Raw genomic sequence first — 56,770 nt, 5'->3', positions numbered from 1 at the left:
CGGTTCCGTGTGATTGAACCAGATCGCGTTGAAGCGCTGGCGGCCGCGTGCGAGCTGCAGCTTCAGGTGCTTTTCCTTCACGAGCGACTGCGACACGACGTCGAATTCGCCCGAGAAAAGCGGGGCCGGAAAGCCCTGGCCCCACACGGCTTCGTCGAGCAGCCCGACGAACTGCGGCGTGAAATACGCGTCCTCGAGCTCGCCGTCGGTCTCGATCACGCGGGCGAGCGCATCGTCGGACAGCCATTCGCGCGCGACGGCCTCGAACGCGGCCGCGAAGCGCGGCACGTTCTCGGTCTCGAGCGTGAGGCCGGCCGCCATCGCGTGGCCGCCGAAGGCGACGATCAGGTCCGGTTCGCGCTTCGACACGAGATCGAGCGCGTCGCGCAGGTGGAAACCGGCGATCGACCGGCCCGACCCCTTGACCCGCTTGCCTTCGTCGTCCGCGTGCGCGAACGTGAACGACGGGCGGTGGAATTTTTCCTTGAGCCGGCCCGCGACGATGCCGATCACGCCCTGGTGCCACTCGGGGTTGAACAGCGTGATCGTGCACCCGTCGGCCGGATCGATATCGGCGAGATCGGCGAGCGCCTGCTGCTGCATGCCGGCCTCGATCTCGCGGCGCTCGCGGTTCATCACGTCGAGCTGCTGCGCGAGATCCCACGCGCGGCCGATGTCGTCGGTGATCAGGCACTCGATGCCGAGCGACATGTCGGACAGGCGCCCGGCGGCGTTCAGGCGCGGGCCGAGGCCGAAGCCGAGATCGAAGCCCGACGCGGTGCGCGCCTCGCGTGCGGCGGCGCGGAACAGCGCGGCGATGCCCGGCTGCATGCGGCCGTTGCGGATGCGCTGCAGCCCCTGCGCGACGAGTACGCGGTTGTTGCCGTCGAGCCGCACGACGTCGGCCACCGTGCCGAGCGCGACGAGGTCCAGCAGGCCGTCGAGGCGCGGCTCCGCTTCCTTGCTCGCGAACGCGCCGCGCCGACGCAGCTCGGCGCGCAGCGCGAGCAGCACGTAGAACATCACGCCGACGCCGGCGATGTGCTTGCTCGGGAACGTGCAGCCGGGCTGGTTCGGGTTGACGATCGCGCGGGCGGCGGGCAGCGCGTCGCCGGGCAGGTGGTGGTCGGTCACGAGCACGTCGATGCCGCGCGCGTTCGCGGCTTCGACGCCCGCGACGCTCGCGATCCCGTTGTCGACGGTGATCAGCAGGTCGGGCTTGCGCGCGGCCGCGAGTTCGACGATCTCGGGCGTCAGGCCGTAGCCGTATTCGAAGCGGTTCGGCACCAGGTAGTCGATCCGCGCGCCGAACATCCGCAGGCCGCGCACCGCGACCGCGCAGGCGGTCGCGCCGTCGCAGTCGTAGTCGGCGACGACCAGCAGGCGCCGCTTGTCGGCGATCGCGTCGGCGAGCAGCGACGCCGCGTCGGCGCAGCCTTTCAGCTCGGTGGGCGGAACCAGGCGCGCGAGCGCGGTCTCGATGTCGGCGGGGGACTGCACGCCGCGCGACGCGTACAGGCGCGCGAGGACGGGGTGCAGGCCGTGGCGCGCGAGCACTTCGGCGTCGGCGGGGGCGACGGTGCGGGTAACGATCCGGGTCATACGGGGTCTGCTTGTTATTCGAACAGGGAGGCGAGCGCGCGGCGGCGCCAGAATTTGCGCAGGTCGCCGCGCGTCGCGTGCAGCGTCACGGAACTCGTGTCGCCGCAGAGCGTGAACCCGACGCTCGCCAGCTCGGCGTTGCGCAGCGCGGCAAGCGCCGGGGCGAACCAGTCGCGCTCGAGCGCGGCGAGCCCGTCGTGCCAGCGCGCCCAGTCCTGTCCGATGAACGGGGCGGTCAGCGCCGGGAGTTCGACGAGCGTCGCGCCGTCGGCGGCGGGCAGCGCGCCGAACGCCGCGGGCGGCGCGCCGGCGTCGGCCTGCGCGGCGCGTGCAAGGCCGAGCGCCGCCGGCGACGCGGACAGCACGCGCGCGAACGGCTTGCCGACCGGCTTCAGCGTGCCCTGCGCATGGAACCAGATCGAATTGACGGCCGGCAGGCCGCGTGCTTCGCGCGCTTCGTTGACCGGATGCTGGAACCATGCCATCTGCACTTCGTTCTGCAGCTTCATCCACATCCGCGAGCGCTCGCCGGTGTGTGCCTCGTGCGGCAGCCAGATCTCGATGTTGCGGCCGCTCGCGCGCAGCGGCGCGGCGCCGGCGAGGCGGGCGAGCTGGTCGCTGGACAGGTACCAGCGTGTCGGGTTCGGCGCTTCGAGCCGCACGCCGAGTTCCTCGATCAGCGGCCGCGCGACCGCGAGCAGCGCGGCGGCGTCGCCGTCGTCGAGCGCGAGCGCGGCCGGATCGACGAGCACCAGGTGGTCGTGCGCGATTTCGACGTGAACGGGCTCGACGCACGCCCACGCGTGCGTGCCGGGGCTGCCGCCGTCCGCCAGCAGCATGTAGGGCGCGAGCGGCGCCTCGTCCGCGGCGTTGCCCCGGGTCGCGCCGAACTGGCGGGCCAGCCAGCGCTCGTGCGGCAGCGTGCGCTGGAAGTCCTCGCCGGCCACGCGCTCGACGAGGCTGGCGCGGGCGAGCAACTTTTCGAGCGCGGGGCTATCCAGGGTGTGCAGGGACGAGGCCGCATCGGCCGCCGACGGCAGCGCGAACGGAACGAGAAAATGGAGGCGTCGGTCGTGCATGATGGTGCGCATTGTATGGCAAACTGCGCGCGTGATCGGGCCGGCCGACGGCCCGTTCGCGTCCGGCGGCCGTTTTTCGACCGTGCCCGGGCCGGTGGCCGCCGCCGGGCGGCGCTCCGGCCGCGGGGCGCCGTCCCGCCGTAACCAGCAGAAAGGATTCGCTTGAAACTTCCGTACGAATGGCAGATCGGCTGGCGCTACACGCGCGCCGGCAAACGCACGACCGGCAACGGCTTCATTTCATTCATCGCGCTCGTGTCGATGCTCGGGATCGCGCTCGGCGTCGCGGCGCTGATCGTCGTGCTGTCGGTGATGAACGGCTTCCAGAAGGAAGTGCGCGACCGCATGCTGTCGGTGCTCGCGCACGTCGAGGTGTTCTCGCCGACGGGCTCGATGCCCGACTGGCAGCTGACCGCGCAGGAAGCGCGCCGCAATCCGTCGGTGATCGGCGCGGCGCCGTACGTCGACGCGCAGGCGCTGCTCACGCGCCAGGACGCGGTGAGCGGCGTGATGCTGCGCGGCGTCGAACCGACGCTTGAACCGGAGGTGTCCGACATCGGCAAGGACATGAAGGCCGGCCAGCTCGGCGCGCTCGTGCCGGGACAGTTCGGCATCGTGCTCGGCGACGCGCTGGCCGGCAACCTCGGCGTGACGGTCGGCGACAAGGTCACGCTGGTCGCGCCGGAGGGCTCGATCACGCCGGCCGGCATGATGCCGCGCCTGAAGCAGTTCACGGTGGTCGGCGTGTTCGAGTCGGGCCACTACGAATACGACAGCACGCTCGCGATGATCAACATCCGCGACGCCGAGGCGTTGTTCCGGATGTCCGCGCCGACCGGCGTGCGGCTGCGGCTGAAGGACATGCAGAAGGCGCCGCAGGTCGCGGTCGAACTGTCGCATACGCTGTCGGGCAGCCTGTACATTCGCGACTGGACCCAGCAGAACAAGACCTGGTTCTCGGCCGTGCAGATCGAGAAGCGGATGATGTTCATCATCCTCACGCTGATCATCGCGGTGGCCGCGTTCAATCTCGTGTCGTCGCTCGTGATGACGGTGACCAACAAGCAGGCCGACATCGCGATCCTGCGCACGCTCGGCGCGCAGCCGGGGTCGATCATGAAGATCTTCGTCGTGCAGGGCGTGACGATCGGCTTCGTCGGCACGGCGTCGGGCGTCGCGCTCGGCTGCCTGATCGCATGGAGCATCCCGTGGCTGATCCCGATGATCGAGCATCTGTTCGGCGTGCAGTTCCTGCCGCCGTCCGTGTATTTCATCAGCGAGCTGCCGTCCGAACTCGTCGCGAGCGACGTGATCCGGATCGGGCTGATCGCGTTCGCACTGTCGGCCGTCGCGACGCTCTACCCGAGCTGGCGCGGCGCGAAGGTGAAGCCCGCGGAGGCGCTCCGCTATGAATGACCGCGCAACCGCGTTCGCGGATTCGAAACAACACAATCGACAGGATTCGGCAGGTATGCAGGATTACGTGCTTCAGGCGCGCGGCATCACGAAGGCGTTCGTGCAGGGCGGCTTCAACGTGCAGGTGCTCGACAATACCGAGCTGACGGTGCGGCGCGGCGAGAAGCTTGCGGTCGTCGGCGCGTCGGGCTCCGGCAAGAGCACGCTGCTGCACGTGCTGGGCGGGCTCGACGAGCCGAGCGCGGGCGAGGTGTCGCTGCTCGGCAAGCCGTTTACGCAACTCGCCGAGCGCGAGCGCAACGAATTGCGCAATCGCGCGCTCGGTTTCGTCTACCAGTTCCATCACCTGCTGCCCGAGTTCACCGCGCTCGACAACGTCGCGATGCCGCTGCGCATTCGCCGGATGACGACCGAGGATGCGCGCGAGCAGGCCCAGGCGATGCTCGAGCGCGTCGGTCTCGGGCCGCGTGCGAAGCACCGGCCGGGCGAGCTGTCGGGCGGCGAGCGGCAACGCGTCGCGATCGCGCGCGCGCTGGTCACGAAGCCCGCGTGCGTGCTCGCCGACGAGCCGACCGGCAACCTCGACGGCACCACGGCCGATACGGTGTTCAACCTGATGCTCGAACTGTCCGAGACGCTCGAAACGAGCTTCGTGATCGTCACGCACGATCCCGAGCTTGCCGCGCGCTGCGACCGCATCATGCGGCTGCGCGACGGCGTGCTGCACGAGGAGCCGGCGCTGCCGGTGTGAACGCACGTCCTTCGCGCGGCGCCGGGTTCGTCCCGGCGCCGCGCGGGGGCGCAGGAATGCCGCCATGTGGATCGATACGCACTGCCATCTCGACGCCGCCGAGTTCGACGCCGACCGCGACGCGGTCGCGCATGCGGCGCGCGCGGCCGGCGTGTCGCGCATCGTGATCCCGAGCATCGGGCGCGACAACTTCACGACGGTGCGCGAGCTTGCGCAGCGCACGCCGGGCGCGGTCTACGCGCTGGGCATCCATCCGATGTATACGCCGCGGGCGCGCGACGAGGATCTCGACCGGCTGCGCATGGAGATCGAGGCGAGCCTCGACGATCCCCGCTTCGTCGCGATCGGGGAGATCGGCCTCGACTATTTCGTGCCGGGGCTCGACGAAGCGCGGCAGCAGTTCTTTTACCAGGGGCAGCTCAAGCTGGCGCGCGAATTCGACCTGCCGGTGCTGTGCCACGTGCGCAAGTCGCAGGACCGCGTGCTGGCCGGGCTGCGCCGCTTCGGCGTGCGAAGCGGCATCGCGCATGCGTTCAACGGCAGTTTCCAGCAGGCCGACGCGTATCTCGCGCAGGGACTGCGCCTCGGTTTCGGCGGCAACGTGACCTTCACGCGCGCGTTGCAGATCCGCCGGCTCGCGGCGCAACTGCCGCTCGAGGCGATCGTCGTCGAGACGGATGCGCCCGACATCGCGCCCGAATGGGCGTACCGATCCCGCAACACGCCCGACCAGGTGCCGCGCATCGGCGACGTGCTCGCCGAACTGCGCGGGCTCGACGCTCCCGCGCTGTCCCTATGCACTTCGGCCAACGCGCTCGCCGCGTTGCCGCGACTCGCACTTTCGTCCGCATAATCGTTGCCGGAAGGCGCCGCCTGTGTCGTCGCGGCGCCCGGTCGACGAGGAGGCGCGATGCGCGTGTGGTGGATCGCGTTCGCGCTCGGCGTGGTCGTGCTGCAGCGGCAGCCGGCGTTGCCGGGTGCGCGCGCATGGATGATCGGGGCGGCCGCGCTCGCGGGCTGCGCGGTGCTGGGCGCGTGGTGCATGGGGCGGCGCACGCGTGCGACCGTCGCGCTCGGGTGGACGGCGTGTGTGCTCGCGGCTTGCGTCGCGGGATTCGGCTATGCGGCCGTGCGCGCCGAATGGCGGCTGGGCGACAGCCTGCCTGCGCAATGGGAAGGGCGTGACATCGTCGTCACCGGCGTGGTCCGGGGGCTGCCGGTCGTCGACGGGACGGGCGTGCGGCTGCTGTTCGCGGTCGAGTCGAACGATGCCGGGCTGGCCCGCTTTCCGCCGTTGATCCGGCTGTCGTGGCGCACGTATGGCGCCGCGTCCCGCGATGCGCTGCCCGATCTGCGCGCCGCGCAGCGCTGGCGTTTCGTCGTGCGCCTGAAGCGCCCGCACGCCGAGGCCAATCCCGGCGTGCGCGACAGCGAAGCGGCATGGCTCTCCGCGGGCATTCGCGCGATCGGCTATGTCGTCGCACCCGGGCGGTCGGCATTGCTCGATGCGCGTGCATCGGGGTGGCGGGCGACGATCGATCGGCTGCGCGACGCGCTGCGGGCCCGCATCGACGAAGCCCTCGGTAGCGACGCCGACCATCGCGGCATCGTCTCCGCACTCGCGATCGGCGATCAGTCGGGCATCGGCGGCGACGACTGGCGCGTGCTGCGCAATACGGGCACGAGCCATCTGGTTGCGATCTCGGGCCTGCATGTCGGACTCGTCGGCGCGATCGCGGGCGGGCTCGCGTCGATGATCTGGCGCCGCCTGCGCTGGCGCGGGCGTGCCGCGGCGCTTGTGTTCCCGGCGCCGTATGCCGCGTCGCTTGCCGCACTGGTGGCCGCGGCTGGCTATGCCGCGCTTGCCGGCTTCAACGTGCCGGCGCAGCGCGCCTGGTGGATGATCGCGGCCGGCGGCATCGCCTATCTGGCCGGGCGCAGCGTGCCGACGTCCGCGGTGCTGTGCGCGGCACTCGGCGGCGTGCTGCTCGCCGATCCGTGGGCCGTGCTGTCGGCGGGGTTCTGGCTGTCGTTCGGGGCGGTCGCGCTGATCCTGCTGGCCGCTGCCGGCTGGCATGCGGCGCGCGAGGCCGACGCGGAAGGCGGGGAGGGCGATGGGGAAAGCGGCGTCGCGACCCGTCCGGGCCGCTGGCGCGCATGGGGCGCGCGTGCCGCACGCCGGATCGCCGAGGCCTCGCGCGTGCAGTACGCGGTGACGATCGGCCTCGCACCGTTGACGGCGGCCTGGTTCGCGCAGGTTTCGCTGTCGGGCCCGTTCGGCAATGCGTTTGCGATTCCGTGGGTGAGCGCGGTCGTGACGCCGGTCGTACTGGCCGGCATCGCGCTGCCCGCGCCGCTCGATGCGCATGCGTTCCGGCTCGCGCATGAGGCGCTCGAACCGATGATGGCGCTGCTCGGCTATCTCGCCGACTGGCCGGCCGGCGTGTTCCGGCTGCGCATGCCCGACTGGCCGGTGGTGGTGCTTGCGTGCATGGGTGTCGCATGGGCGCTGATGCCGCGGGGCTGGCCGTTGCGCTGGGCGGCGCCGCTCACGTGGCTGCCGCTCGTCGCGCCGGCCGCCGATACGCCGCCGCCGGGCGGTTTCCGGCTGACCGTGCTCGACGTCGGGCAGGGGGCGTCGGTGCTGGTGGAGACCACACGCCGGGCCTTGCTGTTCGATGCCGGGCCGGGCGCGGAGTCGACCCACGCCGGCGCGCGGATCGTCGCGCCGGCGCTGCGCTCGCGCGGCATCGCGGCGCTCGATTCGCTCGTGCTTAGTCACGCGGACGCCGATCACGCCGGCGGTGCGGCGGCCGTCTACGCGGCGGTCGACGTGCGCCAGCTGCTGGCCGGTATCGCGCGAGACAGCCGCCTGTGGCGCGATGCGGCGGCCGCCGGCGTCGCCGACCGGCTGCCGTGCGCGGCCGGGCAGCGCTGGACCTGGGACGGCGTCGTCTTCACGATGCTGTGGCCGCCCGGCGGCCCGGGCATTGGCGCGTCGAACGGGCAGTCGTGCGTGCTGCGCATCGACGCGGGCGGCACGTCCGCGCTGCTGACGGGCGATATCGAGGCGCGCGCCGAGCGCCAGCTCGTGCACACGGCGCGCGGCGCGCTGGCCGCGCAGATCCTGGTCGTTCCGCACCACGGCAGCCGCACGTCGTCGGTCGAGCCTTTCCTCGATTCGGTCGGGCCGCGCGTCGCGGTATTTCCTGTAGGCTATCGCAATCGTTTCGGACATCCGCACCGGACGGTCCTCGCACGCTACGAGGCGCGCGGGATTCCGCTCCCGCGCACCGATCGCGACGGCGCCGTGCGGTTCGACGTCGCGCCGGACGGCGGCGGGTTCGCCTTCGAGCGCCATCGTGACGCCCGGCGAAGGTACTGGATGGATCGATGATCGCGGCAAGGGCCGGCGTATCAGGAAGACATGCCCGGGACCGGCACGACGCCGCGGCAAGGGCCCGGCAGAAAAAGGAGACATCGGCGTTTGAAGGACATCCTCCACTTCTCGCATGCGAACGGCTTTCCGGCGTCGACGTACCGGACGATCTTCGCCGAACTGGCCGACGATTACGAGCTGCGCTACATCGAACGGATCGGCCACGACCGCCGCTACCCGGTGACGCGCGACTGGCCGCATCTCGTCGAGCAACTGCTCGACGACATCGGCAGCCGCTACGAGCGTCCGGTCTGGCTCGTCGGCCATTCGCTCGGCGGCTACCTGTCGCTGATGGCTGCGTTGAAGAAGCCGCAATGGGTGCGCGGCGTCGTGATGATCGATTCGCCGATCATTGCGGGCTGGCGCGCGGGCGCATTGCGCGCGAGCCAGTGGGCGGGGCTCGACGAGCGGCTGTCGCCGGCCGCCGCAACGCGCAACCGGCGCACGCGCTGGGTGAGCCGCGACGAGGTCTGGCGACATTTCCGCGAGAAACCCGCGTTCGCGCGCTGGGACGAACGCATGCTGGCCGACTACATCGACTACGGGATCCCGCAGGCCGGCGCCGACGGCGAGCGGGCGCTCGCGTTCGACCGTCAGGTCGAATACCTGATCTACCGGACGCTGCCGCACACGCTCGGCCCGCGGCTCGCGCACGGCGCGCCGGTGCCGCTCGGCTTTCTCGCCGGCACGCGTTCGCGCGAGGTGCGCCAGGTCGGGCTCGATGCGACCCGCCGCGCGGCGCGCGGCCGCGTCGAATGGCTGGAGGGCAGTCACCTGTTTCCGATGGAGAGGCCGCTCGAGACCGCCCGCGCGCTGCAGCGGATGCTGAATTCGCTGAAGGCGGCGGAGGGCGACGCGTCGCAGGGCGGCGCCCCGCTCGCGAAGCGCGCGTGACGCGCGGTCCGGCGCCCGGTTGCGCCGACCGGCCGGCGGCCTCGCGGCGCCATGTCGCGCCGGCGCGAGCCGGTGGGAAAGGGCGCGATCATCGAGTCAATTGCTGAGAGAAGGGCGGGCTTTACGGTATAATCCGTTTTTCCCGCGAGCATCCAGCGATGACCAAATATGTTTTCGTCACCGGCGGCGTAGTTTCTTCCCTTGGCAAGGGTATTGCCGCCGCTTCCCTCGCCGCGATCCTCGAATCGCGCGGTCTGAAAGTCACCCTCCTCAAACTCGATCCCTACATCAACGTCGACCCCGGCACGATGAGCCCGTTCCAGCACGGCGAAGTGTTCGTGACGGAAGACGGAGCGGAGACCGACCTCGACCTCGGCCACTATGAGCGCTTCATCAGCACGAAGATGCGCAAGGCCAACAACTTCACGACCGGCCAGATCTACGAATCGGTGATCCGCAAGGAACGCCGCGGCGACTATCTCGGCAAGACGGTGCAGGTCATTCCGCACATCACGAACGAAATCCAGGCGTTCATCGAGCGCGGGGCCGCGTCGGCCACCTGCGGCGAGCCGGATGTCGCGATCGTCGAGATCGGCGGCACGGTCGGCGACATCGAATCGCTGCCGTTCCTCGAGGCCGCACGCCAGATGAGCCTGCGCCTCGGCCGCAACAGCGCGTGCTTCGTGCACCTGACGCTCGTGCCGTACGTCGCGACGGCCGGCGAGCTGAAGACGAAGCCGACCCAGCACAGCGTGCAGAAGCTGCGCGAGATCGGCATCCTGCCGCACGTGCTGCTGTGCCGTGCGGACCGCCGCATCCCGGACGACGAGTCGAAGAAGATCTCGATGTTCTCGAACGTGCCGGAAGACGCCGTGATCTCGGTGTGGGACGCCGACAGCATCTACAAGATCCCGCAGATGCTGCACGACCAGGGCCTCGATCGCATCATCTGCGAGGAACTGAAGCTGTCGCCGAAGGACGCCGACCTGACCATGTGGTCGGAGCTCGTCGAGAAGCTCGAGAACCCGAAGCACGAAGTGACGATCGGCATGGTCGGCAAGTACGTCGACCTGACCGAGTCGTACAAGTCGCTGATCGAGGCGCTGCGCCACGCATCGCTGCACACGTCGACCAAGGTCAACATCGAGTACATCGACTCGGAAGAGATCGAGGCGAACGGCGTCGACAGCCTGAAGCACCTCGACGCGGTGCTGGTGCCGGGCGGGTTCGGCCGTCGCGGCACGGAAGGCAAGATCGCGGCGATCCGCTATGCACGCGAGGCGAAGGTGCCGTATCTCGGCATCTGCCTCGGCATGCAGCTCGCGGTGATCGAGTTCGCGCGCGACGTCGTCGGCATGAAGCAGGCAAACAGCACGGAATTCGATCCGGATACGCCGGAGCGCGTGGTTGCGCTGATCACCGAGTGGCACGACCGCGAAGGCAAGGTCGAGACGCGCACCGAGGAATCCGATCTCGGCGGCACGATGCGCCTCGGCTCGCAGCGCTGCCCGATCAAGCCCGGCACGATGGCGGAAGAAATCTATGGCAAGGACGTGAACGAACGTCATCGCCACCGTTATGAAGTCAATAACCGCTTCGTGCCCCAGCTCGAAGCCGGCGGCCTTATCATCAGCGCCCGTACCCCGAGCGAGGATCTGCCGGAAATGATGGAACTGCCGCGTTCGATGCACCCGTGGTTCGTCGGCGTCCAGTTCCACCCGGAATTCACGTCGACGCCGCGCGACGGCCACCCCCTCTTCAAGTCGTTCGTCGAAGCCGCGCTGGCCAACAAGCAAGCGCGCGGAGTGCAAGCATGAAGCTGTGCGATTTCGAGGTCGGTCTCGACAAGCCTTTCTTCCTGATCGCGGGTACCTGCGTCGTCGAATCGGAGCAAATGACGATCGACACGGCGGGCCGCCTGAAGGAGATCTGCGCGAAGCTGAACGTGCCGTTCATCTACAAGTCGTCCTACGACAAGGCGAACCGCAGCTCGGGCAAGTCGTTTCGCGGCCTCGGAATGGACGAGGGTCTGCGAATCCTGTCCGAAGTGAAGCGCCAGCTCGGCCTGCCGGTGCTGACCGACGTGCATTCGATCGAGGAGATCGAGCAGGTCGCGTCGGTCGTCGACGTGTTGCAGACGCCGGCGTTCCTGTGCCGCCAGACCGATTTCATCCACGCGTGCGCACGCTCGGGCAAGCCGGTGAACATCAAGAAGGGCCAGTTCCTCGCGCCGCACGACATGAAGAACGTGATCGACAAGGCGCGCGACGCGGCACGTGAAGCGGGTCTGTCCGACGACCGCTTCATGGCGTGCGAGCGCGGCGTCTCGTTCGGCTACAACAACCTCGTGTCCGACATGCGCTCGCTTGCGATCATGCGCGAGACGAACGCGCCGGTCGTGTTCGATGCGACCCACTCGGTGCAGTTGCCGGGCGGGCAGGGCACGAGTTCGGGCGGCCAGCGCGAATTCGTGCCGGTGCTGGCGCGGGCGGCGGTCGCGACGGGCGTCGCGGGCCTGTTCATGGAAACGCACCCGAATCCGGCCGAGGCCAAGTCGGACGGCCCGAACGCTGTGCCGCTGAACTGGATGGGCGCGCTGCTGGAGACACTCGTCACGCTCGACCAGGCGGTGAAGCGCAATCCGTTCCTGGAAAACGATTTCAATTAAAGATCGAATGAACCTTGCGACGGCTTCGCGCGTCAGTAGCGAAAGCGGTTCGGGCGCGCGCGCCGTCGCAGTTTTAAGAATCCATCGTCATTCTCAGAGGAAACCCATGAGTGCAATCGTAGATATCATCGGCCGCGAGATTCTGGATTCGCGCGGCAACCCCACCGTCGAATGCGACGTGCTGCTCGAATCGGGCACGATGGGCCGCGCGGCGGTACCGTCGGGCGCGTCCACCGGTTCGCGTGAAGCGATCGAGCTGCGCGACGGCGAAGCCGGCCGCTACAACGGCAAGGGCGTGCTGAAGGCAGTCGAACACATCAACACCGAGATCTCCGAAGCCATCATGGGCCTCGACGCGTCGGAACAGGCGTTCCTCGACAAGACGCTGCTCGAGCTGGACGGCACCGACAACAAGTCGCGCCTCGGCGCGAACGCGATGCTGGCCGTGTCGATGGCCGTCGCGAAGGCTGCCGCCGAAGAGGCCGGCCTGCCGCTGTACCGCTACTTCGGCGGTTCGGGCGCGATGCAACTGCCGGTGCCGATGATGAACATCGTCAACGGCGGCGCACACGCGAACAACAGCCTGGACATCCAGGAATTCATGATCGTCCCGGTCAGCCAGCCGACGTTCCGTGAAGCCCTGCGTTGCGGCGCGGAAGTGTTCCACGCACTGAAGAAGATCCTGAGCGACCGCGGCATGAGCACGGCAGTCGGTGACGAAGGCGGCTTCGCGCCGAACTTCGGCAGCAACGACGAGTGCCTGTCGACGATCCTGCAAGCCATCGAGAAGGCAGGCTACCGTGCGGGCGAAGACGTGCTGCTCGCGCTCGACTGCGCGGCATCCGAGTTCTACCACGACGGCAAGTACCAGCTCGCGGGCGAAGGCCTGCAACTGTCGTCGGCCGAATTCACCGACTACCTCGCGACGCTCGCCGACAAGTTCCCGATCGTGTCGATCGAGGACGGCATGCACGAGAGCGACTGGGAAGGCTGGAAGCTGCTGACTGACCGCCTCGGCAAGAAGGTGCAGCTGGTCGGCGACGACCTGTTCGTCACGAACACGCGCATCCTGAAGGAAGGCATCGAGAAGGGCATCGCGAACTCGATCCTCATCAAGATCAACCAGATCGGTACGCTGACCGAAACGTTCGCGGCGATCGAAATGGCGAAGCGCGCGGGCTACACGGCCGTGATCTCGCACCGCTCGGGCGAAACGGAAGATTCGACGATCGCGGACATCGCGGTCGGCCTGAATGCCGGCCAGATCAAGACGGGTTCGCTGTCGCGCAGCGACCGCATCTCGAAGTACAACCAGCTGCTGCGCATCGAGGAAGATCTCGGCGACATCGCGAGCTACCCGGGTAAATCGGCTTTCTATAACCTGCGCTAACGCGCTACTATCGGGTTCGTCATATCGACGCCGCTCTGCGCCCGTGCGTGGAGCGGCGCTTCTTATATCTGCGTTTCTTACATGCGGCTTGTCACTGTCGTCCTGATTGCCTTGCTGGCGCTCATTCAGTACCCCCTATGGTGGGGACACGGCGGCTGGCTGCGGGTGCATGAATTGCGTCAGCAGCTCGACGATCAGCTTCAGAAGAATGCGGACGAGAAGCTGCGCAACGAGCGCACCGCCGGCGAAGTGCAGGATCTGCAGAGCGGCACTGCGGCTATCGAGGAGCGTGCGCGCTACGAGATGGGCATGGTGAAGGACGGCGAAGTATTCGTGCAGTTCGTGTCGCCGAATGCGCCGGCCGCGCCGCTGAACAACACGCCGTCGAACACGTCGACGCGCGGCGCCGTATCTGCGGCGCCGGTGCGTGTCGTGCCGAATCCGCAATCGATCGCGAAGCCGTCGCGGCATCATGGCGGCGACAAGGGCAAGACGGCGCATCACTGATCGCGATACGTCGAATCCATTGAAAAAGCGCGGGAAATGCCGCGCTTTTTTATTTCCTGCCGGTTATCAATCGATCAGGCGATGTCCGCTCACCACCACCAGCCCGGATAGCCGTAGCTGATCCCGGTTCCCCAGCGATTGCCCCATCCGCCGTAATACCCGCCGTACACCGCCACGGGCGGAGGCGAGTAGCTGGCCCACGCGCGCGCGGCCGCCTCGGCTGCGATCGCGCTGTTCTGTTCGCGCAGGACCTGCTGGTCGATCTCGTCGTAGCGCTTGCGTTCGGCGCTCGACAGCGTGGGCGGCTGGTTGCCCGATGCGCCCGGTTCGGGCAGGCGGCTCAGGATCGTGGACGTCGGCGGCGGTACCGCGCAGCCGGCCAGCGCGAGCGTGCCGGCGGCGATGCTCGTCAGGACGAGGGTGCGAAACGGGCGATTCATGAGGTTCTCCAGCAGTGCGCCGATCGCGGGAAGCGGCCGGCGCCGAAGGCCGGGCCTCCGGCGCCGTGCGTGCGGCGCTCGTGCGTCATTATGCGCCCCTGCCCGGATGGCGGGCAGCGGGCGCGCGGCTCAGTGACGCTGGTCGGTTGCCGGCGCGATGCCGGTTTCGACGCCGGGCGCCGCGAACAGCTGTGCAACGTCGACCGGATCGAATTCGTAGCGCTGGTTGCAGAACTCGCAATGAATCTCGACGTGACCGCGCTCGACGATCACGCTGTCGACTTCTTCGCGGCCCAGCATGCGCAGCATCGCGCCGACTTTCTCACGCGAGCACGAGCACTGGAAGCGCGTGTCGGCCGGCTCGAAGTGCTGCACGTTCTCCTGCCAGAACAGCCGGCGGAACACGACTTCCGGTTCGACCTCGAGCAGTTCCTGCGCGGACAGCGTGCCGCCGAGCGTGCAGACGCGCTCCCACGTATCGGCATCGGTTTCGGCATGGCGCGGCACGATGCCGCCGTCGCCCGGCAGCTTCTGCAGCAGCATGCCGACCGCGCGGTCGCGATCGGCGGCGAGCCACAGGCGCGTGTCGAGCTGCTCCGAGTGGTGCATGTAGTGCTCGAGCACCTGCGACACCGATTCGAGCGGGCCGTCGACGCCGTTCAGCGGCACGATGCCCTGGTACGGCTGCTGGCCCGGCAGCTTGTCGGCCGGGTCGAGCGTGATCACGCAACGGCCGTGGCCGCTCGCGTTGACGAGCGACGCGAAGTCCGTGTCGTCCCACGGCGACTTCTCCTGGTCGTCGCCGGTCGTCGGCGCCACTTCGCCCGAGAACTTCGCGGTGGCACGCATCGACAGGTCCGAACTGCACTGGACGACCAGCATCTGGACCGGCCCGTCGCCGAAGATCTGCATGATCAGGGTGCCGTGGAATTTCAGGTTCGCGGACAGCAGCGCGCACGCGGCCATCATCTCGCCGAGCACGGTGCGCACGGGGGCCGGGTAGTCGCGCCGGGTGAGCACTTCCTGCCACGTGTTGCGCAGCGAAACGATCTCGCCGCGCACGGGCGCCGCATTGAACATGAATTTCTGTAACTGGTCGCTCACTCTTCTTCCTTGAAATCCGCGCGAATCACCCGATCCGCACGAGTTGCTCCTTGAAATGCGCGCGCCGCTCGACATACGTCTTTGCGTTCGTGCGCAGCCGCGCGATGTCGTCGGCCGACAGCTCGCGCACGACCTTCGCCGGTGCGCCGAGAATCAGCGAGTTGTCCGGGAACGTCTTGCCTTCCGTCACGACCGCGCCGGCGCCAACCAGACAGTTGCGGCCGATGACCGCTCCATTCAAGACCACCGCCTGAATCCCGATCAGCGAACCTTCGCCGATCGTGCAGCCATGCAGCATCGCCTGGTGCCCGATCGTCACGTTCCCGGCAATCGTCAGCGGAAAACCGGGGTCCGTGTGCAGTACCGCGCCTTCCTGGACGTTGCTGCCGGCGCCGACCGAGATCGTCTCGTTGTCGCCGCGAATCGTCGCGCCGAACCAGACGCTCGCGTTCTCCTCGAGCACGACCTTGCCGATGATGGCCGCCGTATCGGCGACGAATACGCTTTCGTGGATCGTCGGGGCCGTATCGCCCAGCTTGTAGATCGTCACGGAGTCTCCTTGTCTCTTCGATGATGGGCGCCGGTAGAATGGCGCGTCCGGTTTGCCCGGCGCATTGCGGCGCCGCGGAACAAACGCTTATTGTAAACCGTCGCGTGCGTGCGCTCCCGCGCCGCGTACGCAGGGTGTCCCGTTCATGAGTCTGGCGTCTTCTATTTCCGGCCGCGCGCCGGCCTGCGTGCGCCGCGTGGCGCTCGACGCGCTGCGTGCCGCCGAACCTGCGGCCAAGGCCGTGCAGGTGCGTGCGCTGTACGACGCGCTGCTGGCCGGACAGGCCGCGATCGCGCCGTCGCTCGAGCTGTCCGAGCCGGCCGACCTGCCCGGGCGTCCGGCCCGCCCGCCGCTCGTCGAGCCGCGCCAGCTCGAGCGGCGCAGCATGCGTTCGCCGGCGGGGCGCGCCGTGCTGCTGCACGCGCTCGCCCATATCGAGTTCAATGCGATCAACCTCGCGCTCGACGCGGTCTGGCGCTTCACGGGCCTGCCGGACGCGTTCTATGCCGACTGGCTGAAGGTCGCCGCGGAGGAGGCCTATCACTTCACGCTATTGTCCGAGCGGCTCGCGGCCTTCGGGCATGCGTACGGCGACTTTCCGGCGCACAACGGGCTGTGGGAGATGTGCGAGCGGACCAAGGACGACGTGCTCGCCCGGATGGCACTCGTGCCGCGCACGCTCGAGGCCCGCGGGCTCGATGCGTCGCCGCCGATCCGCGCGCGCCTCCTGCAGGCGGGCGACGATGCATCGGCCGCGATTCTCGACGTGATCCTGCGCGACGAAATCGGCCATGTCGCGATCGGCAACCGCTGGTTCCGGCATCTGTGCGACGCGGCCGGCCGCGATCCCGTGCCGACCTATCGGCAGCTCGCCGAGCAATACCATGCGCCGCGGCTGCGCGGCCCGTTCAATTTCGATGCGCGTCGCGATGCGGGATTCGAGCAGGCCGAACTCGACGAGCTGGCTGCGCAGGACAGGGCGGACGAGGGTACGGCGCGGTAGCCGGCCCGTGCCCGGGCGGTGCCATGTGTCGGCGAGCCCGTTTTCGGCAGACGGCGCTTCCCGGAGGGCCCGCGCCCGGGCTGGCCGCTAGAGCGGCGCCTCGACTGCCGGCCGCCGGAGCGACGGCGTCGTCGCTATAATCGAACGATCATTCTTTTTTTGGCGACTGCAATGAGTGCCTCGAGTTCTGTTTCCGATTTCGTCACGGTGCGCGGCGTCCAGCTGCATGTCCGGCGCTGGGGCCGCCCCGATGCGCCGACGCTGTTCATGCTGCATGGCTGGATGGACGTCGCCGCGTCGTTCCAGTTCGTCGTCGATGCGCTCGCGGGCGACTGGCAGGTGATCGCGCCCGATGCGCGCGGCTTTGGGCTGTCCGACTGGCCGGTCGCACGGCAGGGCGGCGGCCACTACTGGTTCCACGAATACCTCAGCGATCTCGATGCGCTCGTCGACCACTATGCGCCGACCGGCGAAGTCAATCTGGTCGGGCACAGCATGGGGGCGAACGTCGCATGCCTGTATGCCGGCGCGCGACCGGAGCGGGTGCGGCGCGTGGTCGATCTCGAAGGTTTCGGGCTCGCGCCCGCGCGGGCCGAACAGGCGCCGCGCCGGCTGCGCGGCTGGCTGGACGAGTTGCGCGAGCCGCCCGCGCTGCGTCCTTACGCATCGCTCGACGAAGTGGCGGCGCGCCTGACCCGGACCAATCCGCGGCTCGATCCGCGTCGCGCCGCGTTCCTCGCCGAGCATTGGTCGAAGCGCGGCGACGACGGCCTCTATCACCTGCTGGCCGACCCGGCGCACAAGATGCCCGGCCCGTTGCTTTATCGCCTCGACGAAGTGATGGCGACCTGGTCCCAGGTGCGCGCGAAGGTGCTGCACGTCGAGGCGGTCAATTCGCCCACGCTCGCGCACATCGCCGGCGATATTCCGCTGCCGGAATTCAAGGCGCGTTTCGGCGCGTTCCCCGACTGGCGCGAGAAACTCGTCGAGGATGCCGGCCACATGGTGCATCACGACCAGCCCGAACAGATCGCGGCGCTGATCGAGGCGTTCTGCGCGTAGATGCGTGGCGGCGGCGGCAGGGCGGGCGGCGCGTTGCCGCGTTGCAGTAGAATGAAGCCTTACCTGCCATGCCGACAATGAACGCTGATCTCCACTGCCATTCGAATGTTTCCGACGGGTTGCTGTCGCCTGCCGACGTCGCGCGCCGCGCTCATGCCGGCGGCGTGACCCTGTGGGCGCTGACCGACCACGACGAAATCGGCGGCCAGGCGGCGGCGCGCAGCGAGGCCGAGGCGCTCGGCATGCGCTACGTGAGCGGCGTCGAGATTTCCGTCACGTGGGCGTCGCGCACCGTGCATATCGTCGGCCTGAACGTCGATCCCGCGAACCCCGCGCTCGTCGACGGCCTGTACCGCACGCGCCATGGCCGTGCGGCGCGCGCGCTGGCGATCGGCGCGCAGCTCGCCACGCTCGGCATTCCCGGCGCGTACGAAGGCGCGCTGAAATACGTGTCGAATCCCGACCTGATCTCGCGGACGCATTTCGCGCGCTTTCTGGTCGAGAACGGCCATGCCGAGTCGACGTCCGACGTGTTCGACCGCCTGCTCGGCGACGGCAAGCCCGGGTTCGTCCCGCATCGCTGGGCGACGCTGCCCGACGCGGTTGCGTGGATACGGGCGGCCGGCGGCGAGGCCGTGGTCGCGCATCCGGGCCGCTACCGCTATACGCCCGTCGAATTCGACGCATTTTTCGGAGAGTTCATCGATCTGGGCGGCCGCGCGATCGAGGTCGTCACGGGCAGCCACACGCCCGATCAATACCGCGAATACGCGGACGTCGCGCGCCGCTTCGGCTTCGAGGCGTCGCGCGGCTCCGATTTCCATGCGCCGGGCGAGGGCCGCGTCGATCTCGGCAGCCTGCCGCCGTTGCCTTCCGACCTGACCCCGGTCTGGGAGCGCTGGCTCTGACGCCGGGCGGCGGCCCGCTGCCCGCGTTGCCGCGGGCGTTCGCATCCGATTTCTCCCCCCTTTACGTACCCCATGTCCCAGTTCTTCAGGATTCATCCGGATAATCCGCAGCCGCGCCTGATCAAGCAGGCCGTGGAGATCGTCAGCAAGGGCGGCGTGATCGCGATGCCGACCGATTCGAGCTATGCGCTCGCATGCCATCTCGACGACAAGGACGCGGTCGAGCGGGTGCGCCGGATTCGCGGCCTGGACGAGAAACAGCACCTGTCGCTGCTCGTGCGCGACCTGTCGGAGCTCGCCAACTTCGCGATGGTCGACAACCGCCAGTACCGGCAGATCAAGTCGGTGACGCCGGGCCCGTACGTCTTCATCCTGCAGGCGACCAAGGAAGTGCCGCGCCGGCTGTCGCACCCGTCGCGCAAGACGATCGGGCTGCGCGTGCCCGATCACGCGATCACGCTCGCGCTGCTGGAGTCGCTCGGCCAGCCGCTGCTCGGCACGACGCTGATCCTGCCGCCGGACGACGAGCCGCTCAACGATCCCGAGGAAATCCGCACGCGGCTCGAGAAGGTGGTCGACCTGGTGATCGACGGCGGGGCATGCCCGCGCGAGCCGTCTACGGTGATCGACCTGACCGGCGACGCGCCCGAACTCGTACGCGCGGGGCGCGGCGCGCTCGAACCGTTCGGCCTGTCGGCCGCGTAAGCGGGCCGTTCCAATTTTTGCGCGAGTGCGCTTGTTACAATAACGCGATATGGATGCTTCCCTGATACAGACCATTGCCGTCTATGCGCTGCCCGTGATTTTCGCGATCACGCTGCACGAGGCCGCGCACGGCTACGCCGCCCGCCTGCTCGGCGACAACACCGCCTACATGATGGGGCGCGTGTCGTTCAATCCGATGCGCCACATTGATCCGCTCGGCACGATCGCGATCCCGCTCGTGATGTATTTCCTGACGGGCGGCGCGTTCCTGTTCGGCTATGCGAAACCGGTGCCGGTTTCGTTTGGCAACCTGCGCAATCCGCGCTGGGGCAGCCTGTGGGTATCGCTCGCGGGCCCGGCCTGCAATTTCGTGCAGGCGCTGATCTGGGGGCTGGTGAGCCTCGTGCTGCCCGCGCTCGGCATCGACGAGCCGTTCTTTACCCGGATGGCGCTTGCTGGCGTCAGCGCGAACCTCGTGCTCGGCGTGCTGAACCTGTTTCCGCTGCCGCCGCTCGACGGCGGCCGCATCCTGGCGGCGCTGCTGCCGCCGAAGCAATCGATCGCGCTGTCGCGCATCGAGCCGTACGGTTTCATCATCGTCCTCGCGCTGGTCGCGACGGGCGTGCTGACGAATTTCTGGCTGCGCCCGCTCGTCAACGTCGGCTATACCGTCCTGAGCGCCATCCTGTCCCCATTCGCCTCGCTTTTCTAACGACAATCATGTTCCCAGAACGTATTTTCTCCGGCATGCGGCCCACCGGGTCGCTGCACCTCGGCCATTACCACGGCGTGCTGAAAAACTGGGTGAAGCTGCAGTCCGAGTACCCGTGCTTCTTCTGCGTCGTCGACTGGCATGCGCTGACGACGCATTACGAGACGCCCGAGGTCATCGAGAAGAACGTGTGGGACGTGCTGGTCGACTGGCTCGCGTCCGGTATCGATCCGGCGCAGGCGACGCTGTTCATCCAGAGCAAGGTGCCCGAGCACGCGGAACTCGCGCTGCTGCTCGGCATGAGCACGCCGCTCGGCTGGCTCGAACGCGTGCCGACCTACAAGGAGCAGATGGAGAAGCTGAAGGACAAGGATCTGTCGACCTACGGCTTCCTTGGCTACCCGGTGCTGATGGCGGCCGACATCCTGCTGTATCGCGGCTCGCTCGTGCCGGTCGGCGAGGATCAGGTGCCGCACGTCGAGATGACGCGCGAGATCGCGCGCCGCTTCAACTATCTGTACGGCCGCGAGCCGGGCTTCGAGGAGAAGGCGCTCGATGCCGCGAAGAAGCTCGGCGGCAAGCGCGCGAAGCTCTATCACGAGCTGCGCAACGCGTACCAGCAGGAAGGCGACGACGAGGCGCTCGAACAGGCGCGCGCGATGCTGCAGGAATCGCAGAGCCTGTCGATGAGCGACCGCGAGCGCCTGTTCGGCTATCTCGAGGGCGCGCGCAAGATCATCCTGGTCGAGCCGCAGGCGCTGCTGACCGAAGCGTCGCGGATGCCGGGCCTCGACGGGCAGAAGATGTCCAAGTCGTACGGCAACACGATCGGCCTGCGCGAAGACGCCGACACGATCACGAAGAAGGTCCGCACGATGCCGACCGATCCCGCGCGCGTGCGCCGCACCGATCCGGGCGACCCCGACAAGTGCCCGGTGTGGCAGCTGCACCAGGTCTACACGGACGAAGCGACGCACGACTGGGTGCAGAAGGGCTGCCGCTCGGCGGGCATCGGCTGCCTCGACTGCAAGCAGCCGGTCGTCGAAGGCATCCTGCGCGAGCAGCAGCCGATGCTCGAACGTGCGCAGAAATACATGGACGATCCGTCGCTGTTGCGCGCGATCGTGGCGGACGGTTGCGACAAGGCGCGCAAGTACGCGACGGAAACGATGCGCGACGTGCGCGACGCGATGGGCCTGTCGTACAACTGACCAGCCGCATGAACGCATCCGTCATTGCCGCCGCGGGCGGTCACGTTGCCCAGGCCGAGCCGTCGCGCTGGGTCGCGCAATGGTCGCGGCTCGTGCCGGCGGGCGGCGCGGTGCTGGACGTCGCCGCGGGCGGCGGCCGCCATGCGCGCTGGTTCGCGTCGCGCGGGCATCCGGTCGTCGCACTCGACCGCGACCCGGCGGCGCTGGCCGTGTTGCGGGCGATGCCGGGCGTCGATGCCCGCGACGTCGATCTCGAAGGCGCGCCGTGGCCGCTGCCGGCCGGCGAACGGTTTTCGGCCGTGATCGTCACCCATTATCTGCACCGTCCGCTCTGGCCCCATCTGCTCGATGCGGTGGCGCCGGGCGGCGTGCTGATCTACGAAACCTTCGCGCAAGGAAACGAAACCGTCGGCAAACCGTCCAACCCGGCGTTCCTGCTCGCTCCGGGCGAGTTGCTGGACGCCGTGCACGGCCGCCTGCGGGTGGTGGCCTACGAGGACGGGTTTGTCGCCGCGCCGCGCGAAGCGTTCGTCCAGCGTCTCTGCGCGGTGCGCGAGGGCGCGACCCCGAAGGCGGGGGCGGGAATTCCACGTTACGAACTGCCCGGCTAATCCGCTACAATCTCAACGTTTACCGGTACACAATCTCAATCGCGTTTCATGGCTAACGGCACCCAAGACGGCATTCAAATCCGCGGCAGCATCCCCGCGATCGTCACCCCGATGCTCGAAGACGGCAGTCTCGACCTGCCGGCGTTTCGCAAACTGATCGACTGGCACATCGCGGAAGGCACCGATGCGCTGGTCGTGGTCGGTACGAGCGGCGAGTCGGCAACGCTCAACGTCGAAGAGCACATCCTGATGATCCGCACGGCGGTCGAGCATGCGGCGAAACGCATCCCGATCATCGCGGGCGCGGGCGGCAATTCGACCGCCGAGGCGATCGAGCTGACCAAGCACGCGAAGGCGGTCGGCGCGGACGCGACGCTGCAGGTCGTGCCGTACTACAACAAGCCGACGCAGGAAGGCATGTACCGTCACTTCAAGACGATCGCCGAAGCGGTCGACCTGCCGGTGATCCTGTACAACGTGCCGGGCCGCACGGTCGCGGACATGGGCCACGAGACGACGCTGCGCCTCGCGCAGGTGCCGGGCATCGTGGGCGTGAAGGAAGCGACCGGCAACATCGACCGCGCCGCCCACCTGATCAAGGCCGCGCCGAAGCATTTCGCGATCTACAGCGGCGACGATCCGACCGCGATCGCGCTGATGCTGCTCGGCGGCCACGGCAACATCTCGGTGACGGCGAACGTCGCGCCGCGCGCGATGAGCGACCTGTGCCGCGCGGCGCTGGCCGGCGACGTGCAGACGGCCCGTGCGCTGCACATGAAGCTGCTGTCGCTGCACAAGAATCTGTTCATCGAGGCGAACCCGATTCCGGTGAAGTGGGCGCTGCAGGCGATGGGCAAGATGCAGGGCGGTATCCGGCTGCCGCTCACGGCGCTCGACGAGCGCTGTCACGATGTCGTGCGTTCGGCCCTCGTCGAGGCCGGCGTCCTCGCCTGATGCCGGGGCGGCCGCGTCCTGCGGCCGCCGGCTCGAACCCTGATCAACCCGCACCGGCCGGCTCCGTCCGGCGCCGCTCCTGACGAGCGTTCTAGCAAGACGAAGGATTTCATGAAACGTTTCGCCTTTTCTTCTCGCGCCATCCAGATGTCCGTGGTGGCGCTGGCGCTGGGCGCGCTCGCCGGCTGCGATACGCTGAACGACTATCTGGCCCCTGACCGGGTCAACTACAAGAACACCGGTTCGGCGCCGCCGCTCGCGGTGCCGAGCGACCTGAAGCCGGTGCCGACCACCCAGCAGTTCGTCGCGCCGCCGACCAATGCGGGGCTCGGCACGCTGCCGCCGCGGGTCGCGACGCAGGCCGGCAACGCGACCGACGGCATGCCGAGCGCGCAGGATCCGCTCGGGATGCACATCGAGCGCGACGGCGACCACCGCTGGCTCGTCGTCGACGGTCGCACGCCCGAGCAGCTGTGGCCGATCCTGAAGGAGTTCTGGCAGGAGAACGGCTTCTCGCTGAAGACCGACGCGCCGTCGACGGGCATCATGGCCACCGACTGGGCCGAAAACCGCGCGAACATTCCCGACGACTGGTTCCGCCGCACGATCGGCAAGGTCATCGATTTCGCCTACTCGTCCGGCACGCGCGACCGCTTCCGCACGCTCGTGAACCGCACGCCGGACGGCAATACCGACATCTCGATCACGCACAGCGCGATGGAGGAAATGATGGTCGGCCCGCAGGGCGGCACGTCGTCGCGCTGGGAGGAGCGTCCGCGCAACCCGGTGCTCGAAGCCGTGTTCCTGTCGAAGCTGATGCAGAAGTTCGGCCTGACCGATGCGCAGGCGAAGCAACTGCTGACCGATGCGCGCCCGGCGACGGCGCCGGCGCAGGTCAGCGACGCGAGCAACGGCGCGGCGACGCTGCAACTGGCCGAGTCGTTCGACCGCGCGTGGCTGCGCGTCGGTCTGGCGCTCGACCGGACCAACTTCACGGTCGACAATCGCGACCGCGAGAAGGGCGTGTACACCGTCCGCTACGCGAATACGATGGAAGAGCTCAAGCGTGACGGCCTGTTCGGCAAGCTGTTCTACGGCGGCCCGTCGGCCGCGAAGCCGGGCAAGGAATACCTCGTCAACGTGCGCGCGCAAGGCAACGGCGGCACGCAGGTCGCGGTGGTCGGTGCAGACGGCCAGGTCGACAACTCGTCGGACGCGCAGCGGCTCATCGCGCTGCTCCACGCGCAACTGAACTGAGCGCGTGCGCTTCGCCAGCCTCGGAAGCGGCAGCGAAGGCAACGCGCTGGTCGTCGAGGCCTCGAGCGGCACGACGACCACCCGCGTGCTGCTCGACTGCGGCTTTTCCGCCAAGGAGGTCGAGCGCCGGCTCGGCCGATTGAATCTCGGCACCGACGATCTCGATGCGATCCTCATCACCCATGAGCACAGCGACCATGTCGGCAGTGCGCTGACGCTTGCGCGTCGCGCGTCGCTGCCGCTCTACATGAGCTGGGGCACGGCGCGCGCAGTCGGCGCGGACGAAGCCGACGTCGACCTGCACGTGCTGTGGGGCGACGAGACGGCCGCGATACGCGATCTGGCCGTGATGCCCTATACGGTCCCGCACGACGCGCGCGAACCGCTCCAGTTCGTCTTCATGGATGGCTGTCGCAAGCTCGGCGTGCTGACGGACGTCGGGATGGCCACGCCGCATATCACGGCCGTCCTGAGCGGCTGTGACGCGCTCGTGCTCGAATCCAACCACGACACCGCGATGCTGGCTGCGAGCCGCTATCCGCAGTCGCTGAAGGCGCGCATCGGCGGCAACCACGGCCACCTGAGCAACGCGGCGGCGGCGGACATCCTGGCGTCGCTCGAGCGTAGTCGCCTCCAGCATCTGGTGGCGGCACACCTGAGTCAGCAGAACAACCTGCCGGAGCTGGTTCGCCAGGCGTTCGGCGGCGTACTGGGGACGGATGGGGAAGAGGTGATCGTGGCCACGCAGGACGCGGGCTTCGACTGGCTGATGCTCGGCTGAGCGGGGCGGGGCCGCTGCGGCGGCCCGGTGCCACTGCCGGCCCGTCGGTACGAAACGGCAGACGCAAAAAAACCGGCCCTCGGGCCGGTTTTTTTTCAGCTGACGCTGAGGCTTACTGGCTTGCGCCCGAAGCCGGAGCAGCCGTCGCTGCCGAAGCAGCCGACGCCACTGCAGCAGCAGCATCGCTCGCAGCAGCCGTTGCCGACGAAGCAGCAGCAGCTGCGTCGCTCGCAGCACCAGCAACTGCCGAAGCAGCCGACGAAGCAGCAGCAGCTGCGTCGCTTGCAGCCGACGAAGCAGCTTGATCAGCGCTCTTGTTGCAAGCAGCCAGTGCAACAGCAGCCAACAGGGAAGCTACGAGGAGGGATTTCTTCATGATCACGTCCTTTTATGGTTAAAGGTAAGCAACAGCGCGAAACAATACCGGTAATGTGCTCCAACACCGACCTGGGCCGCTGGTGGAGATGCACTTCTAGAGCGTGAATCTTCCCTACGGCTTGGGCGGAAATTATATGCACTTTCCTATCGACCGTCGACAAATGCGGGGTCAATACGTTGTCTTTCCCATACAGAATTTGATCCGTACGGGCATACGGGGCGACTCACACTAATCCCGGTTACCGACCCGTATCCAGCCCGCACGATACCACTCGTGCAACAAAGCTGTCATCGAGGGAGCCCGGGATAGTGTTACAAACCGTTTCGCCTCCATATGGCGTTGATTGGCCAGTTCGGGCAGCCATTCTTCGGCTTGCTCGAGCGGTCCCTCCTCGCCATTAATGAAGTACGAGCGCGCGTTATACATCAATGCGGCCTTTCTGTCGAGAGATACACCACGTCGTGACGCCTGTGTGACGAAGGCCGCCTCGGACAGCGGACGCGCGGGCGGGTCGAACACGACGTTCGGCTTGGGCTCGCTCAGGTAGCAGCCGAGGAATTCGGCGACGTCGCGCTTGCGCCAGCGGATGGCGTCGACGATCTCGGCGACGCGTTCGACCATGGCCGGAGGCAACTGCGCGGGCGTATCGACGGCCGGCTGCTTCGGATCGCGGTAGAGATCGTCGCCGCACCCGTCGCGCAGGCCGCCGCGCTCCGCGAGATAGTACAGGAACTGGGCGCCGAGTTCACCGGCGGACGGAGCCCGGAAGCCGATCGAGCAGGTCATGCACTCGCCTTCGGCGACGCCGTCGTGCGCGATGTGCGGCGGCAGGTACAGCATGTCGCCCGGCTCCAGCACCCATTCGTCGCTCGGCTCGAAGTTCTCGAGGATCTTCAGCGGCACGTCCGGCTGCAGCGACAGGTCCTTCTGCGCGCCGACGCGCCAGCGGCGCCGGCCTTCGACCTGCAGCAGGAATACGTCATACGAGTCGAAGTGCGGGCCGACGCCGCCGCCGTCCGTTGCATACGAGATCATCAGGTCGTCGAGGCGCGCGTCGGGGATGAAGCGGAAGCGGTCGAGCAGCGCCCGTGCCGCGTCGACGTGCAGGTCGAGCCCCTGTACCAGCAGGGTCCAGGCCTTGCGTGTGACGGCGGGCAGCGAGCCGGGCTCGAACGGGCCGTGCGCGAGTTGCCACTTGTTACGAAAATGGGTGATCAGCCGCGATTCCGCGTCATAGTCCGCTGCGAGTTCGAACAGCGCGTCGCGCGAGACCGGCGACGCGACGCCGGGAATCGCCTGACGGATCAGCAGCGGCTTTTTCTGCCAGTAGCCGCGCATGAATTGCGCCGGCGTAAGACCGCCGAGCAGCGGTGTGGGAAGATCGGGTGGCGGCGCGCCGAGCGCGGCGGCGGCGGCATCCCGCGGTTCGGCTTGAGACCGGTTGCGCATCGTATAATGAGACTTGTATTTGGGAGAATTGGATGAAAATCGCAAAAAACACCGTCGTGTCGGTCACTTACAAGCTGTCGGATGCACAGGGCAATCTGATCGAGGAAAGCGACGAGCCGATGGTCTATCTGCACGGCGGCTATGATGGCACGTTCCCCAAGATCGAGGAACAGCTCGACGGCCATGAGCCGGGCTACCAGGCGCAGGTTCAGCTCGAGCCGCAGGACGCGTTCGGCGACTACGATCCCGAACTCGTGAAGATCGAGCCGCGCGATCGTTTTCCCGAGCCGCTCGAAGTGGGCATGCAATTCGAAGGCACGCCGGAAGACGGCGACGAGGAAGTCGATTCGCTGATCTACACGGTCACCGACATCGCCGAAGACAAGGTCGTGCTCGACGGCAACCACCCGCTGGCCGGCATGGCGCTGCGTTTCGCGCTCACCGTGAAGGACGTTCGCGAAGCCACCGAAGACGAAATCGAGCATGAGCACGCGCACGGCGCGGAAGGGCTCGAGATCGTCGACGAGGATGAAGACGAAGACGGCGAAGCACCGTCAGGGCGTACCCTGCACTGAGCTCGCGGGCAGGGCGGGCGCCGGCCCCGGAACGGGGGCCGGCCACGATGCGGCGCCCGGTGCGGCGCCGTCGCCCTGCAGTGGCGGCGCGACCGACGATGAGTCGGGCAGCGCCGGCAACGCGGGGATTTCCGGCATCTGCGGCAGCGGGACGTCGTCGTGCGGCACGAGCGGCAGCGCGGGCGGCACCGGCAGGTTCTTCGGTACATCCTGCAGGCTGACGTTGAAGATTGTCTGTCGTGCCGGCGACACGCTCACCTTGACCCACTGATTTGCCGGATGGCGCGGTCCGATCGCGACGCGTGTCACGTTTCCTACCAGTTCACCGTCGTCGTTACGCAACGGGCGATCGATCTGAAAGCCGTTCGCAAGCGCTTCGCCGCTTGCGTGCATCACCAGTATCGGGCCGCGGAACGTTGCCGCCGCCTTGACCAGCGTTCGTTTCAACTCACGGAAGCCGTCGCGTACGCGCGGCCGGTTGAAACGCAGCCACGCAAAGCGTTCCGCGCGTTCGTAGCGTTCGAATTGCGGATCGCCCTCGAAAATCACCACGATCGCGCGCGCCTCGCGGCGCTTCGCGTATTCGGCCGCGTGATCGATCCAGAAGCCGTTCGCGATGATGCGATCCTCAAATTCCCCGTTCCGGCCGCCGGCCGTCAGGTAGTGGTTGTTCGGCGCAGGCGCGTTGAGCGCGACATAGACGATATCGTCGCGCATCCAGCGGACGTTTTCGCGATACGGCCGGAACCGTGCGACTTCGCTCTCCCGCGTGATCTGCAGCGCGCCGGGATCGGGCAGCGCGGAATCGGCGAGCAGCGTCTGTCGCAGGAAGTCGAGCCGCTCGACCGGATCGTAGCCGCCGCCGGCCGTGGTGTTGCACGTCGCCCAGTCGTCGTGGCCGGGGATGAACACGAGCGGCACACGTGCCGCGTCCAGGATCGCGCCGCGCTGCGAATACAGCGCATCGCGGCACGCTTCCTTCGAGCCTTTGAGGTCGCCCGCATAGACGACGAACGCGAGGTTGCGCTCGCGCGCGATCGAATCGAGCAGCCGCTGGGCGGCCGGTTCGTCCGCGGGCACGTTCATCACGCCCGACACGACCGCGAACGAGTAGGGCGCGGCGGTGCGCTGCTTCGGCGGCGCGGCCCGTGCGTCGGCCTGCGCGAGCGCGAGCGCCGCCGCGACGAGCGCGGTAGCGGCGCGGGCCCGCAGGCCGCACGGGATGCGCTTACGCGTGCCCGTCGGCATCGTGCGAACGGACCAGCGTGCGCAGTTCGTACAGCAGGTCGAGCGCCTCTCGCGGCTTGAGGTCGTCGGGATCGATGTCGCGCAGTTTCTCGAGCGCCGGATGCGGCGTGTCGGCAGGCGCCGGCGCGTCCGCGCATTCGAGATCGTCGACGGCCGCCGGCGGCGCGCTGAACAGGTCGAGTTGCGGCGTGTGCTGCGTTGCCGACTGCTGTTCGAGATACGCGAGGTGCTTGCGTGCGGCGCGGATCACCGGCGCCGGAACGCCCGCGAGCTGCGCGACCTGCAGGCCGTAGCTCTGGTTCGCCGGGCCTTCGTTGACCGCGTGCAGGAACACGATGCCGTGGCCGTGCTCGACGGCCGACAGGTGGACGTTGGCCGCTTGCGGGAATTCGGCCGGCAGTTGCGTCAGCTCGAAGTAGTGCGTCGCGAACAGCGTGTAGCACGCGTTGTGCGCCAGCAGGTGGCGAGCGATGGCCCACGCGAGTGCGAGACCGTCGAACGTCGACGTGCCGCGGCCGATTTCGTCCATCAGCACCAGGCTTTGCGGCGTTGCGTCGTTGAGGATGGCCGCGGCCTCGGTCATCTCGACCATGAACGTCGAGCGGCCGCCCGCGAGATCGTCGGCCGCGCCGATCCGCGTGAAGATCCGGTCGATCGGGCCGAAACAGGCCGATTTGGCCGGCACGTAGCTGCCCACGTAAGCCATCAGTGCAATCAGCGCGGTCTGCCGCATGAACGTCGACTTACCGCCCATGTTTGGGCCGGTGATCAACAGCAGCTTGCGCTCGCTGCCGAACCGGCAGTCGTTCGCGATGAACTGTTCGACCTGCGCTTCGACGACCGGGTGGCGGCCTTGTTCGATCTCGATGCCGACCTCGTCGGTGAACGTCGGCGCGACCCAGTCGAGCGCGCGAGCGCGCTCGGCGAACGCGGCGAGCAGGTCGAGTTCGGCGAGGGCGGAGGCGACGCGCTGGCATTCGGAGATGAACGGCAGCAGCGCCTGCAATACCGCGTCGTACAGCGCCCGCTCGCGTGCCAGCGCGCGTTCCTGCGCGGACAGCGCCTTGTCCTCGAAGGTCTTCAGTTCCGGCGTGATGTAGCGTTCGGCATTCTTCAGCGTCTGGCGGCGGCGGTAATCGTCCGGCACTTTGTCGGTCTGGCCGCGCGTGACCTCGATGTAGAAGCCGTGCACCTTGTTGTATTCGACGCGCAGGTTCGCGATGCCGGTGCGCGTGCGTTCGCGCGCTTCGAGATCGATCAGGAACTGGCCGCAGTTTTCCGAGATGTCGCGCAGTTCGTCGAGCTCGGCATCGTAGCCGCGCGCGATCACGCCGCCGTCGCGCACCATTGCGGCCGGCTCGGGCGCGATCGCGTTCGTCAGCAGGTCGAGGCATTCGGCGGGCGGCGCGAGCGCCGCATCGACGCGCGTGAGCGCATCCGCGTTCGCAACGATCGCGCTGATGCGTTCGCGCAGCGCCGGCAGCGCGGCGAACGTATCGCGCAGGCTGGACAGGTCGCGCGGGCGTGCGGACAGCAGGGCGAGACGCCCGGTGATCCGCTCGACGTCGGCGATCTGGCGCAGTGCGCTGCGCAAGGCGTCGAGGCTCGCGTTGGCCGGCGCCTCGAGCAGCGCGCCGATCGCCTGCTGGCGCGATTGCGCCGCAACCGACGCGCGTGGCGGGTGATGCAGCCAGTGGCGCAGCAGGCGGCTGCCCATCGTCGTGCAACAGCTGTCGAGCAGCGAATACAGCGTCGGCGATTCGGTGCCGCGCAGGGTCTCGGTCAGTTCGAGGTTGCGGCGCGTCGCCGGATCGAGCCCGATGTATTCGGTTTCGTTCTCGACCTTCAGGCTGCGCACGTGCCGCAGCTGCTGGCCTTGCGTGGCGGCTGCGTAGAGCAGCAGCGCGCCGGCCGCGCCGCACGCGCTCGTCAGCGAATGCGCGCCGAAGCCGTCGAGGCTCGCGACGTCGAGCTGATCGCACAGGCGTTGCGTGCCCGACGCGATGTCGAAGTGCCAGGCCGGCACGCGCTTGTTTGCGCCCGCGCCCGCGGGCACGGAGTCGGTCGCGCCGTCCGGCGTCAGGATTTCGGCCGGGCGGATGCGTTCGAGTGCGGCAGCGAGCTGGTCGGGCGCGATTTCGGCGAGCCGCAAGGCGCCGCTGGCGAGGTTCAGCCACGCGAGGCCGATGTTGACCGCGACGCCGCGCTTGTTGTGGCCCGTGCACATCGCGAGCAGATAGACGTCGTTCTTGTCGGACAGCAGTGCGGCATCGGTCAGCGTGCCGGGCGTGACGACGCGCACGACCTTGCGCTCGACGGGGCCCTTCGACGTGGCCGGATCGCCGATCTGTTCGCAGAGCGCGACCGATTCGCCCATCTTCACGAGCTTCGCAAGATATTGTTCGACGGCGTGATGCGGCACGCCGGCCATCTTGATCGGCGTGCCGGCCGATGCGCCGCGTTGCGTGAGGGTCAGGTCGAGCAGTCGGGCGGCCTTTTCCGCGTCTTCGAAGAACAGCTCGTAGAAGTCGCCCATCCGGTAGAAAACGAGCGTGTCGGGGTGGTCGGCCTTGATGCGCAGGTACTGCTGCATCATCGGGGTGTGGCCGGCGAAGGCGTCGGGCGACAGCGTGGTCATAGGTCAGGCATGAAATTGTTGCTTTGGTTGCCCGAGTTTACCAGTGGCCCGCACAGGATCGGTCGAAGTTCGCCATCCGGCCAGTTGTCGGCGATGGCGAGGGGCAGCAACCGGCCAGAAGCGGTCAGTCGGCTTTGATATGAAAATCGTCGATAATGTTTCGTCGCAACGGTAGTGCACTCAGGAAAAATTTCACGACATGAACTCCGCCGATGTCATGCACGTTTTCGAGTTGCTTATCGCGCTAGCCGCGATCGGTCTGCTGGTCAGCGGCCTTATGCAGAGCAGAATCGCCGCCAAACTGCAGAGCCACTATCCGGGAGAAAGCGCGTTCCTTGGAAAGGACGGTAAATTCAACTACGCGCCGATTATCTGGCTGGTGAGCGGTGACTATAGATCACTGAACGACCCACAAATTGATAGCTGGGCGCGCGTAGCAAGGGTGGCACTGCTTGTTGGTACTTTAGCCTTATTGCTGTTTTTCGCGCTGCTCGCGTACGGACGATATCGCGCGCGCTTAATGTAGATGACCGCTTGTCGTCAAATTGACCGGCGGCTTCGGGTCGACAAGGGAAGTTCGCGTCGAGATCGGGCAGGCGGCTAATGGGCGCCGGCCGAACTTCCGGGTTCGACCAGGAGCTGCCGCTGGCAGGACGAAGAAACGGTCATATGAGTAGTGACTGTAAGCAGCCGAATTTCTCTGAGGGGATTCCTTCGATGAAAAGGTCAGGCCGCCGACATCTGCTACATGGCTTTCATTGAAAACCGATCATCATAGGGAAAGTGATCGACGCTATCCTTGGTAACGGTAACAAAACAGCGGTTCGCGAGGAGTTCCATGCGCTCCTTCGGCGACAGTCCTTCGTCGTTGCACGATTCTGCATGAAGTTCCAAAAGATCAACCGTGCCGTCGACATTAAAGTGGAAGGTGTCGCCCAAGTGGTAATCGCGCCTAAAAGAAGTTCGCCATGATGAGTTGTGCCCCCACCCATGGGCGAGGTCGTGGTGCGGTCGTGTCTTTCTGCGAAAAGCCCAATAAAGAGTAGAAGCGTCAGCGACCTCTGGGCGCATGACACTGGCGTTTGCAGATAGAGTGACGCCCGCCCGCATCAAGAGCAGAGGACCGAGCATTAGGCATGGCCAGTGATATTTGGCAATTTGAGGTGACTGAGCCGTCTCGGCAGAGCAAGATAGAGCGGCGATTTCGTGATGGAAAGGCGAATATCGATCGGGACGCACGACATCCAAGCCGATGTGTTCGGAGAAGCACACAAGCTCATCCTCCGAGATGGCGGGGCCCGGCCACTCAGTTCCATCGGCTCGTCCACTCTGGAAACAAAGCACTAGAAGCTCGAAAACGCGGCTAGCTGCGTAAAGTAACCAGCGTTCGTCTTCGGGTACATTCGGAATAGGCCTACCGCTTCTTAAGCGAATGGATCGGAGCCGTTCGATTTCGGCAGGATTCTTCTCTATCCAAGGAATCAGCACATCGACGAAAGCCGTCTGGCCCTGGTATGCGAGCAGCTCATCATGAAGGGCTCGAAATGACATATAGAAATACTCGCATCAAGAGGCTCGACACAATCAGGGCCGCGACAACTCAGAGAACATACCTGGGTCCCTGCTTTGCAAGACCGATACTGGACAAAGCTGTCAGCACGGTTGCTACAAACATTGTAGCCGGGGAGCCGCACGGCGCCATCGCATGAGCGTGGAGACGCTGAATGACCGCGTTTCGATCCCTTTCTGGAGGACCGCTTCGGGTCGGGAGCGGACGTCCCTGAAAATGGCTGGCGTAGGTATTGGCGTAGCTTTCTGATCAAAGCCACGTCAGATAGGGCGCAGTTACCGATGCATCATGGGAGTGACGGTAGCAGGTGCTGCTGCGGGTTGCATGCTCATGTGGCAGGGGAAAAGTTGCTTTGGTTGCCCGAGTTTACCAGTGGCCTCGGCGTTCACGCGCGAAGTTCGCCGTTTGGCCAGGTTCGGGTGATGGTGAGCGGCAGCCAAGCGCTTCCAAACTCTCGCGACGCTAGACAACGAACAAGCAATCACAAAATATCAGAGACGGACCTTTAGTACATACCTTCGCCCGGCTTGCACCAGGGCAAAGGTATTGACCGCATCGCAAACGTCACTCCGCGCGTATCGACGTTCGCATTCTGCGCGTGACTAAAATCTACGAAACGGTATTGATTTGGAGGTGGCAGATCTTCGCTGGCTCCCAGTCCAAACTGACGGCAGTGAGGCATCTCGACACGAATGAACCCGTACTCGCCGTCCGGGCCATTCATATGCCTAGATAGATCCTTTGATAACCCGATGAGAGTCGCAGCGTTCTGTCCCTGCGCTGTCGAAACGACCGACAAGCCTGTTAATGCAATCAGAATGAGTAGTGACTTCACAAGTTGCCCAGTTGGTTTTTCGCGACGACGCATGATTGTGACACGTTCGATGCAATGCCCTTTTCGGTTAACGACAGATTCTGAAAAGGGTGGGCGTAGGTCTTGGCGTAGCTTTGCGGGCTGATCCTTGTCAGGCAAGGCGCAGGTACTGCTGCATCATTAGGGGGGCGGTTGCCAGAGTTTACCAGTGGCGTGAAAGGGGTCTGCTCGAAGCTCAGATGTGAGCTGAAACCCATTGCGATACGCACCTGCGCCCGGCCACATCGGGCAATCGGCCCTCAGGCGCCCCCCCGCCCGCGGCGACCCGTGCCGTCTGCACGACATTCGAATATCGCTTCCAACCAGCGGACTCAACCCGCCGGCCACGCCGGTCGTTTCATCGCCGAAGCATTTTTCCTGATGCATGAAACCGCGGGTCTTCCTTCTGCCCGGCCCGGATATCCGATCTGAATTTCGTGCCAGATCGAAAATATGAAAGGTCGGGCTAAAGAATCCATATTGTCTGACGATAAAACGGGCAGAGCATATTGCCGTACCAGCGCATCCGCACAACAAGCAAGTAACAAGAACGCATTGGAAAGCCATGCCTACCTTATCTTCCCTGAACGCCGCCACGACCGTCGGACTGGTTCCGCTCGTGGATTCCGTAAGTCCTGTCCCCTCCGTATCGCCGAATGCACCTGGTGGTCAGAGTGCGTTGTTGTCTTCGCCATCGACGGTTGTCACGATTCCTTCCTCCTTCGGCGCCGTGGCACTCGAAACCTATACGCCGCAGGGGGTGCTCGCCGGCGCCGCGCCTGCGATCACCACGGCCAACGACAGTCGCGACGCCGTGACGCTCCAGATGCTGGGCAGCTACACCAACGCACAGACGATGACGGGGCAGTTCTCCGGCGTCGGCAGTGCGTTGCTCGATCGTTTCAAGACGACGGGCAGTGATTTTTCGCAGTCGGTCAGCACGACCGGCGGCATTGCGTTGCCGACGCTGCAAGGGCCCGAAGGGAAGGTCCACCTCGCGATCAAGACGCAAAGCGGCGTGACGGTCGACATCGAGATCGACAGCGAGGGCGGCAGCCTGTCGGCCAGCATCCAGAGTAGCGGCAAACTCAGCGACAGCGAGCGCAGCGCCGTGGCACAGCTCGCCACCGGTTTCCAGCGGGCCATCGACGGCTTGGGCACGGTGCCGCCAAAACTCGACCTGAGCGGCCTGACGCAATTCGACACGTCGGCGCTCGCCTCCGTGAACTTCCAGTACAACGTCACCAACGACGGCAATGCGAACGTGTCGGCCAGTTATTCGCAAGATCGCGCGTCTCGAAGCCTCAGTCTCAAGAGTGCGGAGGGTGCAATCGACGTCAGCGTCGATACGAGCAATCCGGCGCTCTGGGGGACGAGTGCGCAGCGGGCCGCGTCCGTCGCCAGCTATCTGCAGCAGTTCGATCAGGCGAATTCGCGTGGACATGGCAATGCGGCGCTCATGTCGATGTTTGAAGACGGTTTCGCGCAAATGAACCAGGACTACGGGACGCCGTCGGCACAAGTGTTGCCGGGTACCGCCTACGCTCCGACGCTGCAGCAGGCGAGCCAGGCGATGTTGACGGGACTCGGCGATTTCAGCGCGTCGATCACGGACGCGACGACTTCTCCCAATCCGTTGCGCCCCGGTGAGGTCAACTCGTTTTCCTATCAGGTATCGCAAAGCACGAAACTCTCCGGCTCGCAAAATGACGGGCAGATCACCCAGCGCCAGCAGTCTCATCTGAGCGCGAGCTACCATCAGGCGCTGTCGGGCGCCGGCGAACCGGCATTGACGTCGTCGCGCGCGTCGCAGAACTATCGCTACGTACAGATCGACGACAGCGCCAGCAGCACGGTCCAGATCGCCACGGAACGCGGTGCGCTGCTGAATGCGTCGTTGAGTCAGTCATCCGACCGGAAGACGCGCGAGTCGACGTACGAGGCGGGCAAACTGATTTCGGATGTGACCACGCCGGAAGAAACGTCGCGGTCGTCGAACCTGCTGGCGTTGCTCCAGCCGCTGATCGACAGCGGCGACGCCACGCACAATAGCGCCGAATGGCAGCAGGCGCTTACGCAAGTCCACTCGATGATTCAGCTGAGCGCGTAATCCCGGCCAGGCAGCCTGGAGCACGCATAACCGGAAAGAACCGGGATCCGTTCCATGGTCCCCCGGTGTTCCGGGCCGCCTTCGGAGGCACATGCCTGAGCGACGAGCGGCCCGGTCGATTCAAAAGGGACCGGGCGCACGGATCGGCGCAGCCTTTTGTCCTATCCCTTTTGTTTCGACATCAGGCCGGGTATTCCTGCATCGCCTGCATGACGTTGACGCGTGCGGTCGAAGGTTGCGGGCACACGCGATACGGAAGCGTTTCCCGGGCCTCCGTCCACTGAATTCGGTTCTCGCATGATCTGGCCGGGCGCACACGGCACGTCATCCTTGCGGCCAAGCAAACCTGCGAGCCCACCCTCCGACACCGCAAAAGCAAGGCCGGCCAAGGTCGTCGACCGAAGCCTGCATGCGATCGAAGCGGGCGTTCACGCGTCGTTGTTGTCGCGTCCCCGGCAACGCGCATGCTCTCGTGCAAACCCCCTGACGTTTCAGCGTTGAAACATCGCGCATGGCCGGATGCAAATTCCGGTTGGCCGCACCGGCGTGCTCCCGGGGTATGGGTTCCGCCTTATCCGGCAATGGGCGCGAAGCTCGTCCATCGACTGCGCCGCCTCTCGGTCCGACCGTCGGCCTGTTTGAGGAAAATCGCCGCCCGTGGCGGTCGGCCGTCTGCGTGCTCGGTCCGTGCGGAAAACACGTTTCAGACATGAAACAAGTCAGGTCCGCGAACGACTTCATGTATCCCGGATACCCGGCCGTTCCTTGAGAGGCGCACATTGGCACGAATCTGGCATCGTGCCGTTCGGCCAGTCGTAATCGGATAGCGTGAATGCAGTCAACGAATCCACGCACCATCTTCAAACGTCGAACGGGGACCGTCATGCGGGGAAAAAGGCAGCGAGGTGTCGCGGCGGTCGAGTTTTCGTTATTGCTCCCGGTCCTGTTGCTGATACTCCTGGGTATCGCACAGTTCTCCTGGCTGATTTCCAATTTCATCATCGTGACGCAGGCCGCATCGGTCGGCGCGCATCAGTTCGCGTCCGAGCGCGGCTTCTCTACGCCGTATTCGGACACGGTTTCCATCGTCACCAATGCGCTCGGCCCGCTCCGCACCGGATTCAGCATTTCGACGTCCGTGAACGGCGTGGCTTGTACGTCCGATTCCGCTTGTCAGGCCGCGCTGGGAACGATGTCCAATGCGCCGGCGGCCGGTTCGACGGCGACAGTGACCCTTGGCCATGCATTCAGTCCGTTGTATGCCGGCGCCTGGGGCGCATTGGCCAGCATCATGCCCAAAAACATCACGTCGACGATGACGGAAGTCATTCAGTAATTTCGCGGGGGAGCGGAGGCTATGAAATCGCAACGGGGATCTGCTGCCATTGAAATGGCGGTGATGTTGCCGGTCATCCTGCTGATTCTGCTGGGCATCGCGCAGTTCGGCTGGCTGCTCGTCAACTTCATCGCGGTGAGCAATGCCGCTTCATCTGCCGCGCGGACGTTCGCGGCGCAGAGAGGCACGACCACGCCATATACGACGACGTTGTCGCAAGCCGTGGCAGCCGCGTCGTTTCTCAACCCGAGCGGCATCACGATTTCCACGACCGTCAATGGCGTTGCATGTACGAACGATGCGGGGTGCGCAACTGACCTCGCGCCGGCGTCGAGCGCTGCGGTCGACGTGCCCGTCAAGGTCAGCGTGATCTACTCCGGTTTCCATCCTGTCGTCCCCGGAAACTATCTCAACCTGAACACCATGATGCCGTCGCTGGTGGCCGCGACCGTTACCGCGCGCGTGCAATGACGACCGATCAGAAGAAGTAAAAAGGGGGAGCGGTGAATACTTCAAAACCACGTGGCAGGGCTATCCGCCATCAACGCGGCGCAGTCGCGATCATCGTCGCGGCATCGTTGGTCGCGCTGCTGGGATTCGCCGCGATTTGCGTCGATGTCGGCTATCTGGCCTACACGCAACGGCGCTTGCAGGCGGCCACCGACGCGGCGGCACTCGCAGGCGCGACGGACCTCTGGAGCCAGTCGTGGAGTACGGCGTACAACGACGCGGTTGCCTACTCGGCAGGCCAGGCCAACCCGCTTCCGGGCGGCGCGACCGTCAGCTCGACGTCCGTGACCGGACTGACCCTGACGAGCATTCAGCTACCGTACAAACAGGCCGTGTCCGGCTATAACGGCATTCAGGTGACGCAGACGGCGAGCGTTTCCACGTTCTTTGCGAACATCTTCGGAATCAAGGCGACGACCGTTTCCGCGACGTCGACTGCGGTAGCCGGCGGCGCAGGCGGACCCGCGCAGTACAACGTGATGATCATCCTCGACACGACCGCGTCGATGAACACCGACGACAGCAATTGCAAGAACTCGAGCGGCGTGGTGCAAACGCGTCTCGCATGCGCAAAGGCGGCTGCGTTGCAGCTTCTCACGACGTTGACGAATGCCGGCGACAACGTGGGATTGATGGCGTTCCCGCCGATGTCCTCCAACTACGCGTTCTCGTGTGGTAGCACCGCGCCCGGCATTGCGGGAAGCTATTCGGCGGCGGCAAGTGCCGGTTACCAGTACAGCAAGCTGGGAACGGGATTCCTGGGTAGCAGCGGCAGTGCCAATACGAGTTCCGGGCTGGTCCAGGCGCTCGGCGGCGGTTCATGCAGCGGACTCGCTGCCCCCGGTGGCCTGGGAACCTACTATGCCCAGGCGATCGTCGCTGCGCAGCAGTCGTTGCAGTCGTTGTCCTCGACCCAGTCCCCGCCCGGTCAGAACGTGATCATCCTGTTGAGCGACGGCGACGCATCGTCGAGCCAGACCCAACTCGGGGCGACATACAAGTCGAACTACGGAACGGAATGCCAGACGGCGATCAACACGGCGGCCACGGCGAAAGCAGCGGGGACGCTGATATACACGGTGGCCTATATCGGTGGCGGGAGTGCGTCGTCCACCTGCAGCGATGGCAGCGACCCCTTGTCGCCGTGCAATACGATGCAATCGATCGCTACCGGTCCCGCCTATTTTTATTCGGACACCTGCAGCAATTCGAATGGCGGCGTGGCCAGTCTGAATTCGATCTTCAGTACGATTTCCTACAGCCTGACGAAGCCGCGTCTAGTCCCCGCATCCGTGACGTCGTGATACGCGGGAATAGAGGAGTGACTGGAATATTCTTGCCGCTCGTTGGGGCGTGTCCGCGTCTTCGATATTGACGGCCCGGCGCATCGGCATGACACCCGGAAACGAGAGCCGTGCTGGCGGCGGATCGGTATGCGGTTGCCCTGACGCTGGCGCGGAATCCCGTCGGGGCGGAGCGGGTTCCGGCGCGGCCTGACGATCGAAGGACACTGGGATTGCCGCATCGTCGAAGGCCAGCGGAGATCCCGTCCGGCCCGGTCTGTGTCAGGCATGCGAGAGCCGGTTTCGCCCGGCGCGCGAACCTTCGCGCGCCGGGCCTGCGTTTCGTCAGGACGCGTGCGCCGACGTCATGCTGAGCGCCACCGCCTGCGCGACTTCGATGCCGTCGATGGCTGCCGAATAGATCCCGCCCGCATACCCCGCGCCTTCGCCGGCCGGATACAGGCCTTCGACGTTCATGCTCTGGTAATCGTCCTTGCGCCGAATCCGGATGGGCGACGACGTACGCGTCTCCACGCCGGTGAGCACGGCGTCGTGCATCGCGAAGCCGGCGATCTTCTTGTCGATCTCGGGCAGCGCTTCACGAATGGCTTCGATCACGTAGTCGGGGAGCGCGGTGCTGAGATCGGTCGGATTCACGCCGGGCTTGTACGACGGCTCGACGGAACCCAGCGACGTCGACGGCCTGCCCGCGATGAAATCGCCGACCAGTTGCCCCGGCGCGCGGTAATCGCCGCCGCCGAGTTCGAAGGCGCGCTCTTCCCATTTGCGCTGGAACGCGATGCCCGCCAGCGGACCGCCGGGGTAATCGTCCGGCGTGATGCCGACGACGATGCCGGCATTCGCGTTGCGCTCGGCGCGGGAATACTGGCTCATGCCGTTGGTGACCACGCGGCCGGGCTCCGACGTCGCCGCGACCACCGTGCCGCCCGGACACATGCAGAAGCTGTAGACGGCGCGCCCGTTGCTGGAGTGGTGGACCACCTTGTAGTCGGCGGCGCCGAGTTGCTTGTGGCCGGCGAACTTGCCGAAGCGGCTGCGATCGATCAGCCCCTGCGGATGCTCGATGCGGAAACCCAGCGAAAACGGCTTGGCCTCGATATAGACGCCGCGATCGTGCAGCATCTGGAACGTGTCGCGTGCGCTGTGGCCCACGGCCAGCACCACGTGGTCGCACTGGAGCGTTTCGCCGTTCGACAGCTTGAGCGCGCGCACCTTGCCCTGGTCGATCTCGATGTCGTCGACCCGGGTTTCGAAGCGTACTTCGCCACCGAGTTCGTGGATGGAGGCGCGCATCTTCTCCACCATGCTGACGAGGCGGAACGTGCCGATGTGCGGCCGGCTCAGGTACAGGATGTCCTCCGGCGCGCCTGCCTTGACGAATTCGTCCAGCACCTTGCGGCCGTAGTGATGGGGGTCCTTGATCTGGCTGTACAGCTTGCCGTCGGAAAACGTGCCCGCGCCGCCTTCGCCGAACTGCACGTTGGATTCGGGGTTGAGCACGCTCTTGCGCCACAGGCCGAACGTGTCCTTGGTGCGTTCGCGCACGGCCTTGCCGCGTTCCAGGATGATGGGGCGGAATCCCATCTGCGCGAGGATCAGCCCTGCAAACAGGCCGCACGGCCCCATGCCGATGACGACCGGGCGCAGCGCGGTGCCGTGTTCGGGCGCCTTCGCGACAAAGTGGTACGCCATGTCGGGCGTCACGCCGCAATGCGGCTTGCCCGCGAGGCGCGCGAGCGCGGCGGCTTCGTCCTGGACCTCGATGTCGACGATATACGTGAGCTTGATGTCGGCGCGCTTGCGCGCATCGTGTGCCCGGCGGAACACGGTGTAACGTAGCAGCCCGTCCGCGGCCACGCCGTGCTCCGCGAGGCGCGCGCGAATCGCGGCTTCGAGCGCGCTTTCGGGGTGGTCGAGGGGGAGTTTGATTTCGCTTAGCCGTAACATGGGGACTCGGATGCGATTGCCACGGCGTCGTGGCTATGTTGATACAGGCGAGGGCCGGCATGCCGGCGGCGCTGTGCGCCGCGCACGCATGCCGGACGCGAGCCGTTCGTCGTCGTTGCAGGGATTGCGGTACGCGCGGCAGTCCGCCGACCGGCCCGAACGATTCAGGCAACTTTCAGGATACGCGCACGTCGCGCCCCTTGTGCAGGGGCTTTTCGGCCGCCCGGGTGTCCGGGCGGCGTGCGGCGCGCCATCGTGGGGCGATGCCCGCAAGCGGTGTGCGCGAAAGGCCGCGCCATGCGGCGCGGCCGGGGCTTACTCCGCTGCCGGATGCACGTGGCTGTAGCGGTTCAGGATCGGGATCATCTGCGCGTAGATCTTCGGGTTCGCGGCAACGATCTCGTGGCGGTGCAGGAAATCGGCATCGCCCGTGTAATTGCCGACGAGGCCGCCGGCTTCGGTGATCAACAGGCTGCCTGCCGCCATGTCCCACACGTTGATGCCTTGTTCGAAGAACGCGTCGAGGCGGCCGGCCGCGACGTTGGCCAGGTCGAGCGCTGCCGCACCCGGGCGGCGCAGGCCCGTGCAGGCTTGCGTCATTTCGGTGAAGAGGCGCGCGTAGGCGTCGAGGCCGTCCTTCTCGCGGAACGGGAAGCCCGTGCCGACCAGCGCGTCCGACAGGCGGTCGCGGCGGCCGACGCGGATGCGGCGGTCGTTCAGGTACGCACCGCGGCCGCGCGTGGCCGTGAACAGGTCGTTCTTGTTCGGGTCGTAGATGACGGCCTGCGTGACGACGCCCTTGTGCTCGAGCGCGATCGACACGCAGTAGTACGGGAAGCCGTGGATGAAGTTGGTCGTGCCGTCGAGCGGATCGATGATCCACTTGAATTCGGATTCGTTGTCGGATTCGCCCGATTCTTCCGCGAGGATCGCGTGATCGGGATAGGCAGTCTTCAGCGTCTCGATGATCGCGTCTTCCGCGGCCTTGTCCACTTCGGTGACGAAGTCGTTCTGCTGCTTCTTGCGGATCTCGATCAGGTCGAGATCGAGGGACGCGCGATTGATGATCTGTCCGGCGCGGCGCGCAGCCTTGACAGCAATATTGAGCATGGGATGCATGAGCCTGGATCCTGTAGCCGGCGGCACGGGCCGCCACGAGTGGAACAACCGCCCGGCACGGCGCAAGCGTGGCAGGCGAGGTGAGACGCGAATTGACAAAGAACGGGGTACGACCCGCGCCGCACGGAGTGCGACGCGTAAAGGCATGATTTTACCCGATTTTTGGCGGTTTCAGGCGACCGGGGTACGGGGAAACCCCCACTGTCCGTCCGGACGAGTGGGTTTGCGGCGGCGATGGCGATACCATACTGCCATTCTGATGAACCGAGTCGTAACGTAGTGGAAACCCCGCAGAACACCGCCGCGCCGTCCGAGCAGGGCACGGCCTCGTCCCGTCCGCCGTCCGGCGGCTTCACGTCCACCCGCTTCGTGCTCGTCGAGCCCAGCCATCCCGGCAATGTCGGGGCGGCCGCCCGCGCACTGAAAACGATGGGCTTCTCGCGCCTCGTGCTGGTCGCGCCGCGCGTGCCGCACGTGCAGAGCGACCCCGAGGCGATCGCGATGGCCAGCGGCGCGGACGACGTCCTCGCATCGGCGCACGTCGTGCCGACGCTCGGCGACGCGCTGTCCGGCGTGCACTGGTCGGTCGCGCTCACCGCGCGCACGCGCGAATACGGGCCGCCGCGCCTGGCGCCGCGTGCGGCCGCCACGCAGGCGTGTACGCAGGTCGGCATGGGCGACATCGCGCTCGTGTTCGGCAACGAGCGCACGGGCCTGGCGAACGAACATGTCGAGCAGTGCAGCGCGCTTGCCCATATCCCGGCGAATCCGGCCTACAGTTCGCTGAACCTCGCGCAGGCCGTGCAGGTGCTCGCGTACGAGCTGCGCGTCGCGTTTCTCGAGCAGGCGAGCGAGCCGTCGCCACAATCGTCGGCCGAGGTCGGCACCCTGGCGCAGAGCGACGAGATCGAGCGGATGTACGTGCACCTCGAGAACGCGCTGATCTCGCTCGAGTTCCTCGATCCGCGCAACCCGAAGAAACTGATGCCGCGGCTGCGGCGCCTGTTCGCGCGCACTGGCCTCGAGCGCGAGGAGGTCAACATCCTGCGCGGCGTCGCGAAGCACATCCTGCTGAAATCGGGCAAGCCCGACGCCGACGCGTAAGCGGCCGGCGCACCGGCAACCGCGTGCCCGGGCGTGTCGCGCCGGCGGGGTTGCGTTGCGTCTGCCGCCGGGCGCCTCGCCCGGCCCGCTCCGTCTGGCCGCGCCTTCCGCGCACGCCGCAACCGCGGGCATGCCGTCCGAATACCCGCGCCGTCGGCGGGGTGAACGTGCGACCTCGTGCGGCCGCGCGCGACTCGCCCTACAATCGCCGGACGTCATAAGCATATGACCCGGCGCGATAACGGCCGGCCATCGCCGGCGGTGCGCGCCGGCCTTTTCCCGACCCGATCATGTTCACGAGACTGCGCGAAGACGTTGCAACCATTCGCGAGCGGGATCCCGCCGCTCGCAGTGCCTGGGAGGTGCTGACCTGTTATCCCGGGCTGCATGCGCTCGTGCTGCACCGTGTCGCGCATGCGTGCTGGCGTGCGAAGCGCTACTGGCTCGCGCGGGTGGCGTCGCAGGCCGGACGGTTCCTGACGGGCATCGAGATTCACCCCGGCGCGACGATCGGCCGGCGCGTGTTCATCGATCACGGCATGGGTGTCGTGATCGGCGAGACGGCGATCGTCGGCGACGACTGCACGATCTATCAGGGCGTGACGCTGGGCGGCACGTCGCTCACGCGCGGCGCGAAGCGCCATCCGACGCTCGAGGCCGGCGTGATCGTCGGCGCCGGCGCGAAGGTGCTCGGCGGCTTCACGGTCGGCGCGGGCGCGAAGATCGGGTCGAACGCGGTTGTCGTGAAGCCGGTGCCGGCCGGCGGCACGGCGGTCGGCAACCCGGCGCGCATCGTGATGCCGGCACAGCCGAAGCCGCAACCCGAACGCACCGCGTTCTTCGCATACGGGATCACGCCGAATGCCGACGATCCGATGTCGCTCGCGATTCATGGCCTGATCGATCACGCGGCGAAGGAAAGCCGCCGCGTCGACGAGATCGTCGCGGCGCTCGAACGTCTCGGCACGCATCTGGAAACGCTGCAGGGTGCCGATGCGGCGCGCCTCGACCTGCGCCGGCTGTCGGCCGTGCTGGAAGGCAAGGCGGTCGAGCGCCAGGCGTAGCGTGATCGCTGCCGCCCGCTGCCGGTCGTGCGACAGGCAGCGGCGTCAGTCGAGCGGCATCGCGTGGATGCCTTCCGCGTCGACGCGCAGGTAGCCGCCGCGCGGCTTGCCGTGGTCGAGATCCCAGTCGGGCAGTACCCAGCGGATGCCGCCCGATTCGGCGTGGCGCGCGGGGCGGTGCGTGTGGCCGTGAATGATCACGCGCGCGCGGCTTTTCCGGAACAGCGCGGCTACGCCTTCACGCGTGACGTCGTAGATCGGTGAAGCAGGGCGCATCCGGCCCGCTTCGCTGTTCGAGCGCATGCGCTGCGCGAGCGCTCGGCGCCAGCGGAACGGCCACGCGAGAAACAGCCATTGCGCGACGCGATTGCGCGCGAACCGGCGGAACAACTGGTAGCCGCGGTCGGCCGTGCATTGCGCATCGCCGTGCGCGAGCACGATGCGCTGGCCGAACGCCATGATCAGCGAAGGGTCGGGCAGCAGCATCGCGCCGGCGGCCTTCATGAAGCGCCGGCCGAGCAGGAAATCGCGGTTGCCGTGCATCACGTAGAGCGCAATGCCGCGCTCGGAGAACGTGTGCATCAGCGCGGCCATGCGGGCGGCGAACGGATCGTCGTCGAGGATGTCGTCGCCGATCCAGTATTCGAACAGGTCGCCGAGGATGAACACCGAATCGGCGCTATCGGCGGTGTACTTCACGAAATGCTCGAACGCGGCGACCGTCTTCGGAATCGCCTCGCTCAGGTGCAGGTCGGAGAGGAACAGGAACGGGCGTGCGGCTTGCGCGTACTCGCGCTCGCCCGGCACGCCCGCGGAGACGCTTCGCGGCGGACTCTCCTGCAACATCGAAGTGCCTCCGTAACCGTGCGTCAGACCACGACGGCCTTTTCGATCACGACGTCGTCGGCCGGCACGTCCTGGTGGAAACCAGCGTTGCCCGTCTTGACGCCCTTGATCTTGTCGACCACGTCCTGGCCTTCGACGACCTTGCCGAACACCGCGTAGCCCCAGCCCTGCGGCGTCGGCGACGAGTGGTTCAGGAAGTCGTTGTCGTTCACGTTGATGAAGAACTGGGCGGTGGCCGAGTGCGGATCGTTCGTGCGCGCCATCGCGACCGTGTAGTTGTCGTTCTTCAGGCCGTTGTTCGCCTCGTTGTCGATCGGCGCATCGGTCGGCTTCTGCTTGAGGCCCGGCTCGAAGCCGCCGCCCTGGATCATGAAGCCGTTGATCACGCGATGGAACACGGTGCCGTCGTAGTGGCCTTTCTTCACATAGTTCAGGAAGTTCTCGACCGTCTTCGGTGCCTTCTCGGCGTCGAGCTCGAGCTTGATCACGCCGTGGTTCGTGTGCAGTTCAACCATGATGAATTCCTTCGGTGAGGCGGTTTAAATGGCACGCGGCCGGTCGTGCGACGCGGCCGCGTGTGGCGCCGGACGTGCCGGCAGGTTCTTACTTCGAGACGATGCTGGCCGATTCGATCACGATCGGTTGCGCGGGTACGTCCTGCATCGGGCCGCGCGAGGTCGTCGCCACGCCTTCGATCTTCTTCACGACGTCGAGGCCCGACACGACCTTGCCGAACACGGCATAGCCGTTGCCGTCCGGGTTCGGATAGTCGAGGCCGCTGTTGTCGACCGTGTTGATGAAGAACTGGGCGGTGGCCGAGTTCGGATCGCTCGTGCGCGCCATCGCGATCGTGCCCGTCAGGTTCTTCAGACCATTGCGGCTTTCCAGCGGGATCGGCGCGCGGGTCGGCTTCTCCTCGAAGTTGGTCTTGTAGCCGCCGCCCTGGATCATGAAGCCCTTGATCACGCGATGGAAGATCGTGCCGTTGTACTGGCCGGCCTTCACGTAATCGAGGAAGTTGGCGACCGACTTCGGCGCCTTCTCCGGGTAGAGCTCGACGCGGATGTCGCCCTGCGAGGTCTTCAGCTGCACGACGGGGTGCGCGGTAGCCGATTGCGCGAACGCGGGCGCGGTCGCGAGAAGGGCGGCGCCGCCAAGCGCCAGCAACAGACGTTTCATTGCGATCCTCAGGTTGGGAGGGAGAAGGGGGCCGCGCCGCTTATTGCGACGGCGCGACGTACGGCGCCGCCAGCGCGCCCGACGGACCGCTGAACTGGAACGTCGGGGACATCGGCAGCGTGGTGGTGCTCACGTTCGCGGCGGCGCGGCCGGAGTAGTCGCGCGTGGCCGGCGCGCTCGCGCCGGTGCTCGGCGCGGCCTTCGGCGGTGCCACGATCTTCTGCAGATCGGCGAGGCGCTGCGCGGTCGCGCCGCTCGTGCGGCCGAGCGATTGCGCACGCTTGTACGATTCGGCCGCGAGGCGCAGGTACAGGTCGCCGAGGTTCTCGTATGCGAGCGCGTAGCCGGGGTTCGATTGCGTCGCCGTGACGAGCGCGGCGCGCGCTTCGTCGTAGCGGCCATGCTTCGCGTAGAGCGCCGCGAGGTTGTTGTACGGCTCGGGCAGTTCGGGATACGCCTGCGTGATGGCGACGAACTGCTGGATCGCGTCGTCGTCACGGTTCAGGCGGGCCAGCACGGTGCCGCGCTTGAACTGCGCCTGCACGTCGTGCGGGTTCGACGCGATGCGCGTGTCGAGCTGTGCGAGCGCCTGCTTCCACTGCTTGCCGGCGATCGAGGCGTCGATCTCCGGCGTGCCGTCGGCGGTGGCCGGGGCCTTCTGCGCGTGCGCCGCGGGGGCCGCGAAAAGCGTCAGCGCGACGCCCATGACGGTGGTCGCAACGAGGGTCGCAGCGCTCTGCGCGCGGCCGCGATGAGGTTTCATAGGCGTAAATCGGAATGTTATACTCCGAGCCATTCTAACAAAACGTCTGCGCGTTCCGGCGAGCGGCAGACAGTCTTTCTTAGCCTCTCGTGGCCGTCACCGCTGTGCTTGCAGCCTGACCGCCCCATGTGATACGAGGACGCTCGGCCTGGTGCCGCAGCAGATGGTCCGTCCGTTTCGCATGCTGGGCGAGCTTCGCCAGGGCGGTTTCCTTCGGCTCACGGTTCATCTCTATGGAATCACTGCGCATCTACAACACGCTCGCGCGTGACAAGCAAGTTTTCGTGCCGCGCCACTCCGGCGAAGTGCGGATGTACGTATGCGGGATCACCGTCTACGACTATTGTCACGTGGGCCACGCGCGCATGCTGGTCGTGTTCGACCTCGTCCAGCGCTGGTTGCGTGCGATCGGCTACCGGGTCACGTATGTGCGCAACATCACCGACATCGACGACAAGATCATCCGCCGCGCGGTCGAGAACGGCGAGACGATCCGCTCGCTGACCGACCGGTTCATCGGCGCGATGCACGAGGATGAAAGCGCGCTCGGCATCCAGCGGCCCGACATCGAGCCGCGCGCGACGCAGTTCATTCCGCAGATGCTCGGCATGATCGAGACGCTCGAGACGAACGGCTATGCATACCAGGCGGCCGATGGCGACGTCAATTACTCGGTGCGCAAGTTCGCGAACTACGGGAAGCTGTCGGGCAAGTCGCTCGACGATCTCCGTGCGGGCGAGCGCGTGGCCGCGAACGACGCGAAGGAAGATCCGCTCGATTTCGTGTTGTGGAAGCGGGCGAAGCCGGAAGATCCGGAAGGCACGTCGTGGGCGTCGAAGTACGGGATGGGCCGCCCGGGCTGGCACATCGAGTGCTCGGCGATGGGCTGCACGCTGCTCGGCGAACATTTCGACATCCACGGCGGCGGGCAGGATCTGCAATTCCCGCACCACGAGAACGAGATCGCGCAGAGCGAGGGCGCAACGGGCCAGACGTTCGTCAACTACTGGATGCACAACGGCTTCGTGCAGGTCGACAACGAGAAGATGTCGAAATCGCTCGGCAACTTCTTCACGATCCGCGACGTGCTCGAGCGCTACGACGCGGAAGTCGTGCGCTTCTTCATCGTGCGCACGCATTACCGCTCGCCGCTGAACTACAGCGACGTGCATCTCGACGATGCGCGCGCGTCGCTCACGCGCCTCTATACGGCGCTGAAGGACGTCGAGGCCGACGCGCTCGCGCTCGACTGGAACGAGCCGCACGCGCAGCGTTTCGCGGCCGCGATGAACGACGACTTCAATACGCCTGTCGCGGTGGCGACGCTGTTCGAGCTGGCGAGCGAGGTGAATCGCACGCGCGACGCGTCGCTCGCGCGGCAGTTGAAACAGCTGGCGGGCCTGCTCGGCCTGCTGGGCCGCGAGCCGCGCGCGTTCCTGCAGCAGGCGTCCGGCGCCGCGCAGGCGGGCGGGCTCGCTGCCGATGAGATCGAAGCGAGGATCGCCGCGCGCGTCGCGGCGAAACAAGCGAAGGACTATGCCGAAGCGGACCGGATCCGGGCGGAACTGCTCGAGGCCGGCGTCGCACTTGAAGACAAACCGGGCGGATCGACCGAATGGCGTCGTGTATGAGCGCGGCGCGTTCCACTGACCGATCCGTCAGGTAGGAGGCAAGATGGCAACGGCCAGAAAAGCGCCGGTCAGGCGCGCGACCCCTGTCGCCGCGCGTCCGGCAGCCAAGCGCGTGCCGGCGGCGAAGTCGGACGCAACACGCGCCGCGCCGAACGGCGCGCTCAACGGTCACGCGCAGCCGGCGGTCGTGCTGCCGGCCGCCGACGCGGCCCGCAAGACCCGTGTGTCCGAAGCGGACGGCGAAGAGGTGGTCGTACGCCCGGCCTACTGGGACAAGGCGTGTGCCGATCTCGTCAAGCGCGACCGGATCCTGAAGAAGCTGATTCCGAAGTTCGGTCCCGCCCATCTCGTGAAGCGCGGCGACCCGTTCGTCACGCTCGCGCGCTCGGTCGTCGGCCAGCAGATTTCGGTGCCGTCCGCCCAGTCGCTGTGGGCGCGCATCGGGGACGCCTGTCCGAAACTCGCGCCGCAGCCGGTGATCCGGCTCGGCGCGGACAAGTTGATCGCGTGCGGGCTGTCGAAACGCAAGACGGAATATATCCTCGATCTCGCGCAGCATTTCGTGTCGGGCGCGCTGCACGTCGACAAGTGGACGTCGATGGACGACGAGGACGTGATCGAGGAGCTCACGCAGATCCGCGGCATCAGCCGCTGGACGGCCGAGATGTTCCTGATCTTCAACCTGTCGCGGCCAGACGTGCTGCCGCTCGACGACCCGGGCCTGATCCGCGCGATCAGCGTCAATTACTTCAGCGGGGAACCCGTCACGCGCAGCGAGGCGCGCGAGGTTGCGGCCAACTGGGAGCCGTGGCGCACCGTCGCGACCTGGTACATGTGGCGCAGCCTCGATGCGGCTGACGCCGACGCCTGAGCTGTGGCTATCGGGTTTTAAACATCAATAGTTGAGAGTCGGTTTTGAGCGTCGCCCGCGCGGGTAGAATACGCGCTGCCGCAAGACCCAAGGATTCGAACACATGAAGACCACGTTTCTGGATTTCGAACAGCCGATCGCCGAACTCGAGGCCAAGATCGAAGAGCTGCGATTCGTGCAGGACGACTCGGCTGTCGACATTTCGGAAGAAATCGAGCGGCTGTCGAAGAAAAGCCAGCAACTGACGAAAGATCTCTACGCGAACCTGTCGCCGTGGCAGGTTTCGCAGATCGCGCGGCATCCGCAGCGTCCGTACACGCTCGATTACGTCGCGGAACTGTTCACCGATTTTCACGAGCTGCATGGCGACCGCGCGTTCGCGGACGATCTGTCGATCGTCGGCGGTCTCGCCCGTTTCGGCGGCCATCCGTGCATGGTGATCGGTCACCAGAAGGGCCGCGACACGAAGGAGCGTGCTGCGCGCAACTTCGGGATGCCGCGTCCGGAAGGCTATCGCAAGGCCGAACGCCTGATGCGTCTCGCCGAGAAGTTCGGGCTGCCGATCTTCACGTTCGTCGATACGCCGGGCGCCTATCCGGGCATCGGCGCGGAAGAGCGCGGCCAGTCGGAAGCGATCGGCCGCAACCTGTACGTGATGGCCGAGCTGAAGACGCCGATCATCACGACGGTGATCGGCGAGGGCGGTTCGGGCGGCGCGCTCGCGGTCGCGGTGGCCGACACCGTGATGATGCTGCAGTTCTCGACCTACTCGGTGATTTCGCCGGAAGGCTGCGCATCGATCCTGTGGAAGAGCGCCGCGAAGGCGCCTGAAGCGGCGGAAGCGCTGGGCCTGACCGCGCACCGCCTGAAGGCGCTCGGCCTGATCGACAAGATCATCAACGAGCCGCTCGGCGGCGCGCATCGCGATCCGAAGGGCATGGCCGCGCTGCTGCGCCGTGCGCTTGCCGATTCGCTGCGCCAGTTCCAGGGCATGAGCATCGATGCGCTGCGCGAGCGCCGTTTCGAGCGCCTGATGGCCTACGGCAAGTTCAAGGAAACCACGCCGGGCGCATGACCGCCCGCGTGTTCAATTCGCGCGCCGCAGTGCGCGCGTCCATATCGTGATCCCGCCGACCGAATACTCCGCCGACCGCGTCGTCCTCGACGCGGTCGGCGTTGCGCTTTCCGGCGTGCCGCCCGAAGCGCGCATCGCGATCGCGTACAGCGGCGGCCTCGATTCGACGGTGCTGCTCGACGCTACCGTGCGTGCGGCGGGTGCGTCGCGCTGTGTCGCGCTGCACGTGCATCACGGGCTGAGTGCGAACGCCGACGCATGGGCCGCGCATGCCGAAGCAGAGGCCGCGCGACTCGGGGTTGAATTCGAGTCGATGCGCGTCGACGTGCCGCGCGACAGCGGCCTCGGTATCGAGGCGACCGCCCGCGAGCGGCGCTACGCGGCGCTCGACGCGATGTGCGAGCGCCGCGGCGCGGCCACGCTGTGGCTCGCGCAGCATGCGGACGACCAGGCCGAAACCGTGCTGCTGCAGTTGCTGCGCGGCGCCGGTGTCGCGGGGCTTGCCGCCATGGCGCCGCGCTATCGTCCCGACGGCGTGGACGTCGAGCGCGTGCGTCCGTTGCTGCAACTGCTGCGCGCGCAACTCGAGCGCTATGCGGCGCAGCACGCGCTTGCATGGATCGACGACGAATCGAACGGCGACACCCGCTACGCGCGCAACGCGCTGCGCATCGACGTGCTGCCGGCGCTGGCCGTGCATTTCCCGGGCTTTCGCGACGCACTCGGCCGCGCGGCCCAGCATGCGGCCGCCGCGCAGCGGCTGCTCGACGATCTGGCGGAACTGGATTTCGCGGTAGCCGCCCGTGACGACGGACACGCGTTGTCGCGCGACGCGCTGGTCGCGTTCGACGACACGCGCGGCGCGAACCTGTTGCGCTTCTGGATGCGCCGGCTCGGTTTGCCGGGTGCATCGGCCGCCCGGCTCGCCAACATGATGCGGCAACTGCGCGCCGCGCACGACGCGCATGCGCTGCGCGTCGATCACGCGGGTCAATGCCTGCGGCTCTATCGCGACGTCGTTTACTGGGAAGCGGGCGACAGCTGCGAACCGGCCGATGACGGCACGGGCGCCCCGCGCCCGGAAGCGGGGCTGGCGTGGGCCGGACAGGAAGTCTGGCATTTGCCGGGATGGCGCGGCACGTACGTGTTCGCGCCGGCCGAGGCGGGAGGCGCCGGCGCGGTGCCGGAGGCGCTGCTGCGCGGTGCGCGACTGGCGGCGCGCGCCCGCGCGGGCGGCGAGCGGATGCGCACGTCGCCGGGCGGGCCGAGCCGCACGCTGAAGAACCTGTTCCAGGAGCGCGGCGTGCCGGCGTGGCAGCGTGACGTGCCGCTGCTGTTCGCGGGCGACCGGTTGATCTACGTGCCGCGCCTCGGCATGAATCGCGACGTCGACCTGCCCGGCGACGGGGCGTCCGGCGGCGCGTGGCGCCGGATCGAGTGGCGTCCCGACCTGCTGGTCGCATAGCGGCCTGGCCGCTTCCGGCGGCGCGATGGCGCGCCGGTTTTCACCATTTGGTAAACGGCGCCGGAACGGCCGCAGGCATGGCGGGCGGCTTGTCAAGCGGGCCTCTATCGGGTACGCTCGGTCGTTTGCTCGGCTCGATTTTTGAGCGATTTGTGCAGGTTTTCCGCGTGACGTACCCGGTTTGCGCGGCCTGATCGGCCTTCCGGGCAAATTCCGTCACGCTTGCGTGTTGCGTTCCAGCCGTTTCCCTCGTCGTCCGTCCACAGCCACAAGCCGCGTGACCGAACGGCTACGCGGCCTGCCCAGCGCGCCCGTGCGGTTTCTCCTCCAGTTCAGAACGACAATGGCACTCATCGTACACAAATACGGCGGCACTTCGATGGGCTCGGTCGAGCGCATCAAGAACGTCGCGAAACGCGTCGCAAAATGGCATCAGGCCGGGCACCAGATGGTGGTCGTGCCGTCCGCGATGTCCGGCGAAACCAACCGTCTGCTCGGTCTCGCAAAAGAGATTTCGAGCCAGCCGAGCCCGCGCGAGCTCGACATGATCGCGTCGACCGGCGAACAGGTCAGCGTCGGCCTGCTGTCGATCGCGCTGCAGGAAATCGGCGTCGAGGCCGTGAGCTACGCCGGCTGGCAAGTACCGATCAAGACCGACAGCGCATTTACGAAGGCGCGCATTCACTCGATCGACGACGAGCGCGTGAAGGCCGATCTGAATGCCGGCAAGGTCGTGATCATCACGGGCTTCCAGGGCGTCGATCCGGACGGTCACATCACGACGCTCGGCCGTGGCGGCTCGGACACGTCGGCGGTGGCGGTCGCGGCTGCGCTGGGTGCCGAAGAGTGCCTGATCTATACGGATGTCGACGGCGTCTACACGACCGATCCGCGGGTGGTCGAAGAGGCGCGGCGCCTCGATCGCGTGACGTTCGAGGAGATGCTGGAAATGGCCAGCCTCGGCTCGAAGGTCCTGCAGATCCGCTCGGTCGAATTCGCCGGCAAATACCAGGTGAAGACGCGCGTGCTGTCGAGCCTGACCGATCCGCTGATTGCGCTCGACGAAGAAATGCGCTCGGGCACCCTGATTACTTTTGAAGAAGACGAGACCATGGAAAAGGCAGTCATTTCCGGCATCGCGTTCCAGCGCGACGAAGCACGCATTGCTGTGATGGGCGTGCCCGACAAGCCGGGCATCGCGTATCAGATCCTCGGTCCGGTCGCCGACGCGAACGTCGACGTCGACATGATCATCCAGAACCAGAGCGTCGAAGGCAAGACCGACTTCACGTTCACGGTCGGCCGTGGCGACTACCAGAAGGCGATGGACATCCTCACCAACCAGGTGAAGGGTCACGTGAACGCCGAGCAGGTGCAGGGCGATCCGAAGGTGTCGAAGGTGTCGGTCGTCGGCGTCGGCATGCGTTCGCACGTGGGCGTCGCGAGCAAGATGTTCCGCACGCTGTCGGAAGAGGGCATCAACATCCAGATGATCTCGACGTCCGAAATCAAGATTTCGGTGCTGATCGACGAGAAATACATGGAACTGGCCGTCCGCGCGTTGCACAAGGCATTCGAACTCGACCAGGCATGATGAAATTTTCGTGATGCGTTGAGAAAAATGCATCACGGAAATTGACTTGCGGTTCGAAACCCTATATTATTTCGTTCTCGTCGCACTGCCTCCCTGGTGCGAGCGAAAGTTTGGGAGACGTGGCCGAGAGGTCGAAGGCACTCCCCTGCTAAGGGAGCATCTGGGCCAAAACCTGGATCGAGGGTTCGAATCCCTCCGTCTCCGCCAAAAGCGGTGACAAAGCCCCGCAAGTTCTCGGACTTGTGGGGCTTTTCTTTTCCGGTGCGCAAAGCACGTTGCGGCCAGGCCAGCGTCGATGGCCGGACCTGACGCAGGCCGCCGACCCGTGCAGCCGAACATTACATGGACGGATTGGCGCCGGGCGATCCGGCGATCGCCTTACTTTTTCCGTTCGGCGCAATTCACCGTCCCAGCCGGCATCGTGCAATGTCGATGCGCTCAGGGTTCGCTCGAGTCATCGGTGCCCGCAGCGGGGTAGGGGAGGCATCGACGATGCCATGCCTGCCGGACGCCGAACGAATGCATGGGGCATCCGCACCGGCGGCATCGGATCGTCAAAATGAAATGAAAATGAAAGTATTGATGTAAGGTTCAGGCGGTACAGAATCAGCGTGAAATGACATATCAGTCGCCATGCTCTGCCCCTTTACAGGGTGTGCAGACGCCAAAATTGCGGCGCTGCGTCGATTCGCGTCATGTGCCGCCTCGCACGGGGCAAAAATTTACGTATATAAATCAGTACTCTAGGCTCGCGTTAAAAATTGCAGGTCTGCTGCGCTGCAAAAAATAATCAATCGCTTTATGCTGGTTAACCCGATCGCGTTTGAGCGGCGTCAAGTTTTCCAGTGATGCCACTTTACATTTTGCCAACATTGGCGATTCACGAAATCTATCTGTCGATTCGATTTCGTCCCCATCGTCCCGCCTGTCCCCGATGCAGTGCGTGACATCATCAAGGCCTTGTTGACATGCATGATTTCCCGTTCCTGAGCCTGGCCATCTGGGCTCCGATCCTGTTTGGCGCGTGCCTGCTGCGCGCCGGTTCCGACCGTCATCCACGTCGAACGCGACTGATCGCGCTCGTCGGCGCGCTGGTGGGGCTCGCGGCCGTCGTCCCGCTGGTCACCGGTTTCGATGTGCATTCGGGGGCGATGCAGTTCGTGGAAAACCGCGACTGGCTGGCGGCGTTCGGTTCCGGATGGCGGGTCGGCATCGACGGCGCGTCGCTGTGGCTCGTCGTGCTGACCGCGTTCACGACGCTCGTGGTGGTGGTCGCGTCGTGGGAGTCGGTCACGGTTCGCGTCGCGCAGTACTACGCGTCGTTCCTGATCCTGTCGGGGCTGATGGTCGGCGTGTTCGTCGCGCAGGACGGGTTGCTGTTCTTCATCTTCTTCGAGGCGACGCTGATCCCGCTGTACCTGCTGATCGGTACGTGGGGGCGGGAGCGTCGCGTCTACGCGGCCGTGAAGTTCTTCTTCATCTCGTTCGCCGGCTCGCTGCTGCTGCTGATGGCGATCCTGTACCTGTACGCACAGTCGCATACGTTCGACATGGCCGTGTGGCACACGCTGCAGCTCGGCTTCGCGCCGCAGTTGCTGGTATTCCTCGGTTTCTTCGCCGCGTTCGCGGTCAAGGTGCCGATGTGGCCGGTCCACACCTGGTTGAGCGACGTCTATACGGACGGCCCGACCGGCGCCGCGCTGATGCTCGCGATGCTCAAGCTCGGCGGCTACGGGTTCCTGCGCTTCGCGCTGCCCATCACGCCCGATGCGAGCCACTTCTTCGCGCCGGCCGTGATCGCGCTGTCGCTGTTCGCGATCGTCTATGCGAGCCTGATCGCGCTCGCGCAGACCGATCTCGGCAAGCTGCTCGCGTATTCGACGGTCGCGCACATGGGGATCGTCACGCTCGGGCTGTTCCTGTTCAACCGCATCGGCGTCGAAGGCGCGATCGTGCAGCTCGTGTCGTACGGCTTCGTCGCCGGCGCAATGCTGTTGTGCGTGAACGTGCTCGTCGATCGCACAAAGCAGCGCGAGATCGCCGCATACGGCGGCGTGGCGGGCGTGATGCCGCGTTTCGCGACCTTCACGGTGCTGTTCGCGATGGCCAACGTGGGCCTGCCGGGCACGTCGGGGTTCGTCGGTGAATTCATGGTCATCATGGGCGCGATTCGTTTCAACTTCTGGATCGGCGCGATCGCGGCGCTGACGCTGATTCTCAGCGCGTCGTACACGCTGTGGATGCTCAAGCGCGTCGTGTTCGGCAAGGTCGACAGCCAGCGGATCGCGAAGCTCGCCGACCTGAATCGTCGCGAAATCGTCATGTTCGCGTCGCTCGCGCTGATCGTGCTGGCGGTCGGCATCTACCCGAAGCCGTTCACCGACGCGATCGACCCGACCGTCGGCAAGCTGATCCAGGAAGCCAGCCATTCGAAGGTGCCGGCAGGGGACGGCCCGGCGCAGGCGCTGCCGTCGTACATGGCGTCGACGCGTGACTGATCGCGGCAAGCCGCGCGTGCCGGCCGCATCGCATGGCGCGATGCGGTCGTTGCGCGCGCATCGATTGGGGGCCGGCGCGAATCGCGCGGGCCCCGCGTGTGACTGCGTGAAATTGCCCCGCGACAATGTGTCTCACCGCAGATTCTGCAATGATGATTTGCCGCATCCGCCGGTTTTTCATCGTACTCGCGCGACGTATGATTCGGCCACTTTCGTGGATCGAATGCGCATCGGGCATACGCAAACGGATTCAATGACCCTCGGGCGGTGTAATGAAAAGAAGAGCTTCAAGAGGCTGGTCGGCGCTGATGTCAATCGGCACGGCTTTGAGCCTGTCAGGTTGTAATTTAGATGTACTAAATCCGAAAGGAAGCGTGGGTGCCGCCGAAAAGGCGCTGATCGCGACGTCCACGTGGGCGATGCTGGTCGTCGTCGTGCCGGTGATCCTGCTCACGCTGTGGTTCGCGTGGCGTTATCGCGCATCGAACCGCAATGCAACCTACGCGCCGAACTGGTCGCACTCGACCGCGATCGAGGTCGTGATCTGGACGGTGCCGACGCTCATCATCCTGTTCCTCGGCGTGCTCACGTGGAAGAC

General features: G+C 66.3%; 51 protein-coding genes, 1 tRNA gene and 1 pseudogene (1 of these 53 cut by a window edge). 36 read left to right on the top strand and 17 right to left on the bottom strand.

Going from position 1 to position 56,770, the window contains the following annotated elements; all coding sequences use genetic code 11:
- Together recJ and GQ57_RS16825 are read right to left on the bottom strand one after the other, a co-directional pair.
- Positions 1-1,602, bottom strand: partial view of a single-stranded-DNA-specific exonuclease RecJ gene (gene recJ / locus GQ57_RS16830; protein WP_031399463.1) — the 5' portion only. Its footprint begins 96 nt before the window's first position; the window shows 1,602 of its 1,698 coding nt (coding positions 1-1,602); its start codon is at positions 1,600-1,602; the stop codon falls past the left edge of the window.
- A gap of 14 nt (positions 1,603-1,616) precedes the next feature.
- Positions 1,617-2,693 carry a hypothetical protein gene (locus GQ57_RS16825; RefSeq protein ID WP_034198470.1) on the bottom strand — a complete coding sequence of 359 codons (1,077 nt, stop codon included), beginning with the start codon at positions 2,691-2,693 and terminating at the stop codon, positions 1,617-1,619.
- Positions 2,694-2,843: 150 nt separating this feature from the next.
- On the opposite strand from GQ57_RS16825, the gene GQ57_RS16820 reads away from it, so the two are divergent.
- The 9 genes from GQ57_RS16820 to ftsB all read left to right on the top strand — a co-directional run bounded on the left by GQ57_RS16820 (position 2,844) and on the right by ftsB (position 13,746).
- On the top strand, positions 2,844-4,097 hold the full coding sequence (locus GQ57_RS16820; RefSeq protein WP_031399461.1) for a lipoprotein-releasing ABC transporter permease subunit: 1,254 nt from the start codon (positions 2,844-2,846) through the stop codon (positions 4,095-4,097).
- Positions 4,090-4,848, top strand: a complete 759-nt coding sequence (lolD, locus tag GQ57_RS16815; RefSeq protein ID WP_031399460.1) for a lipoprotein-releasing ABC transporter ATP-binding protein LolD — start codon at positions 4,090-4,092, stop codon at positions 4,846-4,848. Before GQ57_RS16820 ends, lolD begins: the two co-directional genes overlap by 8 nt.
- A 64-nt stretch (positions 4,849-4,912) precedes the next feature.
- Positions 4,913-5,701 (top strand): TatD family hydrolase, encoded by a 789-nt coding sequence (locus tag GQ57_RS16810; protein ID WP_034198468.1) that lies wholly within the window; start codon positions 4,913-4,915, stop codon positions 5,699-5,701.
- Positions 5,702-5,758: 57 nt separating this feature from the next.
- Positions 5,759-8,245, top strand: a complete 2,487-nt coding sequence (locus tag GQ57_RS16805; RefSeq protein ID WP_034198467.1) for a DNA internalization-related competence protein ComEC/Rec2 — start codon at positions 5,759-5,761, stop codon at positions 8,243-8,245.
- Positions 8,246-8,335: 90 nt separating this feature from the next.
- Positions 8,336-9,181 carry an alpha/beta fold hydrolase gene (locus GQ57_RS16800; protein ID WP_034198466.1) on the top strand — a complete coding sequence of 282 codons (846 nt, stop codon included), beginning with the start codon at positions 8,336-8,338 and terminating at the stop codon, positions 9,179-9,181.
- A 158-nt stretch (positions 9,182-9,339) separates the two neighbouring features.
- Entirely contained in the window at positions 9,340-10,998 is a 1,659-nt protein-coding gene (locus tag GQ57_RS16795) for a CTP synthase (RefSeq protein ID WP_034198465.1), read from the top strand.
- Entirely contained in the window at positions 10,995-11,849 is an 855-nt protein-coding gene (gene kdsA, locus GQ57_RS16790; RefSeq protein ID WP_034198464.1) for a 3-deoxy-8-phosphooctulonate synthase, read from the top strand. Before GQ57_RS16795 ends, kdsA begins: the two co-directional genes overlap by 4 nt.
- Before the next feature lie 106 nt (positions 11,850-11,955).
- Entirely contained in the window at positions 11,956-13,239 is a 1,284-nt protein-coding gene (eno, locus tag GQ57_RS16785; RefSeq protein ID WP_011352544.1) for a phosphopyruvate hydratase, read from the top strand.
- 81 nt (positions 13,240-13,320) lie between these two features.
- Entirely contained in the window at positions 13,321-13,746 is a 426-nt protein-coding gene (ftsB, locus tag GQ57_RS16780; RefSeq protein WP_031399454.1) for a cell division protein FtsB, read from the top strand.
- Positions 13,747-13,835: 89 nt separating this feature from the next.
- Here the strand turns inward: ftsB and GQ57_RS16775 are convergent, their stop codons facing one another.
- The 3 genes from GQ57_RS16775 to GQ57_RS16765 form a co-directional block, all read right to left on the bottom strand.
- The gene (locus tag GQ57_RS16775; protein ID WP_031399453.1) at positions 13,836-14,186 is read right to left on the bottom strand and encodes a hypothetical protein; all 351 of its coding nucleotides are present in this window, start codon (positions 14,184-14,186) and stop codon (positions 13,836-13,838) included.
- A 129-nt stretch (positions 14,187-14,315) separates the two neighbouring features.
- On the bottom strand, positions 14,316-15,290 hold the full coding sequence (gene hslO / locus GQ57_RS16770; protein ID WP_031399452.1) for an Hsp33 family molecular chaperone HslO: 975 nt from the start codon (positions 15,288-15,290) through the stop codon (positions 14,316-14,318).
- A 25-nt stretch (positions 15,291-15,315) separates the two neighbouring features.
- Positions 15,316-15,840, bottom strand: coding sequence for a gamma carbonic anhydrase family protein (locus tag GQ57_RS16765; RefSeq protein WP_031399451.1), 525 nt, complete (start codon positions 15,838-15,840; stop codon positions 15,316-15,318).
- Between the two features lie 145 nt (positions 15,841-15,985).
- Between GQ57_RS16765 and GQ57_RS16760 the strand changes: the two genes are divergently transcribed.
- The 10 genes from GQ57_RS16760 to GQ57_RS16715 all read left to right on the top strand — a co-directional run bounded on the left by GQ57_RS16760 (position 15,986) and on the right by GQ57_RS16715 (position 25,044).
- Positions 15,986-16,843 (top strand): ferritin-like domain-containing protein, encoded by an 858-nt coding sequence (locus GQ57_RS16760; protein ID WP_034198463.1) that lies wholly within the window; start codon positions 15,986-15,988, stop codon positions 16,841-16,843.
- 171 nt (positions 16,844-17,014) lie between these two features.
- Positions 17,015-17,905, top strand: coding sequence for an alpha/beta fold hydrolase (locus GQ57_RS16755; protein ID WP_031399449.1), 891 nt, complete (start codon positions 17,015-17,017; stop codon positions 17,903-17,905).
- Positions 17,906-17,982: 77 nt separating this feature from the next.
- On the top strand, positions 17,983-18,813 hold the full coding sequence (locus tag GQ57_RS16750) for a 3',5'-nucleoside bisphosphate phosphatase (protein WP_031399448.1): 831 nt from the start codon (positions 17,983-17,985) through the stop codon (positions 18,811-18,813).
- A 72-nt stretch (positions 18,814-18,885) separates the two neighbouring features.
- Positions 18,886-19,518: an L-threonylcarbamoyladenylate synthase gene (locus GQ57_RS16745; protein ID WP_034198462.1), complete on the top strand. Its 633-nt coding sequence runs from the start codon at positions 18,886-18,888 to the stop codon at positions 19,516-19,518.
- Between the two features lie 49 nt (positions 19,519-19,567).
- Positions 19,568-20,230 (top strand): site-2 protease family protein, encoded by a 663-nt coding sequence (locus tag GQ57_RS16740; RefSeq protein WP_031399446.1) that lies wholly within the window; start codon positions 19,568-19,570, stop codon positions 20,228-20,230.
- Between the two features lie 8 nt (positions 20,231-20,238).
- Positions 20,239-21,441: a tryptophan--tRNA ligase gene (locus tag GQ57_RS16735; RefSeq protein WP_031399445.1), complete on the top strand. Its 1,203-nt coding sequence runs from the start codon at positions 20,239-20,241 to the stop codon at positions 21,439-21,441.
- A gap of 8 nt (positions 21,442-21,449) precedes the next feature.
- Positions 21,450-22,052: a class I SAM-dependent methyltransferase gene (locus GQ57_RS16730; protein WP_034198461.1), complete on the top strand. Its 603-nt coding sequence runs from the start codon at positions 21,450-21,452 to the stop codon at positions 22,050-22,052.
- Between the two features lie 48 nt (positions 22,053-22,100).
- Positions 22,101-23,006 (top strand): 4-hydroxy-tetrahydrodipicolinate synthase, encoded by a 906-nt coding sequence (dapA, locus tag GQ57_RS16725; protein WP_031399443.1) that lies wholly within the window; start codon positions 22,101-22,103, stop codon positions 23,004-23,006.
- Positions 23,007-23,117: 111 nt separating this feature from the next.
- Positions 23,118-24,263 carry an outer membrane protein assembly factor BamC gene (gene bamC, locus GQ57_RS16720; protein ID WP_031399442.1) on the top strand — a complete coding sequence of 382 codons (1,146 nt, stop codon included), beginning with the start codon at positions 23,118-23,120 and terminating at the stop codon, positions 24,261-24,263.
- Positions 24,264-24,267: 4 nt separating this feature from the next.
- The gene (locus tag GQ57_RS16715) at positions 24,268-25,044 is read left to right on the top strand and encodes an MBL fold metallo-hydrolase (RefSeq protein WP_034198460.1); all 777 of its coding nucleotides are present in this window, start codon (positions 24,268-24,270) and stop codon (positions 25,042-25,044) included.
- Between the two features lie 112 nt (positions 25,045-25,156).
- Here GQ57_RS16715 and GQ57_RS41770 read toward each other — a convergent pair whose 3' ends face one another.
- Genes GQ57_RS41770 through GQ57_RS16705 form a run of 3 tightly spaced genes read right to left on the bottom strand, consistent with a single transcriptional unit; the run spans position 25,157 to position 26,872 of the window.
- Entirely contained in the window at positions 25,157-25,420 is a 264-nt protein-coding gene (locus GQ57_RS41770) for a hypothetical protein (protein ID WP_034198493.1), read from the bottom strand.
- Positions 25,350-25,595 (bottom strand): hypothetical protein, encoded by a 246-nt coding sequence (locus GQ57_RS44265; RefSeq protein ID WP_075122947.1) that lies wholly within the window; start codon positions 25,593-25,595, stop codon positions 25,350-25,352. The genes GQ57_RS41770 and GQ57_RS44265 overlap by 71 nt, the downstream gene beginning before the upstream one ends.
- A gap of 56 nt (positions 25,596-25,651) precedes the next feature.
- Positions 25,652-26,872 (bottom strand): cupin domain-containing protein, encoded by a 1,221-nt coding sequence (locus GQ57_RS16705; protein WP_034198459.1) that lies wholly within the window; start codon positions 26,870-26,872, stop codon positions 25,652-25,654.
- A gap of 32 nt (positions 26,873-26,904) precedes the next feature.
- Here GQ57_RS16705 and GQ57_RS16700 point away from each other — a divergent pair, with 32 nt between their 5' ends.
- The gene (locus GQ57_RS16700; RefSeq protein WP_031399439.1) at positions 26,905-27,447 is read left to right on the top strand and encodes an FKBP-type peptidyl-prolyl cis-trans isomerase; all 543 of its coding nucleotides are present in this window, start codon (positions 26,905-26,907) and stop codon (positions 27,445-27,447) included.
- On the opposite strand, the gene GQ57_RS16695 is transcribed toward GQ57_RS16700, so the two are convergent.
- Together GQ57_RS16695 and mutS are read right to left on the bottom strand one after the other, a co-directional pair.
- Entirely contained in the window at positions 27,427-28,695 is a 1,269-nt protein-coding gene (locus GQ57_RS16695; RefSeq protein WP_174923220.1) for a hypothetical protein, read from the bottom strand. The two genes, GQ57_RS16700 and GQ57_RS16695, sit on opposite strands and share 21 nt — an antisense overlap.
- A complete protein-coding gene (mutS, locus tag GQ57_RS16690; protein ID WP_034198458.1) occupies positions 28,676-31,333 on the bottom strand; it encodes a DNA mismatch repair protein MutS in 2,658 nt (885 codons plus the stop codon). Before mutS ends, GQ57_RS16695 begins: the two co-directional genes overlap by 20 nt.
- 199 nt (positions 31,334-31,532) lie before the next feature.
- Here mutS and GQ57_RS16685 point away from each other — a divergent pair, with 199 nt between their 5' ends.
- A complete protein-coding gene (locus GQ57_RS16685) occupies positions 31,533-31,859 on the top strand; it encodes a hypothetical protein (protein ID WP_034198457.1) in 327 nt (108 codons plus the stop codon).
- Positions 31,860-32,077: 218 nt separating this feature from the next.
- Here the strand turns inward: GQ57_RS16685 and GQ57_RS41765 are convergent, their stop codons facing one another.
- Entirely contained in the window at positions 32,078-32,884 is an 807-nt protein-coding gene (locus tag GQ57_RS41765; protein WP_152603278.1) for a hypothetical protein, read from the bottom strand.
- Between the two features lie 1,437 nt (positions 32,885-34,321).
- On the opposite strand from GQ57_RS41765, the gene GQ57_RS16680 reads away from it, so the two are divergent.
- From GQ57_RS16680 to GQ57_RS16665, 4 genes are all read left to right on the top strand, one after another.
- Positions 34,322-35,866 carry a hypothetical protein gene (locus tag GQ57_RS16680; RefSeq protein ID WP_034198456.1) on the top strand — a complete coding sequence of 515 codons (1,545 nt, stop codon included), beginning with the start codon at positions 34,322-34,324 and terminating at the stop codon, positions 35,864-35,866.
- Positions 35,867-36,698: 832 nt separating this feature from the next.
- The gene (locus GQ57_RS16675) at positions 36,699-37,202 is read left to right on the top strand and encodes a TadE/TadG family type IV pilus assembly protein (protein ID WP_081894914.1); all 504 of its coding nucleotides are present in this window, start codon (positions 36,699-36,701) and stop codon (positions 37,200-37,202) included.
- A 21-nt stretch (positions 37,203-37,223) separates the two neighbouring features.
- Positions 37,224-37,673, top strand: a complete 450-nt coding sequence (locus GQ57_RS16670; RefSeq protein ID WP_081896681.1) for a TadE family protein — start codon at positions 37,224-37,226, stop codon at positions 37,671-37,673.
- A 32-nt stretch (positions 37,674-37,705) separates the two neighbouring features.
- The gene (locus GQ57_RS16665) at positions 37,706-39,016 is read left to right on the top strand and encodes a vWA domain-containing protein (protein ID WP_075122945.1); all 1,311 of its coding nucleotides are present in this window, start codon (positions 37,706-37,708) and stop codon (positions 39,014-39,016) included.
- 324 nt (positions 39,017-39,340) lie between these two features.
- Here the strand turns inward: GQ57_RS16665 and GQ57_RS16660 are convergent, their stop codons facing one another.
- Complete coding sequence (locus GQ57_RS16660; protein ID WP_031399430.1) at positions 39,341-40,963, bottom strand: NAD(P)/FAD-dependent oxidoreductase; 1,623 nt, start codon at positions 40,961-40,963, stop codon at positions 39,341-39,343.
- Positions 40,964-41,278: 315 nt separating this feature from the next.
- Positions 41,279-42,082: an inositol monophosphatase family protein gene (locus GQ57_RS16655; RefSeq protein ID WP_031399429.1), complete on the bottom strand. Its 804-nt coding sequence runs from the start codon at positions 42,080-42,082 to the stop codon at positions 41,279-41,281.
- Positions 42,083-42,361: 279 nt separating this feature from the next.
- Here GQ57_RS16655 and GQ57_RS16650 point away from each other — a divergent pair, with 279 nt between their 5' ends.
- Both GQ57_RS16650 and cysE read left to right on the top strand, forming a co-directional pair.
- Positions 42,362-43,186 (top strand): RNA methyltransferase, encoded by an 825-nt coding sequence (locus GQ57_RS16650; RefSeq protein WP_031399428.1) that lies wholly within the window; start codon positions 42,362-42,364, stop codon positions 43,184-43,186.
- A gap of 290 nt (positions 43,187-43,476) precedes the next feature.
- Entirely contained in the window at positions 43,477-44,250 is a 774-nt protein-coding gene (cysE, locus tag GQ57_RS16645; RefSeq protein WP_034198454.1) for a serine O-acetyltransferase, read from the top strand.
- 45 nt (positions 44,251-44,295) lie between these two features.
- Here the strand turns inward: cysE and GQ57_RS16640 are convergent, their stop codons facing one another.
- From GQ57_RS16640 to GQ57_RS16625, 4 genes are all read right to left on the bottom strand, one after another.
- Complete coding sequence (locus GQ57_RS16640) at positions 44,296-45,096, bottom strand: UDP-2,3-diacylglucosamine diphosphatase (RefSeq protein WP_034198453.1); 801 nt, start codon at positions 45,094-45,096, stop codon at positions 44,296-44,298.
- A gap of 23 nt (positions 45,097-45,119) precedes the next feature.
- Positions 45,120-45,611, bottom strand: a complete 492-nt coding sequence (locus GQ57_RS16635; RefSeq protein ID WP_027784822.1) for a peptidylprolyl isomerase — start codon at positions 45,609-45,611, stop codon at positions 45,120-45,122.
- 88 nt (positions 45,612-45,699) lie between these two features.
- On the bottom strand, positions 45,700-46,275 hold the full coding sequence (locus GQ57_RS16630; protein ID WP_031399425.1) for a peptidylprolyl isomerase: 576 nt from the start codon (positions 46,273-46,275) through the stop codon (positions 45,700-45,702).
- Positions 46,276-46,315: 40 nt separating this feature from the next.
- Positions 46,316-47,038 (bottom strand): tetratricopeptide repeat protein, encoded by a 723-nt coding sequence (locus GQ57_RS16625; RefSeq protein WP_031399424.1) that lies wholly within the window; start codon positions 47,036-47,038, stop codon positions 46,316-46,318.
- 233 nt (positions 47,039-47,271) lie between these two features.
- Between GQ57_RS16625 and cysS the strand changes: the two genes are divergently transcribed.
- From cysS to GQ57_RS16585, 9 genes and pseudogenes are all read left to right on the top strand, one after another.
- Complete coding sequence (cysS, locus tag GQ57_RS16620) at positions 47,272-48,669, top strand: cysteine--tRNA ligase (protein WP_031399423.1); 1,398 nt, start codon at positions 47,272-47,274, stop codon at positions 48,667-48,669.
- A 43-nt stretch (positions 48,670-48,712) separates the two neighbouring features.
- Positions 48,713-49,540 carry a DNA-3-methyladenine glycosylase family protein gene (locus GQ57_RS16615; RefSeq protein ID WP_031399422.1) on the top strand — a complete coding sequence of 276 codons (828 nt, stop codon included), beginning with the start codon at positions 48,713-48,715 and terminating at the stop codon, positions 49,538-49,540.
- Positions 49,541-49,643: 103 nt separating this feature from the next.
- On the top strand, positions 49,644-50,615 hold the full coding sequence (locus GQ57_RS16610) for an acetyl-CoA carboxylase carboxyltransferase subunit alpha (protein ID WP_031399421.1): 972 nt from the start codon (positions 49,644-49,646) through the stop codon (positions 50,613-50,615).
- Positions 50,616-50,661: 46 nt separating this feature from the next.
- Positions 50,662-52,080, top strand: a complete 1,419-nt coding sequence (tilS, locus tag GQ57_RS16605; protein ID WP_034198452.1) for a tRNA lysidine(34) synthetase TilS — start codon at positions 50,662-50,664, stop codon at positions 52,078-52,080.
- Positions 52,081-52,423: 343 nt separating this feature from the next.
- On the top strand, positions 52,424-53,674 hold the full coding sequence (locus GQ57_RS16600; protein ID WP_031399419.1) for an aspartate kinase: 1,251 nt from the start codon (positions 52,424-52,426) through the stop codon (positions 53,672-53,674).
- 113 nt (positions 53,675-53,787) lie between these two features.
- Positions 53,788-53,881, top strand: a tRNA-Ser gene (locus GQ57_RS16595).
- A gap of 135 nt (positions 53,882-54,016) precedes the next feature.
- Positions 54,017-54,262, top strand: a complete 246-nt coding sequence (locus GQ57_RS41760; protein ID WP_152603277.1) for a hypothetical protein — start codon at positions 54,017-54,019, stop codon at positions 54,260-54,262.
- 380 nt (positions 54,263-54,642) lie between these two features.
- Entirely contained in the window at positions 54,643-56,172 is a 1,530-nt protein-coding gene (locus tag GQ57_RS16590; protein WP_034198451.1) for a complex I subunit 4 family protein, read from the top strand.
- Positions 56,173-56,444: 272 nt separating this feature from the next.
- Positions 56,445-56,770: pseudogene (locus GQ57_RS16585) on the top strand (cytochrome ubiquinol oxidase subunit II); the annotation flags it as partial.

The sequence above is a fragment of the Burkholderia sp. MSh2 genome, assembly GCF_000731655.1.
GTDB classification, from domain to species: domain Bacteria; phylum Pseudomonadota; class Gammaproteobacteria; order Burkholderiales; family Burkholderiaceae; genus Burkholderia; species Burkholderia paludis.
The sequence above is the reverse complement of the archived record's forward strand: the minus strand, read 5'-3'. Positions and strand labels throughout refer to the sequence as shown.

What these genes read in the sequence shown, in the direction of transcription:
- GQ57_RS16750 (WP_031399448.1), top strand. Translation starts at nt 17,983, where the DNA reads ATGAACGCTGATCTCCACTGCCATTCGAATGTTTCCGACGGGTTGCTG.
- kdsA (WP_034198464.1), top strand. Translation starts at nt 10,995, where the DNA reads ATGAAGCTGTGCGATTTCGAGGTCGGTCTCGACAAGCCTTTCTTCCTG.
- GQ57_RS16730 (WP_034198461.1), top strand. Translation starts at nt 21,450, where the DNA reads ATGAACGCATCCGTCATTGCCGCCGCGGGCGGTCACGTTGCCCAGGCC.
- GQ57_RS16775 (WP_031399453.1), bottom strand. Translation starts at nt 14,186, where the DNA reads ATGAATCGCCCGTTTCGCACCCTCGTCCTGACGAGCATCGCCGCCGGC.
- GQ57_RS16705 (WP_034198459.1), bottom strand. Translation starts at nt 26,872, where the DNA reads ATGCGCAACCGGTCTCAAGCCGAACCGCGGGATGCCGCCGCCGCCGCG.
- GQ57_RS16655 (WP_031399429.1), bottom strand. Translation starts at nt 42,082, where the DNA reads ATGCATCCCATGCTCAATATTGCTGTCAAGGCTGCGCGCCGCGCCGGA.
- cysE (WP_034198454.1), top strand. Translation starts at nt 43,477, where the DNA reads ATGTTCACGAGACTGCGCGAAGACGTTGCAACCATTCGCGAGCGGGAT.
- GQ57_RS16610 (WP_031399421.1), top strand. Translation starts at nt 49,644, where the DNA reads ATGAAGACCACGTTTCTGGATTTCGAACAGCCGATCGCCGAACTCGAG.
- GQ57_RS16675 (WP_081894914.1), top strand. Translation starts at nt 36,699, where the DNA reads ATGCAGTCAACGAATCCACGCACCATCTTCAAACGTCGAACGGGGACC.
- dapA (WP_031399443.1), top strand. Translation starts at nt 22,101, where the DNA reads ATGGCTAACGGCACCCAAGACGGCATTCAAATCCGCGGCAGCATCCCC.
- GQ57_RS16740 (WP_031399446.1), top strand. Translation starts at nt 19,568, where the DNA reads ATGGATGCTTCCCTGATACAGACCATTGCCGTCTATGCGCTGCCCGTG.
- mutS (WP_034198458.1), bottom strand. Translation starts at nt 31,333, where the DNA reads ATGACCACGCTGTCGCCCGACGCCTTCGCCGGCCACACCCCGATGATG.
- GQ57_RS16805 (WP_034198467.1), top strand. Translation starts at nt 5,759, where the DNA reads ATGCGCGTGTGGTGGATCGCGTTCGCGCTCGGCGTGGTCGTGCTGCAG.
- GQ57_RS16685 (WP_034198457.1), top strand. Translation starts at nt 31,533, where the DNA reads ATGAACTCCGCCGATGTCATGCACGTTTTCGAGTTGCTTATCGCGCTA.
- GQ57_RS16590 (WP_034198451.1), top strand. Translation starts at nt 54,643, where the DNA reads ATGCATGATTTCCCGTTCCTGAGCCTGGCCATCTGGGCTCCGATCCTG.
- ftsB (WP_031399454.1), top strand. Translation starts at nt 13,321, where the DNA reads ATGCGGCTTGTCACTGTCGTCCTGATTGCCTTGCTGGCGCTCATTCAG.
- GQ57_RS41765 (WP_152603278.1), bottom strand. Translation starts at nt 32,884, where the DNA reads ATGTCATTTCGAGCCCTTCATGATGAGCTGCTCGCATACCAGGGCCAG.
- eno (WP_011352544.1), top strand. Translation starts at nt 11,956, where the DNA reads ATGAGTGCAATCGTAGATATCATCGGCCGCGAGATTCTGGATTCGCGC.
- GQ57_RS16700 (WP_031399439.1), top strand. Translation starts at nt 26,905, where the DNA reads ATGAAAATCGCAAAAAACACCGTCGTGTCGGTCACTTACAAGCTGTCG.
- GQ57_RS16625 (WP_031399424.1), bottom strand. Translation starts at nt 47,038, where the DNA reads ATGAAACCTCATCGCGGCCGCGCGCAGAGCGCTGCGACCCTCGTTGCG.
- GQ57_RS16795 (WP_034198465.1), top strand. Translation starts at nt 9,340, where the DNA reads ATGACCAAATATGTTTTCGTCACCGGCGGCGTAGTTTCTTCCCTTGGC.
- GQ57_RS16630 (WP_031399425.1), bottom strand. Translation starts at nt 46,275, where the DNA reads ATGAAACGTCTGTTGCTGGCGCTTGGCGGCGCCGCCCTTCTCGCGACC.
- GQ57_RS16745 (WP_034198462.1), top strand. Translation starts at nt 18,886, where the DNA reads ATGTCCCAGTTCTTCAGGATTCATCCGGATAATCCGCAGCCGCGCCTG.
- GQ57_RS41770 (WP_034198493.1), bottom strand. Translation starts at nt 25,420, where the DNA reads ATGAAGAAATCCCTCCTCGTAGCTTCCCTGTTGGCTGCTGTTGCACTG.
- GQ57_RS16600 (WP_031399419.1), top strand. Translation starts at nt 52,424, where the DNA reads ATGGCACTCATCGTACACAAATACGGCGGCACTTCGATGGGCTCGGTC.
- GQ57_RS16680 (WP_034198456.1), top strand. Translation starts at nt 34,322, where the DNA reads ATGCCTACCTTATCTTCCCTGAACGCCGCCACGACCGTCGGACTGGTT.
- GQ57_RS16635 (WP_027784822.1), bottom strand. Translation starts at nt 45,611, where the DNA reads ATGGTTGAACTGCACACGAACCACGGCGTGATCAAGCTCGAGCTCGAC.
- GQ57_RS16755 (WP_031399449.1), top strand. Translation starts at nt 17,015, where the DNA reads ATGAGTGCCTCGAGTTCTGTTTCCGATTTCGTCACGGTGCGCGGCGTC.
- GQ57_RS16760 (WP_034198463.1), top strand. Translation starts at nt 15,986, where the DNA reads ATGAGTCTGGCGTCTTCTATTTCCGGCCGCGCGCCGGCCTGCGTGCGC.
- GQ57_RS16670 (WP_081896681.1), top strand. Translation starts at nt 37,224, where the DNA reads ATGAAATCGCAACGGGGATCTGCTGCCATTGAAATGGCGGTGATGTTG.
- GQ57_RS16825 (WP_034198470.1), bottom strand. Translation starts at nt 2,693, where the DNA reads ATGCGCACCATCATGCACGACCGACGCCTCCATTTTCTCGTTCCGTTC.
- GQ57_RS16615 (WP_031399422.1), top strand. Translation starts at nt 48,713, where the DNA reads ATGGCAACGGCCAGAAAAGCGCCGGTCAGGCGCGCGACCCCTGTCGCC.
- GQ57_RS16640 (WP_034198453.1), bottom strand. Translation starts at nt 45,096, where the DNA reads ATGTTGCAGGAGAGTCCGCCGCGAAGCGTCTCCGCGGGCGTGCCGGGC.
- cysS (WP_031399423.1), top strand. Translation starts at nt 47,272, where the DNA reads ATGGAATCACTGCGCATCTACAACACGCTCGCGCGTGACAAGCAAGTT.
- GQ57_RS16810 (WP_034198468.1), top strand. Translation starts at nt 4,913, where the DNA reads ATGTGGATCGATACGCACTGCCATCTCGACGCCGCCGAGTTCGACGCC.
- lolD (WP_031399460.1), top strand. Translation starts at nt 4,090, where the DNA reads ATGAATGACCGCGCAACCGCGTTCGCGGATTCGAAACAACACAATCGA.
- GQ57_RS16695 (WP_174923220.1), bottom strand. Translation starts at nt 28,695, where the DNA reads ATGCCGACGGGCACGCGTAAGCGCATCCCGTGCGGCCTGCGGGCCCGC.
- GQ57_RS16660 (WP_031399430.1), bottom strand. Translation starts at nt 40,963, where the DNA reads ATGTTACGGCTAAGCGAAATCAAACTCCCCCTCGACCACCCCGAAAGC.
- GQ57_RS41760 (WP_152603277.1), top strand. Translation starts at nt 54,017, where the DNA reads ATGGACGGATTGGCGCCGGGCGATCCGGCGATCGCCTTACTTTTTCCG.
- GQ57_RS16735 (WP_031399445.1), top strand. Translation starts at nt 20,239, where the DNA reads ATGTTCCCAGAACGTATTTTCTCCGGCATGCGGCCCACCGGGTCGCTG.
- bamC (WP_031399442.1), top strand. Translation starts at nt 23,118, where the DNA reads ATGAAACGTTTCGCCTTTTCTTCTCGCGCCATCCAGATGTCCGTGGTG.